32 protein-coding genes are annotated in these 43,398 nt (G+C 41.3%); 23 read left to right on the top strand and 9 right to left on the bottom strand.

Going from position 1 to position 43,398, the window contains the following annotated elements; translation table 11 throughout:
- Together ACWICE_RS04385 and ACWICE_RS04380 are read left to right on the top strand one after the other, a co-directional pair.
- A partial coding sequence (locus tag ACWICE_RS04385) for a hypothetical protein (protein ID WP_454297720.1) occupies positions 1-273 on the top strand: 273 nt, incomplete at its 5' end.
- Positions 274-443: 170 nt separating this feature from the next.
- Entirely contained in the window at positions 444-701 is a 258-nt protein-coding gene (locus tag ACWICE_RS04380) for a hypothetical protein (protein ID WP_454297719.1), read from the top strand.
- 60 nt (positions 702-761) lie between these two features.
- Here ACWICE_RS04380 and ACWICE_RS04375 read toward each other — a convergent pair whose 3' ends face one another.
- Positions 762-947, bottom strand: a complete 186-nt coding sequence (locus tag ACWICE_RS04375; RefSeq protein ID WP_313261586.1) for a hypothetical protein — start codon at positions 945-947, stop codon at positions 762-764.
- Positions 948-1,311: 364 nt separating this feature from the next.
- On the opposite strand from ACWICE_RS04375, the gene ACWICE_RS04370 reads away from it, so the two are divergent.
- From ACWICE_RS04370 to ACWICE_RS04345, 6 genes are all read left to right on the top strand, one after another.
- The gene (locus ACWICE_RS04370) at positions 1,312-2,103 is read left to right on the top strand and encodes a 2OG-Fe(II) oxygenase (protein WP_185212675.1); all 792 of its coding nucleotides are present in this window, start codon (positions 1,312-1,314) and stop codon (positions 2,101-2,103) included.
- A 461-nt stretch (positions 2,104-2,564) separates the two neighbouring features.
- Positions 2,565-5,828, top strand: coding sequence for a SusC/RagA family TonB-linked outer membrane protein (locus ACWICE_RS04365; protein WP_454297718.1), 3,264 nt, complete (start codon positions 2,565-2,567; stop codon positions 5,826-5,828).
- Positions 5,829-5,839: 11 nt separating this feature from the next.
- The gene (locus tag ACWICE_RS04360) at positions 5,840-7,297 is read left to right on the top strand and encodes a SusD/RagB family nutrient-binding outer membrane lipoprotein (protein ID WP_093099750.1); all 1,458 of its coding nucleotides are present in this window, start codon (positions 5,840-5,842) and stop codon (positions 7,295-7,297) included.
- Between the two features lie 852 nt (positions 7,298-8,149).
- On the top strand, positions 8,150-9,016 hold the full coding sequence (locus ACWICE_RS04355) for an SdiA-regulated domain-containing protein (protein WP_157739588.1): 867 nt from the start codon (positions 8,150-8,152) through the stop codon (positions 9,014-9,016).
- 2 nt (positions 9,017-9,018) lie between these two features.
- A complete protein-coding gene (locus tag ACWICE_RS04350; RefSeq protein ID WP_093099753.1) occupies positions 9,019-10,086 on the top strand; it encodes a metallophosphoesterase in 1,068 nt (355 codons plus the stop codon).
- Positions 10,087-10,401: 315 nt separating this feature from the next.
- Complete coding sequence (locus ACWICE_RS04345; RefSeq protein ID WP_454297717.1) at positions 10,402-12,678, top strand: GH92 family glycosyl hydrolase; 2,277 nt, start codon at positions 10,402-10,404, stop codon at positions 12,676-12,678.
- Positions 12,679-12,683: 5 nt separating this feature from the next.
- Here the strand turns inward: ACWICE_RS04345 and ACWICE_RS04340 are convergent, their stop codons facing one another.
- A complete protein-coding gene (locus tag ACWICE_RS04340) occupies positions 12,684-13,400 on the bottom strand; it encodes a DNA alkylation repair protein (protein WP_093099756.1) in 717 nt (238 codons plus the stop codon).
- Between the two features lie 94 nt (positions 13,401-13,494).
- Between ACWICE_RS04340 and ACWICE_RS04335 the strand changes: the two genes are divergently transcribed.
- The 3 genes from ACWICE_RS04335 (at position 13,495) to ACWICE_RS04325 (ending at position 15,624) form a co-directional block, all read left to right on the top strand.
- Positions 13,495-13,821: an ArsR/SmtB family transcription factor gene (locus ACWICE_RS04335; RefSeq protein WP_093099757.1), complete on the top strand. Its 327-nt coding sequence runs from the start codon at positions 13,495-13,497 to the stop codon at positions 13,819-13,821.
- Positions 13,818-14,324: an SRPBCC family protein gene (locus tag ACWICE_RS04330; protein ID WP_093099759.1), complete on the top strand. Its 507-nt coding sequence runs from the start codon at positions 13,818-13,820 to the stop codon at positions 14,322-14,324. Before ACWICE_RS04335 ends, ACWICE_RS04330 begins: the two co-directional genes overlap by 4 nt.
- A gap of 82 nt (positions 14,325-14,406) precedes the next feature.
- Positions 14,407-15,624 (top strand): enolase C-terminal domain-like protein, encoded by a 1,218-nt coding sequence (locus ACWICE_RS04325; protein ID WP_093099760.1) that lies wholly within the window; start codon positions 14,407-14,409, stop codon positions 15,622-15,624.
- An 81-nt stretch (positions 15,625-15,705) separates the two neighbouring features.
- Here ACWICE_RS04325 and ACWICE_RS04320 read toward each other — a convergent pair whose 3' ends face one another.
- Positions 15,706-16,503: a 3-keto-disaccharide hydrolase gene (locus ACWICE_RS04320; protein WP_093099762.1), complete on the bottom strand. Its 798-nt coding sequence runs from the start codon at positions 16,501-16,503 to the stop codon at positions 15,706-15,708.
- A gap of 233 nt (positions 16,504-16,736) precedes the next feature.
- Between ACWICE_RS04320 and ACWICE_RS04315 the strand changes: the two genes are divergently transcribed.
- Positions 16,737-17,684: a GT-D fold domain-containing glycosyltransferase gene (locus ACWICE_RS04315; RefSeq protein ID WP_093099763.1), complete on the top strand. Its 948-nt coding sequence runs from the start codon at positions 16,737-16,739 to the stop codon at positions 17,682-17,684.
- 9 nt (positions 17,685-17,693) lie between these two features.
- Here ACWICE_RS04315 and ACWICE_RS04310 read toward each other — a convergent pair whose 3' ends face one another.
- Positions 17,694-18,896, bottom strand: a complete 1,203-nt coding sequence (locus ACWICE_RS04310) for an exo-beta-N-acetylmuramidase NamZ family protein (protein ID WP_454297716.1) — start codon at positions 18,894-18,896, stop codon at positions 17,694-17,696.
- Between the two features lie 120 nt (positions 18,897-19,016).
- Here ACWICE_RS04310 and ACWICE_RS04305 point away from each other — a divergent pair, with 120 nt between their 5' ends.
- Positions 19,017-20,228 (top strand): carboxypeptidase-like regulatory domain-containing protein, encoded by a 1,212-nt coding sequence (locus ACWICE_RS04305; protein WP_093099766.1) that lies wholly within the window; start codon positions 19,017-19,019, stop codon positions 20,226-20,228.
- A gap of 19 nt (positions 20,229-20,247) precedes the next feature.
- Here the strand turns inward: ACWICE_RS04305 and ACWICE_RS04300 are convergent, their stop codons facing one another.
- From ACWICE_RS04300 to ACWICE_RS04285, 4 genes are all read right to left on the bottom strand, one after another.
- On the bottom strand, positions 20,248-20,616 hold the full coding sequence (locus ACWICE_RS04300; protein ID WP_093099768.1) for a nuclear transport factor 2 family protein: 369 nt from the start codon (positions 20,614-20,616) through the stop codon (positions 20,248-20,250).
- A gap of 189 nt (positions 20,617-20,805) precedes the next feature.
- Positions 20,806-24,297: a PVC-type heme-binding CxxCH protein gene (locus ACWICE_RS04295; RefSeq protein WP_312697106.1), complete on the bottom strand. Its 3,492-nt coding sequence runs from the start codon at positions 24,295-24,297 to the stop codon at positions 20,806-20,808.
- A 41-nt stretch (positions 24,298-24,338) separates the two neighbouring features.
- A complete protein-coding gene (locus ACWICE_RS04290) occupies positions 24,339-25,475 on the bottom strand; it encodes a Gfo/Idh/MocA family oxidoreductase (protein WP_197700959.1) in 1,137 nt (378 codons plus the stop codon).
- Positions 25,476-25,495: 20 nt separating this feature from the next.
- Positions 25,496-26,365, bottom strand: a complete 870-nt coding sequence (locus ACWICE_RS04285; protein ID WP_454297715.1) for a sugar phosphate isomerase/epimerase family protein — start codon at positions 26,363-26,365, stop codon at positions 25,496-25,498.
- 291 nt (positions 26,366-26,656) lie between these two features.
- On the opposite strand from ACWICE_RS04285, the gene ACWICE_RS04280 reads away from it, so the two are divergent.
- On the top strand, positions 26,657-27,583 hold the full coding sequence (locus ACWICE_RS04280; protein WP_093099772.1) for an AraC family transcriptional regulator: 927 nt from the start codon (positions 26,657-26,659) through the stop codon (positions 27,581-27,583).
- 9 nt (positions 27,584-27,592) lie between these two features.
- Here the strand turns inward: ACWICE_RS04280 and ACWICE_RS04275 are convergent, their stop codons facing one another.
- Positions 27,593-28,723, bottom strand: coding sequence for an endo-1,4-beta-xylanase (locus ACWICE_RS04275; protein ID WP_454297714.1), 1,131 nt, complete (start codon positions 28,721-28,723; stop codon positions 27,593-27,595).
- A 376-nt stretch (positions 28,724-29,099) separates the two neighbouring features.
- Between ACWICE_RS04275 and ACWICE_RS04270 the strand changes: the two genes are divergently transcribed.
- From ACWICE_RS04270 to ACWICE_RS04230, 9 genes are all read left to right on the top strand, one after another.
- Complete coding sequence (locus ACWICE_RS04270; RefSeq protein ID WP_093099775.1) at positions 29,100-29,666, top strand: RNA polymerase sigma factor; 567 nt, start codon at positions 29,100-29,102, stop codon at positions 29,664-29,666.
- 131 nt (positions 29,667-29,797) lie between these two features.
- Entirely contained in the window at positions 29,798-30,874 is a 1,077-nt protein-coding gene (locus ACWICE_RS04265; RefSeq protein ID WP_093099777.1) for a FecR family protein, read from the top strand.
- A gap of 163 nt (positions 30,875-31,037) precedes the next feature.
- On the top strand, positions 31,038-34,541 hold the full coding sequence (locus tag ACWICE_RS04260; RefSeq protein ID WP_312697111.1) for a TonB-dependent receptor: 3,504 nt from the start codon (positions 31,038-31,040) through the stop codon (positions 34,539-34,541).
- A 12-nt stretch (positions 34,542-34,553) separates the two neighbouring features.
- Entirely contained in the window at positions 34,554-36,323 is a 1,770-nt protein-coding gene (locus ACWICE_RS04255; protein WP_093099778.1) for a RagB/SusD family nutrient uptake outer membrane protein, read from the top strand.
- Between the two features lies 1 nt (position 36,324).
- Positions 36,325-37,254, top strand: coding sequence for a sugar phosphate isomerase/epimerase family protein (locus ACWICE_RS04250; RefSeq protein WP_454297713.1), 930 nt, complete (start codon positions 36,325-36,327; stop codon positions 37,252-37,254).
- Positions 37,255-37,306: 52 nt separating this feature from the next.
- Positions 37,307-38,953 carry a right-handed parallel beta-helix repeat-containing protein gene (locus ACWICE_RS04245; protein ID WP_093099781.1) on the top strand — a complete coding sequence of 549 codons (1,647 nt, stop codon included), beginning with the start codon at positions 37,307-37,309 and terminating at the stop codon, positions 38,951-38,953.
- A gap of 2 nt (positions 38,954-38,955) precedes the next feature.
- Positions 38,956-40,083, top strand: coding sequence for a YdcF family protein (locus ACWICE_RS04240; protein WP_093099783.1), 1,128 nt, complete (start codon positions 38,956-38,958; stop codon positions 40,081-40,083).
- Positions 40,084-40,106: 23 nt separating this feature from the next.
- Positions 40,107-40,985 carry a phosphodiester glycosidase family protein gene (locus ACWICE_RS04235; protein ID WP_093099784.1) on the top strand — a complete coding sequence of 293 codons (879 nt, stop codon included), beginning with the start codon at positions 40,107-40,109 and terminating at the stop codon, positions 40,983-40,985.
- A 184-nt stretch (positions 40,986-41,169) separates the two neighbouring features.
- A complete protein-coding gene (locus tag ACWICE_RS04230; RefSeq protein WP_454297712.1) occupies positions 41,170-42,846 on the top strand; it encodes a hypothetical protein in 1,677 nt (558 codons plus the stop codon).
- The last annotated feature ends 552 nt before the right edge of the window (positions 42,847-43,398 follow it).

The following is a 43,398-nucleotide window of genomic DNA, read 5'->3' as shown; positions in this document are numbered from 1 at the left end:
TCTTGTTCCCTCTCTCGGCTGGATCAACATATAGACCAACAAAATAATATTTTGTCGATTGATCTCAAACTATACTTTCTCAAACTTACGATGACCATCGACCAAATCTATCAAAAATCAAAAGACACCTGGTTGGTTCCAACCAAAGATAGCGAAGCCATCTTTGAAACGGACAATAAGGGAATAATCTCCTTGGTAGGGATAAAATTAAAACCTTATGAAGACGTTCCTTTCAATGGAGTCAGGATCGTATCGGTTACAGCATTAAAATAAAAAAGCCATCAAACGGCCTTCTGGCTTCCCTTTCTATTCAATTTATATAATTTAAACAGCAATTCAACGCTATTGCTCCTCATTATATATAATTCCACAAACCCTTTATTTGATAGGCGTGGATCTTTCCTTCATCTTTGGTTTAGCGAGTACAATGGAGGAGAAATACAATGAGAAAAATAAATCACAGAAAAGGATTGAATGTTTTTATTTTGATGGGTTCATTTCTTTTGACGGCATCGCAGGCACAATCCTTTAACTTTCAGAGCAGCCTAGAACGCATGGGTTCCAAAACCTTGATCTATTTTCAGGCTATAGGTGAACGGACCAACCAATCACAGCATGAAAATGCAATGGATCAAAACCCAACGGAAAGGACTAGAAAAGTAAATTCATCTTTCGGATGGGAAATCACGAACTGTTTATAAGTTAATTCATAAAAACAAAGGCCCCCAACTTTGGAGGCCTTTGTCTATTACCGTTTATGCTTATTTCTTTCCGCCACCTCTCAACAAGGCAACCAATAGCAAAATAAAGACCGCCCCTCCAACTACCCACACCCAAGGCTTTGAAAACATACCTTCATCTCCTTTGTCGATATCCACATTGATATCTAACCCTTTGTCCTGTGCCCAAGTTTGAAGAGACACAAACAACAGCATTAAAACTGCCATTGGACGAAATTTAATGATCCAATTTCCTTTCATATTTGATGTTTTAAAAGTTTATAATTTGTGTAATAACAGTTTGTGACAACAAATGTTTTTATTTAAAATAAACTACCTAAACGATAGACAACTATAGCCAAAAGTCAACTATTTCACGATTTCCGACAAAATTTAAACTTCGGTTAATTTTATCCTGCGCCCGATGTAGTAAAAAATCGACATTTCTAAGTTTAGTATAGCTATATCACAATCGGAAGAAATAATATTATCGAACTTTACATTATCAAATCATTATTAACTTAATTGGCTAACCGCCTTTATTACAATTACTACGATGAATCCTTATCTTAATTCCCACAATCAAGATCTTATGGATTATGCTAGGAAGCATAAGGCCAAGTACAAGAATGCTAACCCATTCCCTTCTATTTCATTTGACAATTTCTTCAATCCAGATTTTTTAACTGAGGTATTAGAAGAATTCCCAGACCTTTCCAAAGGCAACAATATTGTCTATAATGATCCATTACAGAAAAAATTAGCTGGAAACGGAGAAGAACTTTTTGGTCCCAAAACCAAACTGTTGATGCATTTCTTGAATTCAGAACCTTTTTTGAATTTTGTTAAGGAAGTAACCAGTATTGATGAAACCCTATTTGGAGACCCTTATTTCTCTGGAGCGGGACTTCATGAAACCAAGCGTGGTGGTTTGTTAAAGGTACATGCCGATTTCAACAAGCACCCTATCAATGGTCTTGACCGTCGTGTAAACTTAATTGTTTACTTAAATAAAGATTGGAAAGATGAATATGGGGGTCATTTTGAACTTTGGGATGAAGAGATGAACGGTTGTGTGGATAAGTTTGCTCCGAATTTCAATTCCATTGCCATGTTTTCTACCACTTCGGTATCTTACCATGGCCTACCAAATCCTTTGAATTGCCCTGAGCACATGAGCCGGAAATCATTGGCTTTATATTTTTATTCTTATGGAAGACCTGAGGCTGAAGCTGTCGCTTTCAAAGATGGCCACAATTCCATCTTCGTCAAAAGAAAAAATTCAAGCGAAGACTCTATGGCTTGGGATAATTATGATGAATCTAAAAGGAAAAAACCGATTCTAAAAAGAATCTATAATAAGATAGTAGCGCGATTATTGTAATTAAACAATGGAGCTGATCAAGTCCTATCCTGATCAGCTCCGTTGTTTTGAACCTCCCCTCTTTATTTTCCCTATTGCATTTTCTAAAAGACACATCCCTTAGCGAGAACCAAACATTCTTGTCCAACAATTACTGTCTTTGATAGTCCCATCAAAAACAGCATGTATATCTCCTTTCGCTTAACAGGCGATAAACAGTGAAATAGCCTTCATTTTATTGTCCGTTATTGCTCCCGGCATTCAAATAAACAGCAATTCCCTTTAACATTTATTTTATATCAGCGTAAACCTACTTACCGAATACCCCTAAAAATTAAATGAATTGGAATAAAAAACATTTTTCACAGTTATTGATTTATTAATTGTTAACCATGGCGTAACATTACGTTAACATAGCCTAATTAATTTTGACCATCCGAGGAAGAACCCATGATTCCTCGACATCTAACATCGAAAAAAATATGAAAAAAGTATTTACTCCTTTTCATCGAAGTTCTAAACGAACCTCATGTACTTTCTTACTCCTACTCGGACTTGGTTTTTCACCAGCAATGTCCTATTCCTTCCATTCAACAGCAGCAACAGCTGAATGGAACAAACAACAGAAAATTTCAGTTTCAGGTATCATCTACGATCAGAGCAGCAATACAGCGATCAGTGGTGTAACCATTATTGCTGATGGGAAAGCAATAGGAACCAGTAATCAAAATGGAGAATTTTCCATTCAGGTGGATGCAGGAAAACCGGTCAGCTTCCAAAGCTTAGGTTTCCAGACGCATAGCCAACAATGGAACAGCGATTCAAAATCAGTTCGAATCAACATGACTCCTTCTGATGAATCCATCCAAGAAGTGGTAGTAACTGCTTTAGGGATAAAGAGAGAGGAAAAATCCTTGGGTTATGCAGTCAGTAAGGTAACTGCTGAGCAAATGACCGAAGCTACCCCAAGCAACTGGGTAGACGCAATGAAAGGAAAGGTTGCCGGATTGAACATCACACAAGCGAGTTCAGGCCCTTTAAATACTGCAAGAATTAATTTAAGAGGGGACCGTTCCTTAGATCCGGGCAAAAACGAAGCGCTGATCGTGGTGGATGGTATACCGATGGTGACTGGACGCTTCAGTTCGGGTGTAACGGATGCTTACGGCGCAGGCTCCAGTGGTGCAGATAAAGATATTCCTATCGACTTTGGAAATGGCCTGGGCGATATCAACCCCGATGACATCGAATCCATCTCGGTATTGAAGGGTGCTGCCGCTACCGCATTGTACGGTAGCCGTGCCGGTAACGGGGCATTGATCATCACCACCAAATCAGGAAGAAATAGCAAAAAAGGAATCGGTATTTCCATTAACTCCAATACCAGCTTCCAATCAGTCCTGAAATGGCCTGCATTCCAATATGAATATGGACAAGGAAACTTGGAGCGTAATGCTGCAGGTGAACAATACTATTCATACGGATTGACAGAAGACGGAAAGAACACGGGATCAACCTCCAGTGCCTTCGGACCAAAATTCGACGGTCAGGAATATTTTCAATATGACCCAAGCACCGAAATGGGCGGCACCAGCAGAACGCCATGGGTTCCATATAAAGGCGGTGTAAAAGATTTCTTCAACGTCGGAGAAACCTACATGAATAGTGTTTCATTCGATGGCGGAAATGAAAACTTCACCTCAAGAGCTTCATTGACCCATACCAAAAACTCATGGATCATGCCTAATACCGGTTTTGAGAGATTGGTGGCCTCTATCAATTCAGCTGCAAAACTAAGTGATAAGCTGAAGATAAACATGAAAGCCAATTATACAAACAAAGGCAGTGATAACCTTCCAGGAACAGGTTATAACAACCAATCCATTGGCTATTTCATGATTTTCCAAAACCCTAGCATCAGCCTAGATTGGTACAGACCGATGTGGAAAAAGGACAGAGAGGATATCGAACAGATCCATCCATTCAGCTCCTATATAGAAAATCCATTTGTCATTGCCTATGAAATGACCAATAGCTTAAAGAGCCATGGAATCGATGGTATGTTACAGGGGGTTTATACCTTCAACCCAAAATGGGAAATCATGCTCCGTTCGGGTCTTTCCATGCGTTCGGATATCAGGGAACAGCGTCGTCCATGGGATACCGCCAATTTTCCGAAAGGATATTATAAACAACAGGATCTGTTCTACATGGAATCCAATACCGACGCATTGCTTTCATATAATGATCAGATCAATGAAGATTTCAATATCCGTGCATCCCTTGGTGGTAACATCATGAAACGTGACATCAAGGAAGATATAGGTGTGGCCAGAGGATTGACTTCCCCCGGGGTGTACAAATTAGCGAATGCCTTGACGACTCCTGTTGCTGAAAATACAGCGACGCAGAAAGAGATCCAGAGTGTGTTCGGAATGGTAAACCTAGGCTGGCGAGACATGATCTTTGTCGATGTGACCGCTAGAAATGACTGGTCTTCTACCCTGCCAAACAGCAGCCGTTCTTACTTCTACCCATCAGTGAGCAGTAGTTTTGTACTGAGTGAGATGATGGAAATGCCAAGCCAGATCTCCTTTGCCAAACTTCGCCTATCTTGGGCCCAGGTCGGTAATGATGCCGATCCATACCAAACCATCAAGTATTTCAACAACTCCATTTTCCCCGGTTCAGCAGAAGCACCATCACTATTGCATAATGCAGACCTGAAACCGGAGATCTCGACCTCTACAGAAGCAGGGGTAAATGTTGCTTTCTTCAACAATCGCTTGACTGCTGACGTGAACTATTATTTCAACCGCTCGAGAAACCAAATCCTGATCGTTCCACGTGACGTCACTACTGGTTTCAGCTCTGAAGTGATCAATGGTGGCCTGATCCAGAACAAAGGTTGGGAAGTCAGCTTGACCGGAACGCCAGTGAGGAATGAAAACTTCCAATGGAATGTTACAGCCAACTGGGCTAAGAACAACAACGAGATCTTAGAACTGAGCGAAGGTGTTGAAACACCGCAACAGGTAATCGCATCCAGTGGATCGGGAGCAGCGGAGATCATAGCGACCGTAGGTGGTTCTACAGGTGACCTATGGGGCTACGGATTAGTGCGCAATGACCAAGGACAAGTGATCTATGATGCTAAGACCGGTTTGCCGGTACGTCCTGCTGACAAAGTGAAGATCGGGAATGCCTATGCAGATTGGAGAGGTGGATTCCACAATGAATTCAGGTACAAGAACTTTACTTTGAGCGCCTTGATCGATGGTCAGTACGGTGGTATCGTTTATTCGCAAACGCATCACAAGATGTCGGAGCAAGGTAAATTGGAACACACGCTACGCGGTCGTGAAACCGGGAAAATTGTTGGCGAAGGGGTCATCCAAAATGCAGATGGTTCTTTCAGTCCAAATACCAAAGAAGTAGCGATCAATACCTATTATGGTGATTACTACAGAAGGGCCAACGTAGAAACCAACAGCTTTGATGCTTCCTACCTAAAGCTTCGTGAAGTGAGGTTTGAGTACGCATTGCCAAAGTCTCTGGTTTCAAAGTGGAAAATGAACAACGCTTCAATCGCATTCTTCGGTCGTGATCTATTCATGATCACCGACTTCCCGATGTACGATCCTGAAACCGCAGCATTAAATGGCGCAACCATTATGCCGGGCGTAGAGATGGGCCAGATGCCAAGTACAAAAACCTTTGGAATGAATTTGAAAGTAAACTTCTAAGCTGAAAAACAATGAAAATCAACTATAAAAATATCCTTATCGCTCTTGTTCTTTCCGCAGGATTGACAGGATGTACGAAAGACTTTGACGAAATCAATAACAATCCCAACAAACTGGAGTTTGTTGCTCCCGGAACATTGGTAACCCCCACGGTATATGGAATGGCCACTTATTTTACGGTCAGGAGCAATGACTTCACTTGGGAAATCATGCAAGATGGACTAGCAAACCCTAGTGCTGCCAATGGTATTCACCGCTATTACTTCACCGAACAATCAGGTGATGGAACATGGAACAATTGCTATAGGTACCTAAGGAATATCCGTGAAATGGAAAGCGCAGCCATCAATGGCAATACAAAACTACCGGTATACGAAGCGGTGGCAACGACATTGAAAGCCTATATCGCAGGTATCTTGACCGATAGTTTTGGGGATGTACCTCTTTCTGAAGCTATGAAAGCCGAGGACGGTGTAGATCAACCGGTATTCGACACACAGGAAAAGATCTATACCGATATGATTGCTGCTCTAGAAAAAGCGAACATACAGTACACGGATCCATCAGAAATGAATGGAAATGACCTGTTGTACAATAATAAAAAGGACAAATGGCGCAAGTTCAACAATTCCATGCTATTGCGCTATATCTTAAGAACCTCCAAACGCGCTAATGTATATGCCAAGATCAAGACTATTTTAGATGATCCTGAAAAATACCCTATCTTCACTTCCAATGAAGATGCAGCTATCTTGAGCATCACAGGTCTTTCTCCATATGATTACGCTTGGGGGAGGCGCCAAGATTACGTGAACTTTACAGCGATGGCCTCTTTCTTTGTCGATAACTTGAATACCTTAGAAGACCCTAGGAGACCATTCATCATGACCCAGGCAACGGAACTGGTTGATGGTAAAATTGTCCCCATCGGTTATAAAGGAATTCCCGCAGGTCACTCTGGTGATCTTTCTTCCATCACTTATAGCCCAAGCACCCCGAATGGAGACTTGATGTATCCGGAAGCGGTAGGCACTCCGATCAAGGAATTGATCATGACCTATGCAGAAGTGGAATTCATCAAAGCGGAAACCTATAATGCCTTGGGATTGACTGCAGAGGCGAAATCGGCTTATGAAAAAGGGGTAAAGGCCTCTATCGAGCAATATGGTGGCGCATTGCCAGCGAATTATTTCGACAATCCAGCAGCAGCATTCGATGGAACCCTGGAAAGGATCATGCTGCAGAAATACCTTTCGCTGTTTATGGTGGATTACCAACAATGGTTTGAATACCGTCGAACAGGATTTCCAAAACTCCCAAAAACTGAATTCATGCTGCACGATGGCGTAATGCCAACCCGCTTTATGTATAAAAATGAAGTTCGCCGATTTAATCCGGACAACTATGCCAAAGCAGTCCAACAAATGGGCGGCGATACCTTCCACACTAAGGTATGGTGGGAAAAATAAGACTTACTAATGTACCAAAATATAGAGGTTGCCCATCCCAGGCAGCCTCTATTTGCTAAATGGCAAGAGCGATGGACTAAATCCCCAAAACCCGCTCTATAGCTCAATTTCTGGCTTCTCGATGCTCTGTAAGTCCGTTTGCCTTCAAAATGACTGGAATTGAAGGATATTAAGGCCACCGATTTGCATCGCAGTGGATATATTCAGCAAAGAAATAGGCCAGGCGGAATCGAAGACTAAATACAATATCTATGAAAAAAAAGATCTATGAAAAACCATTAGTGGGATTATCGTTCCTACTAGCCATTACAGTATTCACAGTTTCCTCTACCGAAATGACAAAGTAGATAGTGACTTATTACCAAGCAAAACGACACATACCAGTTCGCAAAACAAAGGTGATAACATCGTGGACCATTCCAAGGGGGATGATAACCAAGAAGAATCCGAATTGATCTTAGACTATGGAATCGAGGTATAATCGGACAAAGACGGAAATCGGGTGGAAATCGAAGAGACCGTCAAAAAACCTCAAATATCCGGACCGTCAAGAAAAGGCGGCCCTTGATTGTTTCCAATGGGATATTATATTCTCCTTTACTGCCCTGTTTCAGCTTAATTCCAGCTCTTAGCGCTATTATCTTGACAAAGATTTACCGAGAATTAGTTTCCCCATATTCGGGACACGTTCGGTAGATTCGTATTGTGCCTCGAATGGGGTCAATATTATAGCCCAAAGCAAATCCGTCATTTTTCCCTAACCCAGATAAATATTATCGATTGATGACTCAGCTTTTTCAAATTTTCCGTAGCTTAATTTGCGAAATAGATCAATATTCGCACGAAACAACAATGAAATATAGAACATTACCCGTTTTGCTATTGCTATCCGCCTTGATGTCCTGCCAGATGCAAACTGGTCAGAACACTGGTACCGAAGAAGATTTATCTAGATCCAATACGGCTGAGCTCTATGCAAAAAAGACTTATACCCTACCCAATGAATTGAATGAGATATCAGGCATGGCCTTTCTTTCGAACAGCCAGGACATAGCCTATGTCGTACAAGATGAAGAAGGTATTGTCTTCACCTATGACCTCAAGAACGGCAGTATCAGTTCTCAATTTGAATTTGGCCCTTCAGGCGATTATGAAGAGATCACTACAGATGGAAAATACTTCTATGTCCTGGAAAGCAATGGCGATATCCATAGTTTTCCCATCAGCATGGATGTAGACCAAGGAAAGGTTGCTACTTTCAAAGGAAAATTGGAAAAGGGGGAATACGAATCCATGGCTTATGACCAAAAAAACAACTCCTTGGTCGTAATCTGCAAATCATGTAAAACCGATAGAGGAAATGCGAGCCTGACCGGTTATGTGCTTAACGTCCTGGGCCAAGGGGATCTGAGTCTAAAAAACCAGTTTAGCCTTGACTTGAACAATATTGCCAATCTAGACCCTAAAGTTAAAGACACCTTGAAACCTTCTTCTTTAACCAAACGAAATTCTTCGGAGGAGTGGTACCTCCTTTCTTCAGTGGATCGCCTGTTATTGGTGCTAGACGAGAATTTCCAAGCTAAAGAAATCCAACATTTCAAAAAGAAACAGTTGGAACAACCCGAAGGTATCAGCTTCAACAATCTGGGCCAATTGTTTATCAGCAGTGAAAAAGGAAAAGCTGAAAACGCATTTATCTATCAGATCAACATGAAATAATCATGAGAAAACTACTCTTAATTGCCAGTATGTTCTTTGTCCAATTCTCTTTTTCGCAGGAAATCGAACAACGATTGATCATTTTTGGAGATGCTGGAGAAATCAACAGCAAACAGAGCTTCCTGATCAAGAATGCCAATGGCCTGCAAATCCCAAACAAGACCAAGGCCTTTTTCATCGGTGATAATATATACCCGACCGGCATGGCTCTTAACGGCAAGAAAAAAGAAGAAACACAGGAAATCCTAAAATCCCAATTTGAAGGCTTTAGAAATCTACAGGTTCCGGTCTATTTCTTAGCTGGAAACCATGATTGGGACCGTTCTGGCAAAGAGGGCCTAGAAAAAATAAAAGCACAGGCGGATTTTCTGAACAACTATGGCGACCCAGGGCTGAAGTATCTGCCTCAAGCCGGAAAAATAGGTCCAACAGTACTGAACCTTAACCCCAATTCCATAGCTGTATTGTATGACAGTGAATTCTGGCTCTTCCCTCACCATAACCGAGATGTATCACCTGAAAAGGATCAGTTCATTGCAGATATCAAGAAGATCTTGGCAGAAAACAAGGATAAAACGGTGCTCATGATTTCGCATCACCCCATGGTATCCTTTGGTGACCACAGCTTGATCTACAATTGGAAAGACCATATCTTTCCACTTACTGATGTGAAGTCCTCTCTCTATATCCCTCTTCCCGGTATCGGTTCGCTATATCCCCTTTTACGTACGCATGTAATAAAATTTGCGGAGGATCTCAAACACCCTATATACCAAGATTTGACCAACAGGGTTACAGATGCCACCGCAGATCATCCAAAGGTGCTGTTTGTCGCAGGTCATGACCATGGACTACAGTACATTGAGCAGGATAAAATCCGACAGGTGGTCAGTGGTTCTGGGTCGAAACAATCGGATATACATCAAAGGGAACCCTTGAAATATGGCTATAATAGACAAGGATTTTCGGTGATTGATTTTTTGGATAACCAGAAAGTAAGATTGACTTTTTATATCGATAGCCCGAGAGATTCCTTGACGAAGTCGTATGAGACCTTAATAGGGTTTTAGTGACGGAAGGGCTCCATAAACAGGAGCCTTGGTCAATAAGGAATTGAAATTTTGAAAAACCGGTGGAAGGGGTAGAATATTTTTCAATTAATCTTCTTTACCGGCATAAAACAAAAGAAAATACTTTCCTCATCTAACGATTCGGTATGACAAACACCTCTGAATAAAAAAATAAAAAATAGACCCCTAACTTAATAACATTGCCCGCAAGGGCTCATCCCCTCTTCCAAAAACAATAATTTTCATTGTTCTACGCTCCTTCCATTCCAAAAATGATTATTTTTAATCAACTATTAATCAGCAATTCTAAACCTTATGCAGCTTAAATCCTTGATATCCCTCTTTATTTTATTGGTGCAAGGGGCTTCTCTTTTGGCTCAAAAACCAGACTTAGTAAAATACGTCAATACCCTACAAGGGACACATTCTGAATATGCCCTCTCTTACGGGAACACTTATCCCACCATTGGACTTCCCTTTGCTGTGCATTTCTTTTCTGCGCAGACCGGGAAAAATGGCGATGGCTGGAAATATCAATACCAAGCCGATAAAATCCGTGGGTTCCAGCAGGTGCATCAATGTTCACCCTGGATGAACGACTATGCGGTTTTTTCTCTGATGCCGGGAATTGGGGAATTGACCGTCAATGAAGATCAGCGCGCATTGAAGTTTTCACATGCAAATGAGATTGCCAAGCCACATTATTATTCCGTAAAATTTGACAATGGCATACGGACAGAGATCAGTCCGGTGGAACGGGGGGCACATATGCGCTTCAGTTTTCCCAAGAATGGAAAAGCAAACTTGGTATTTGATGGCTATACCAAAGACTGTGAGATCAAGATCATACCGGAAGAAAGGAAAATAATTGGCTATGTGAACAATGGAAGGATAGTACCGGAAAACTTTAAGAGTTATTTTGTACTTGAGTTCAATCAAGATTTTAAATCCTACGGCACCTGGGAGAACGAGAAAGGAAGCATCAAGGCGAACAACAAGGAAGACCTAGGTAAAGGCGTAGGTGCATATTTAGAATTTAAGCCGGGTTCCAAAGTGGAGGTCAAGATGGCTTCCTCCTATATCAGTCCAGAGCAGGCCGAACTCAATTTTAAACAGGAATTAGCCGATCATAAGAATTTAGAAGTTACCAAGAAAAAGGGATTTGAGATTTGGAATGAGCTTTTGAATCGGGTTTTGGTGGAAGGGGGAACGGAAGAGGATAGAGCAACTTTCTATTCCTGCCTGTTTCGCGCAAACCTATTCTCTAGAAAGTTCTATGAAATAGATGCCAAGGGCAATCCTTATTATTACAGTCCATATGATGGCAAGATCCATTCTGGCTATATGTATACCGACAATGGCTTTTGGGATACCTTCAGGGCACAGTTTCCATTGAGCAACATCCTGCATCAGCAAATGCAGGGCAGGTATATGCAATCCTTACTGGACGCTCAGCAACAGGCTGGTTTTTACCCTACTTGGTCCAATCCGGGCATGTCTGGCGTTATGATCGGGAACCATGCCATCTCCCTACTGACCGATGCTTGGGTGAAAGGCGTCCGGACCTTTGACCCCGATTCCGCCCTGAGTGCCTATTATCATGAAACCACCAACAAAGGCTTTTATGGGGGATCCAATGGAAGAGAAGGCTGGAAAGAGTATTATACACTAGGCTATATCCCTTATGGCGACATCCATGAAAGCACCGCAAAAACCTTGGAATATGCTTATGATGATTTTTGTGCCTATCAATTGGCCAAGTTGACCGGGAATACTTTCTACGAAAATGTGTTTGGACGACAGATGTACAATTACCGAAATGTATTTGATCCAAAGGTCAACTTTGTTCGGGGCAGACTAGCAAATGGAGAATGGCGGCCAGATTTTGACCCCGTTGAATGGGGCGGTCCATTCACAGAGGCAAACGCTTGGCAATATACCTGGTCGGTCTTGCACAACATTGAGGATTTAATCGGTATGATTGGAGGCCAAGAGAGATTCAATGCCAAGTTGGATTCATTTTTCACGATGGATCAAAGTATAAAATACGGCAGTTACAAGCAGGAAATCCATGAAATGCGAGAGATGCTTTTGGCAAAGATGGGGCAATATGCACATGGAAACCAACCTACCCAACATGTCCCCTACCTCTACAACTTTAGTGGTGAACCGTGGAAGGCACAAAAACAGGTGCGCATGGTCTGCAAGCAATTGTACAACGCCACTGAAAAGGGCTATCCGGGCGATGAAGATCAAGGACAGATGTCTTCTTGGTACGTCCTGAGTGCCTTAGGAATCTATAGCGTCTGTCCGGGAACGGACCAATATGTGATCGGGAGCCCTGTATTTGAAAAGGCAACCATCAGCTTAGAGAACGGAAAAACTTTTGTTATCCAAGCAAAGAACAACAATGCGGAGAATGTCTACATCCAATCGGCGGAACTGAATGGCAAAGCATTGGATAAAAACTATATCAGTTTTGATGACATCAATAAGGGCGGCGAAATTGTCTTTCAGATGAGCGGTACCCCAAATAAAAGCAGAGGGACCAGTAAAGAGGCAAGACCATTTTCATTGATGCAAGAACAGTAAAAGAACTATGGCTTTTTCATGGCCTCGGCTTTAAGGTCATCCGGCATTTTCTCAATGGCATATCGCAGGGCTGTCCATGGCATCCTTGCCTTGTGCTTCATAACATAGTCGAAAACCTCCTTTTCATAGGCTTTGCTGGTTTCTTTCAACATCCAGCCATAGCCTTTTTGCACCATATCGTCTGGATCCATCATGAGGATATCGGCTATCTGGAAAACATCAGCCAAGTAATAGCCCTTTTTTCCCGGTACCACCAAACTAACCGCAGCGGCACGCTTGGTCCAGCGATTTTTGGATTTGGCCCAGGTCTTCAGCACTTTTACATTTTCTGGAAATTGAATCAGATTATAACCAATGGTCGTACAGCAAAGCGTATCGCAATCCGACCAATTGTTGACATATAGATTGACCCAGTTTTCATAGATTTCCATGTCTTTCGCTTCGTATTGCTTACGGATGGATTTGCTGATGATACAAGCAATATAAGCTTCCTCAAAGATCTTGGATTTCCAAAGCTCGTTACATAGGGAAAAGATCTCCTGCTTTGGCTCCTTCTTGATTTCCCGGAAAACCTCCTTGCCGATTTTCCTTGCGATTTCAATGGGCACACCATAGCGCTTGGCTCCTTCTCCTTCTTTAAAAAAACGAGCCATGGTATCTGAGGTAGTTCTATCGGCATTATCCATTAAGGTTTGCCGGATATCTTGCAGAAGATCATCCATGGGATCAAATTTATAAAAATAGACAGAAGAAATTATCCAAAATGCTTGTGAAACCAAATGATTGCATTTATATTTGAAACCATATAGTTGCACAATGGAAACGAGAAGAGATATTTTTCAGGCGATAGCAGATCCGACCAGGCGGGCCATTATCGCATTAATTGCGGTTCAAGCGATGACTCCAAATGCTATAGCAGAACATTTTCACAGCTCCAGACAGGCTGTATCAAAGCATTTAAGGATACTGACGGAATGTGAATTGGTCAAACAAGAACAAAAAGGCCGAGAAATCTATTATCAACTGGAACTGGAGAAGATGCAGGAAATAGATCAGTGGCTGGAGCAGTTCCGACAGATCTGGGAAAGCAAATTCAATCAATTAGATGATTTATTAGACAACATGAAAAAGCAGAAATCATGAAAAAGAACTTACTGTTTGAGTTTTCCGTAGACAAGGAAAACAAAACCATTCGTATCAGACGTGAATTTGATGCGGAGGTCGCTTTAGTTTGGCAGGCATGGACAGATCCTCAATTTTTGGAGCAATGGGTTGCTCCGAAACCCTGGAAAGCAGAGACCAAATCCATGGACTTTCGCCAAGGCGGACATTGGCATTATGCCATGGTAGGTCCAAACGGGGAGAAGCACTGGAGCCGATATGACTATGTTGAAATCGATCCGCTAAAAAAGATTGTTGAATTAAGGGGCTTCAGCGACGAAAATGGAAATATCAGCCCTGATTTCCCAAGAACAAACTGTGAAAATGTTTTTGAGGAATTGGATGGAAATACTTTTGTGAGCGTGACGGCAGAATATGGCAGTCTGGAGGTCTTGGAATATATGGTAAGCCATGGATTTAAGGAAGGCATGTCGGCAAGTCTAGGGAATCTGGATGAGTTGCTCGAGCAATTGCAGAGCAGATAACCTAAGCTAAATCACTAATAAACAAACATAAGGGAATGATTTTTGTTGTAATTTTGTACAATCAACTTACCACAATAAACCTATGAAAAGAAGAACCTTTATCAACTCCTTAGGAATTGGCTTTGCCTCTTCCCTACTCTTAAATTCCAATGGATATGGAAATCCTTTGGCGGATCTATTCGAATTGGCAGCAGACGAAAGGGAACTTGCCGAACATAAAATTGATAGTATCGTATTTTCCAAAGTAAAACTAAACTATCCAAGACTGGTTGGAAAAAATGCCAGATTAGATCTACATGGTCATGGCCCTGAACTAGACATCTGCTGTTTGAGGACGGATCAAGGAGCAATGGGTTGGGCATCCCTTAGGGGTTCAAAAAAAGATGCCGAGCAGTTGATCCCAGAGTTGGTTGGCAGAAAAATATCGGAGCTCTTTACCCCAAAAGCTGGGACACTTTCTGAAAAACACATCGCTTTCGACATGGCCCTGCATGATCTGGCCGGTGTCATTTTACAGAAACCTGTATACGCGTTACTGGGCAAGAAAGATCCATTTACCACCAAGTATTACAGTGGTATGATCTATTTTGACGATCTAGAGCCAAAGGATAAACCTGCAGGAATTGACAAGATTCTGGAAGAGTGTCTTTTCGATTATGGTGTGGGATACAGACAGTTTAAGTTAAAAATAGGACGTGGAAATAAATGGATGCCCAAAGCCGAAGGTATGCAAAGGGATATCGAGGTCACCAAAGCCGTTGCTGCAGCTTTTCCAGATTGTGAGATCCTGGTCGATGGGAACAATGGCTTTACAAGTGATGAGTTTATCCAATATTTGAAAGGGATTGCTGGGATTAAACTTTTCTGGATTGAAGAACCTTTCCATGAAACGGTAGAAGACTATAAAAAGCTTCGGGAATTCGTCCAACAGGAAAAGTTGGATACCTTGTTGGCCGATGGTGAAGCAGATCCAGACCAAGCTTTCCTCCAGAAACTCTTTGAACAGAAGCTGTTGGATGTGCAGTTGACTGATATCGAAGGTCTGGGCTTTACAAATTGGAGAAGGATGATGCCTGAACTGGTAAAGACGGGCACCCTCGCCTCTCCACATGCTTGGGGCTCACTACTGAAAACCAATTATACAGCGCATTTGGCTGGTGGTCTGGGAAATACCGTCACCATTGAAGGGGTAACAAGCAGTTCAGATGATATGGACCTTACGGCCTATGCGGTAAAAGACGGAAAATTAATTCCGCCAGATCTACCGGGTTTTGGTATGCAATTATTGAAAACCATATAGCATAAGAACAGCTTAGTTTTTGGAAATTTTAAGTCCTTTGAACCATAGTATTGAGCCTCGCGGGCATTCCGCTCTATGCGATTAAAAGGACTTCGAAAGATCTTTGATATAAATATTCCTGAAATCCACAGGCTGACCTTCACTCTGCAAAGCGATAAAACCACTGCTCAATAGTTTTCCGTCGATCTTGATTTTCGGATCGTATCCATTGGCAGTTCCTCCACCGATCTGCGGTTTGGAGTATTGCAACACCGTATCGCCCTCAATGATATGCTGGATCAGGGAGTCGCCATAGACAATCAATTCTCCCTTGACCCATTGGTCTTTGTCATAGGTTTTAGAGCTCGAATTCAAGCAATGGGATTCAGCGATTTTACCTTGGTAGACTACATTGGTTCCCGGAGAACACATGTTACCTGTAGGTCTAGGCTTACCGTCGCCAAGCCCGGCTAGCAATTGCATCTCGACGGAAATAGGCCAGTCTTGTTCCTTTAGCATCCCTCGGGGATCTTGGGAATGGAACATCACACCAGAATTTAACAGGGTATATTCCGGTGCCCCACGCTGGAGTTCGCCAGCAAACTTATATTCAAATTTCAAATGGTAATAGGAAAACGGTGTTTTGTAATAAAGATGTCCAAACTGATCGTTAAAATCTCCGTACTGGTCATACCTGATCTTGAGGATGCCATCCTCGACACGGAAGGTGTTCCCAAAATTCTCGCCGACCTCATGGTGATGGATCTTCACAAACCAATCGTTTATGTCCTTTCCATTGAATAGGGGTTTCCATTCAGTATTTCCTTTTTGGGATAAATTGGTTTTACAACCAGAAAATAATAGACAGGCAAATAGAATAGGATAGACAACTTTTTTCATTTTGGGTTTTAGGGTTGATTTGGCTGCAATATACAGGATAATCCTTTGTTGATATAATAATTTAATAAACTTTCACCATAATATATTTCCATACAGCATTAGAAATGCCGAGTACATCTTTTAATAAAATTTAGACATCCATTTACAAATTCAATAGTTTGGGAGGTCCCATCTCTATTCCTAAATGTTTTATATTACATTTACGACATCACATTAACCAAACTAATTATTAAATGAACATCCTCCATAGACTATTGAATAAAATAGATTGGAAACTCAATGTTTCCAGATCCGGCAAAGAACTCCAGAACAATAAGCTGAAAGTCATGACTTTTGAGGAGAGCTTAGACTATTTGATTGAATCAAAATGTTCATTATCTAGATTTGGAGATGGGGAATTTACCTTGATGCTGAATGGAGAATTTCTTTGTCCGAGGAACATATCATTGAAACATCAGGATGCAGATCCCGAGCTCAAAAAAAGGCTCGTAGAAATTCTAAAGGACAAAAACACCGATCAATACAACTTAAAAATAGCAGTCCCTAGAACCTTGGTTTCGCTAGATAAGGGCAATCTGACGGATTCTTCAATTGGTTTTTGGCAAAATTATTTACACGAGTTATTCTACAAAATTTCATCCTTACTTCGAAAGGATTACACGTATCTCAATTCTCAGATCAGCAGGTTCTATCTTGATGATAGGAACAAAGACAAAGAGGTAATTGAAAAAAGAATTGCGCATTGGAAAAGGCTTTGGGAAGATCAGGATATACTGATCATCGAAGGCAAAGGGAGCAATTTAGGAAAGAGCCAAGGCTTCTATTCCAATGCAAAAAGTGTGGAAAGAATTGAATGTCCTAATAACAATACCTTTAAGCACTATAATGAAATCTTATCCGCAGCGAAAGAATACGGAACCCATAAATTAATCATTCTAGCCTTAGGTCCAACTTCTGCCGTATTAGCTTATGACCTGGCCAAAACAGGTTTCAGAACACTTGACTTAGGCTTTTTAGAATTGGAGTACCACTTCTTCCTAACGCAAGCCTCAGAAGAAAGCCAGATAGCAGGAATAAAAATATCTACGGTCGAGAGTATTCAAAACGATCCTTTCCCGGCTAATCAAGAAGATTTCATTGAAAAAGATGTTGTTTTTAGGATTACAGGTAATCAAAAATAGGTTTGCCCATTAATTATACAGCAAGTACTTTTTTCGCATTTTCTTATATTTTTCAATGCCAGGTTGCCATGTTTTACGGATTTGTTCCTCCGTCATGCCGGCACGGATCTGATCCTTAAATTCTGACACTCCAGCAAGGTAATCGATGTTACCGATTTGGGGATGGAACCTTTCAAAAAATGCAGGTTTATTGGGGCTTTTAGCATAAAGCTCGATCATCCATGCTAGATTAATCTTTTTAGATTTAACCAGCGCTTCAAAATCTGTCCCTCTTAGGTCAAGACCATAGCATACTTGATCTTGATAAAGCGGATTCTCTGCTCTTCCAGGCATAGAAACGGGTGTATAACTGAATTGGTAAATTCCCTTGAACATCGGCGCACCTACTACAGTAAATGGAAAATCGGTCCCGCGGCCATGGTTGAGAGATACCCCTTCAAAAAGACAGGTTGTCGGATATAAAAGAATGCTTTCAGGTGTATTAAGGTTCGGCGAAGGATTAACCGGCAACCTATACATTAGACCATGCTTGTAATTCGCGTTTTCTACCACCGAAAGCTTACATTTCAAGCCATTCCCCAACCATCCCTCTCCATTTGCCATCAGTGCAAATTCAGCAACGGTAAGTCCATGTACGATAGGTATTGGAAACTGACCTATTCCGGATTTATTCTTCATGTCTAAAACAGGGCCATCAATAAAGTAGGCATTGGGATTCGGTCGGTCCAGGATCAACATTTCCTTTCCGTTTTCTGCTGCAGCCTGCATCACATCCCGCAATACATTGATGTTGGTATAAAAGCGGCAGCCAGCATCTTGAATGTCATAAATCAGGATATCAACATCAGCTAAATCTTCCTTTGAAGGCTTTTTCTTTTTCCCATACAGTGAAATAATCTTGACCCCTGTATCTTGATCAACCTCATCTCCCACAGAAGTTCCATTGCTGGCATTCCCCCGGAAGCCATGTTCGGGACCAAAGACCTTGACGATATTAATCCCAGCAGCCACTAGGCTATCCAATAAATGCTTCTCTCCAATAATAGAAGTTTGGTTCGCGATCAAAGCAATTCTTTTCCCCTGAAGCTTGGAAATATACTTTTCGGTACGTTCCGCCCCGGTCTTAATAATATCGTTGGAATAGTGAACCTGTGCAAATAGGCAGTTGACCGCTAACAGCAAAGGCAATATCAGTAAAGCAGACTTTTTCATATAGTTAAATATAAGATATTTTGAAAAGAACCATTTGAAAAATACAATTCATCGTACAGATAATCAAAACCCTATGAAATCTAATATTGCATTTTAGTATATTTACGAAAATGTCGTAACATGATCCGTATCTACCTAACTATCATTTCCATTTTCATTGCTCAGCACCTGTTGGCCCAACATACCATTAAGGGAAAGATCATTAATGCAGATGACCGCAGCCCTATTGCAGGAGCTTCAATCTACATCAATAATTCTTCATTGGGAACCAGCTCGAACAAAGAAGGCCTGTTTACCATCCATTCACCTACCAGAAATGTGGAATTGGTTGTGAGCAACATGGGATTTGAAAAGCGGGTCTTGGAAATTCAAATTCCCTTGCAGCAGGATCTGATCATTGCGATCAAAGAAAAGTCAACCGCCATTGAAGAAGTGGTAGTTACCAACTACCTAAAAGATGGTTGGAAGGAATGGGGGCAATTCTTTACTGAGAACTTAATAGGACAAGGAGGTTTTGCAGACGATTGTAAAATCCTGAACCATGAGGTTGTAAAGTTCCGATTTGACAAAAAGGCGAATGTTTTGACAGCCATCTGTACGGAACCCCTTAAGATCCGAAATGATGCCTTGGGTTATGAGCTGACCTATGACCTAGGAGGATTTAGAATGGATTTTGGCAGCAAAATGTTTCTTTTCGAAGGTTATGCCTTCTTTAAGGACATCGGAAAGGGAAGATCTAAGTATAAAAAGAACCGAAATACTTCTTATTTATTATCAATGAACAGGTTTGTCAGGAGTACATACAATAAAGAATGGGAGAAAGATGGCTATATCGTCAGAAAGTTGGTAAAAAAGGATAACGAAGTCCGAACCGAAGCCATCCAAAAATATAATGCAATTCTAGACAGTATACAGAAGAAATATAGAGGGAATTGGAAATTATTCTATGCCTCACAAACAGACTTTACAGAAGATCAGGTAAATACCATTCGGAAGCAGAGAATCCAACCAGAGAAAATCAGCTATTTAATGGGGATTATGCAACCCGATGAGATCATCGTTGGGGAAGATAAGGAGAAGGGCCTGATGAAACTCAATTACACAGATTATCTGTATATCATTTACCCTGCTGACTTTTCAAGTTCCAAGAATAAGATCTTGCAAAAAGCAGCCAGTGAGGTTTCAGAACTATTCATCATGGATTCAGATGGAATTATTATTGAGCCACAGGGCTCTTATTTTCCTACTGCCAGTTGGATATTGAGTGGTTATGCCGTTAGCTATTCCAAATTAGCCTATATGCTGCCATTGGATTATGTCCCAACTGAATAAGAATTCCCTTCGATTAAAATTATATGGCAATACCACTCCCGCCAATCACTTTGATTCCATCTTCAAATTCTTTCCAAAAGCGGATATATCTAAATTGAGCTTCAAAAGGATCTCCCGAGAAGCTTCCATTTAGCTTTAGCTTAAGGTTAATAATGGCAACATCATCTATAATATTTAGATGTTCAACATCAGGCTGAAGTTCAATGATCTTTAAATTCCCCGTTCGATAAGATTCCAAATCCTTCTCCTTGTTGATGACCTCTCCACTTGGAATAATAAAAAGCAAATCATTGTGCAATAGATTGTCCAAAGCCTCAATATCAGCAGATTTCATCGCCTCATAAAGTTGGTTTTCAAGCTTTAGAATGTCTTCTTTTTTCATCATCATCTTCAATTTTGAATAGGGTTTATATCAATCCTGTCAGAAATACTGCAAATATTTCTCTGGCATTTATCGCCGTCGACAAGACTTTCCTTAAACCTAAAATACAAAATTCAGCTAAAAGCCGAATTCATTGAGTCGCCCTATTCTTTTTAAAAAGGGGAATAAACTTCTCAAGCTTATTCCCCTTTTAATCTATTTAGTCACTTTCATGACCCCGTTCATTATTCGCCAGTGTCCTGGAAATGTACAGGCAAATGGATAATCTCCAGGTTCCGAAGGCACTTTGATATTCAATTCATAGCTGCCATCCGGATCAACCAGAGAGCTGCTGAATAGCACATCAGGTGTATTTGGAATATATTGAAGCTCTATCGCATTGTTTTGGGTAGCCAACTTATCAGCCGCCTGTCCAACACGGTCCAGACTTCCCGGTTTCAGGATCAATAAATTATGCTGCATATGGTCAGGGTTCTCAAATATGATCTTCAGATTCGACCCTGCTTTCGCAGTAAAATTGGTGATATCATATTTCATCTCCCCTACGATAGCCTTAATCTTTAGTACCTTATCGGCTTCTACTGTTTTTCCTTCCGATGCATCCGCTTTATTCATGGCGACAAGTCGACCGTCCTCCAAAGTTCCAGTAAATTTAAAGTCCTTCGCAAAATCACCCGGACTATCATTTAAAACTTGATCCGACACCCTGGCGGCACTAGCTCTTCCTACCAGTAGGAAACCATCCTGCTTTTCAGGGAACAGGCCTAAACTTTTGCCCTCAGCCACTTTCTCCTCATCGATGAACAACAGCATCTTTCCATCCGCTAGCAAGGAAGTCCTCACCTTAAACGTTGGTTTCGAAAGCTTTTCAGATTGAATGATCGATTTATTTCCTTTCTGGTTAACCCTGAATTCCACTCTTCCATCTTTGATAGAAACAGCATAACCATCTTTTTTATTGCCATAAGACAGCAAGGCTCCATCCAAAGGCCTCTGATCCTTCTGACGAACAGTCCCCACAAAATGGATCTCTCGATTCGCTATTTCAGGTATTTGCCTTGGACCAATGATGCCTTCTCTCGCTGTATTAAGCGAAAGTACGCTCATGTTGTTTCCGGCAATGATTCGCTCCCCTAAGGATCCATTCGCATTGGAAAAGTCTGGGTGGCCAAATTTAGTATGATATTCATGCATAAAAGCTTGCTGATGTAGACTTCCTGCAATCATCAGGGCATGGAACAGCCATTTGTCCTTCTCGTTTTCAGGATCCTGCACCGCATCAAAAATCACCTTAGCGACTTTTGGACTTGGCGGAGCTTCCGATAAGGCCAAAATAGCCGCCAATCGCACTCTTAAATCCTTATCCTGCACAGCTCCCGAGGAAATCAACTCATCGATAACCTTGGCGTTTTTAGGCAAGGTCTGAATCGCAGCCCTTCTTACCCCAGCCGCTGGATGCTTAAGTGCTTTGAGAACAACCGCAACACTAGGGCTCTGTCCATCGGACAACAAACCTAAACCATGCAGTGTCCAGATTGCGTGGATAGCACCTCCATTGACATTTACTTCATCAACAGCATTATCATTTATTAGCTTATGCAGGTCTTCCGCAACAGACTTATCACCCCCTTCAACCAATAGACGCTGAGCCGTGGTCCGCCAGAACATATTGTCGCTAGACAAAGCATCAACTAGGTCACGACCTTTCTTTCCATCCAATTTAAATTTCCGTTGCTTCGCCGCATCCTCATGCACCAATCGATAGATACGTCCTTTAGAACTATCTCTCAATGGATCGATATAGGCATTTCCAGGTCCGTTTTCAAAACCTTGAGGGGTTGGGTTATGCTGGATAATAAAATTATACCAATCCAAGAACCACAATGCTCCGTCTGGTCCTACTTTAGCCTCTACAGGTCCAAACCAGTTATCAGAACTCGCGACCATATTCCAGCCATCTCCCTTTTCCTTAAATCCAGATCCCGAAGGTTCCAGGATATGTTTATGGATCAAGCGTCCGGTCGGCTCAGCAATAAAGGCAACCCGATTCCAATATTCTTGAGGGAATGCCCTTGCTGTATAGAGGTTATGGCCAGCAGCGGCAGTAAAACCTCCGAATACATCCACTTGACGCAGTTCTTTGGTTAACTCATGTATTTTGTAGTGAGCATCAATTTTCTCGATACCCCTTTCATTCAGATTCGCTTTCTCATAATAATGAGCAGGGATAGCCAAAAAGTTACTGTGCTCATTATTTGCGGTGGACAGGAATACATCAAAATCTTCCGAGAATCCTAAGCCCCAAGTGTTATTCGAGGTGTTCCCAAGGAATTCCAGATCTTGAGCCTTCGGACCAAACCGATAGGCACCAGATCCAAATTTGTATGCTTTCCCAGCAATATTGCCTTCAAATCCAGAATACCCAACGGTTCCCCAAATCTTGTTATCCATACCATATTTTAGGTTGGAAGGACCAGCATGGGTATCAAAAGTTCCCCATCCATCGATCAATACCTTACGCACATCTGCCTTTCCGTCCCCATCAGTATCCTTTAGGAACAAAAAGTGCGGAGCCTGCGCTACGATAATCCCGCCATCAGAAAACACAAAGGAAGTCGGGATATTAAGCCCTTCAGCAAATACCGTGAATTTATCTGCTTTACCATCATTGTCCGTATCCTCACAGATGGTAATCCGGTCGTCACCTTCCCCCTTGTCATTTCTCACCGTATTTGGATAGTCCACCGTTTCGATGACCCATAGCCTACCCTGTTCATCCCAATCCATCGCAATTGGCTTTTTAATGTCAGGTTCACTGGCGAATAGTTCCAGACGGAATCCCACAGGCACCTGTATCAAGGTCTGCGATTGCTCCGGGCTTAATGGATGCTGATAGCGTGGTGGCGGATCTTTGCGCTCATAATTAGGCATCCGAGCTTCCTCATATTCCGGTTTGGCGATTTCATACTTCTTCATTCGCTCCACAGGCTTATCACCCACAGCCCAAAGGATACCATTCTTCACCAACTGCAGAAATCCCGGGTTACGGAATGTGCGCTCATCATGTCCAAAAGCCGTATAGAAAACCCTACCCTTACCATGCTCTTTAACCCATGTATAAGGCTCTCTGTGCGTGCTATCTACACGTTCCATCAATACTTCGATATCTTTGGCCAAGAGATGGTGCACATAGGTTTCATCCCATTCAGTCACAAATGGCGAAAGCCCCTTCATCACCGGATGATCAGGCTTGATGATTTCAGCGCCAAAAGAACCTCCTCCATGGCTCTTGAACTGACCACCAATTAAGGCTACGACATCATCAGAGTTCCTAAAACAGTAAGAAGCCGAGTGAATATTGATATAGCCCTTTCCAGAAGCTACATAATCCAACAGTGCTTTCTCCTGCGCCGGACTGATCGTATCGTGGTTCGCATACAAGATCAAACCATCGTACTTTTTAAGGTCTGGACGGGTCAAATCATCAGGATCGATGGAATAGGTAATATTTATTCCATCAGCAAAATACTCCTTTGACAAGATGTCGGCCAATAATTCCGAGTCATGGTGTTTACTATCATGACCCAGAAAAAATAACTCCAACCTTCTAGGTTTGTTATCTTCGGCACATCCCAGCACCGAGAAAACAACACATAATAGAAGGCATAATTTTAAAATCTTATTCATCTTAAATAATATTGAGATAAAGGTTCCTCAGGCAACAATAATTAGGTTGTTTCCCAAGTAAATTCAGGTAAAGGAATGATCTCTCCCCCTTTCATGGCAGACTCATGTGCCAAAATACCCACACAGGTTATATTTGCAGATTGCCTAGCATTAGGAAATGGCTGTCTGCCATCAACCAATGCGCTGATAAATTCATGGACTAAATGTGGATGTGAGCCCCCATGGCCACTTCCTTGCAGGAAAGAAAGGTGTTGGTTTTCTCCTTCATCATAAACTCCTGCCCTTGTAAAATGCTGGATGGATTCCGGTAGCAAATGCGCATAATCCGGACAGTCTACTTTTTCCGGGATTTCAGGTTCAGGTCTTTTGGCTACGTGTAATACCAACGGCTCCCCTTCAATCAATGGCCATTCCACCGATTGCTTGGAACCATAGACTTCAAAACTTTCACGATATTGCCTAGCCGTATCAAATAGAGAACGGTATACTTGAGCACTTAAATCAGAGTTCCTGAACTTAATATGTGCAGATTCAATGGCAAATGGAGAATTATATTGACCAACCAAATCCTCACGGATGGTACCAGAACCAAAGCAGGATACATACTCCGCTTCATTACGTGTTAAGCCCAATACCGGCCCTACACAGTGCGTAGCATAATGCATAGGCGGAAGACCCGGCCAATAGTTCGGCCAACCATCCATATCCTGCTGATGGCTCGCCTTTAGGAATTGGATCTTGCCAAGCTCTCCTTTCTCATACAGTTCTTTCATAAACAGGAATTCTCGCGCATATATTACGGTTTCCATCATCATATAGGTAAGTCCAGTTTCCTCAACCGCTTCCACGATCAGCTTACATTCCTCCACTGTCGTTGCCATCGGTACTGTACAGGCCACATGTTTTCCTGCCCGAAGAGCCTTGATCGATTGTTCCGCATGGTTTGGAATAGGTGTGTTGATATGTACGGCATCAATGTTTTCATCTTTCAGTAGCTCATCATAATCGGTATAGCGTTTTTCAATCGAAAAGGCATCCCCAATTTCATTCAGACTCGCTTCATTTCTTTGACAAATAGCATATAGGTTCGCATTTGGATGCTGTTGATAAATAGGGATAAACTCTGCCCCAAAGCCTAAACCGATAATTGCAACATTAATTTTTTCTTTCTTCATCATTTCGTTCATTGATTGTGTTATTATAATTTATTAGCAGCCCATTTCCTCAAAAACGCATGCCCATCACGCGCAAATGAATCTTGGTCATCGGCTAGATTTCGCCATATACAAACTGCGGCTGCCAACTCTTTATTTTCTGGTGTAAAACTTTCAATGGATACCGCTCCTTTATAATTGATCGCTTTAAGTGCCTCATAAAATGCCCCCCAGCTTGCATTTCCTGTGCCTGGAGTTCCGCGATAATTCTCCGAAACCTGGACGTGGATCAACTTGTCCCCAGCTTTTCGGATAGCCAAACCAGGATCCGGCTCCTCAATGTTCATATGGAACATATCCAAACAGATCTTTGCCGCTGGATGGTTCAGGTCATTGATCAAACGCGATACATCATCCACATTGTTGATCAGATCTGACTCAAATCGATTCAAGGGCTCCAAGCCTAATTCCAAGCCTCTAGATGCCGCCATCTCACAGACCTTGCCCAAGTTATCAACCGCTCTGTTCCATTCGATTTGGCGCTGTGCATCCGGTACCATCCGTGCTTTTCCAACCGCTGAATACATAGGACCAGCGAAAAAACTTGCTCCCAGTTCTGTCGAAATATTTAGGCAATCTTCAATGTATTGCAGACCATTCTTTTGCAAGGCTTCATCATCACTCGTGAAGTCCCTGGTTGGTCCAAAAGCCCCACAGACCAATGCTTGCAAGCCATTCTTCTCAAGTTCTTTAGAAATCTTTTGGGTATCGATAAGAAAAGGGTCTTCCACGGCTATCTCCACGACTTCATAGCCTAGGCTTGCTATTTTCTCAAACAAGCCGGCAGCATCCTCCGTACGGAAAGGAGAAGTCCAAAGCCAGGTACTGACGCCTAGTTTCACAGGTAATTGCATATTATATTCTAAATAAATTAATGATTCTTAAAGGTTTACAGGCCATACACTTTAGCATTGTCCCCATCAAATGAAACAGCGTATTCCTATTTCATTTCATTAGGTTGGTTTAAAATGGTTAATCCTAGAACCCTAAATTAAGATTCAAGATGAATTTAACATACCTATTAAATACCCAATGATGACTGTATTTTACCACACTTTATAAATAATCAGCACAACATCGGACAACAATTAGACATTTACCTCCTTAAAATCTTGATAATTGCCTGCTAAAGACTTATTTTTGAAATGAGCCCCTGCAAACCTGGGGATGACCAATATATTCCATTAATGGATATCAATTTCAAAAAGACCGCAGTCCAGAAAACCAGGATCCCTTCATCGCGCATATTTTTTGTGCGAAAGCTTTCCGACAAACATTTCGACACCACTTGGCATGCCCATTCCGAGTACCAACTTTTCCTTGTTGTGGAAGGTTCCGGAACCAGATTTATTGGCAATACCATGAAATCCTTTGTCAAGGGCGATCTGTCTTTTATTGGTCCCAATATTCCTCACCTTTGGCGCAGTGATGATATTTACTTTGACCCCCAATCCAAAAAAAGCAGCGAAGGATTGGTGATTTATATCAATGGTTCAGAATTAGAGAAATTCACTGAAAAGGAAGAGTTCAATCAATTAAAGGTCCTGTTGGAAAAAGTGAGACATGGAATGGAGATTCATGGAGCCACAGCCAAGGAAATAATTGCACTGATGAATGAACTGCTCAACCTACATGGCATGGAAAGCATCATTCATCTCTTCAAGATCTTGAATGTACTGGCTAAGGGAAAGGATTTCACACTATTACATTATGATGAATTCCAGTATCAGTCTAAAGACGTTGAAACGAACCGGATCAATATCGTTTATAATTATGCCCTGAACCATTTCAGAAATAAAATAACCTTGGAAGAAGTCGCCGCTCTACTCAATATGAAACCTACATCCTTTAGCCGATATTTTACAGCCAAAACTTCGAAGACCTTTTCCTATTTCATTACAGAATTACGCATTAAGCATGCCTGCAAGCTCCTATCCGTTGCCGAATCCAAGAGCGTAGCCCAGATATGCTATGATTCAGGTTTTAATACCCTATCCAATTTCAATAAACAGTTCAAGACTTTTATTGGAATGACACCTATGGAGTATAGGTTGAAATTTATGACGCTTTAAAACCATTAGTTATTCCTTAGCCATCTCAACGATATCCTTGACAAAAGGCTTAGCTTGATAGTTCCGATCAAAGAGCAATGGATAATCTGTCCTCCCTCTTACGGGCCAGTTATTTTTCCAAGAGTCAGCATCCCTTACTCCCCACAAAGTAACTCGGTCAATTTTATCATGATGCTTTAAAAACAGTGCAAAAAACTCCTTATATCGACTAGCCAACTTGCTTTCCACTTCCGTAGGCAATCCTTCCGCATAAGGGTTTAGGGTTTTATCATATTTGTAAATGGTACTGATCTCCGCTCCATGTGAAGGTCCTGGCATCGGCAACACAGAGATATCAAGCTCTGTTACCATCACTTTAACACCTAGCTTAGAATAGGCCAATATGCTCTCCTCAAAGGTAGCAACAGAGGGATAATCCAGACCCAAATGACCTTGCATCCCTATTCCGTGGATTTTAATCCCCTTCTCCTGGAGGTTGCGGACCATCCTCATCACGCCTTCCCTTTTCCCTTTTTGGAACATGGAAAAATCATTATAATACAATTCAGCATTCGGATCCGCCTCATGCGCAAACTGAAAGGCCAATTCCATAAAATCTTCTCCAATGATCTTATAAAACTTGCTCTGTCTCCAATCTCCATTGTCCAGTATGGCCTCATTGACTACATCCCAACCCTTTATCCTCCCCTTGTACCTCGAAACAACAGTCTGGACATGCTTTCGCATCCGTTCGATCAACACTTCCCGAGAAACATCTTTGAAATCCTTGCCAATAAAAAACCAATGTGGAGCTTGGGAATGCCAGATCAAAGTGTGTCCAATAAGTCGCAGACCATATTTCTCGCCCAATTCAACAAATCGGTCTGCATCTCTAAAATTAAATTCACCTTCATTTGGTTGAAGGTACATGGCTTTCATACAATTCTCCGCAGTAATAGAATTAAATTGAGATGCTATTAATGCTGTAGCCTTTTCATCCCGCCCATAAATCTGTTTCAGATTTATAGCAGCCCCTATGTCAAACTTCCCAGCAAATGCCTCCTTTAAGGACAAATCCTTTGACCCTTTCTGCGCCTGGGATTCATTCGCAATAAAAAGTAAAGTATAGACAAGAATTAAAACTGTTTTGAGCCTGTACATAGGTGGAGTTTTATTTAGGTGATTTTGTAAAGGTTTAGGTAAATATAGGCAATCCGATCAAAATTCATCTATAGAATTTAAAGATTGATGAATGACTCATTCCTTAATCTGTCAAATTTGGAAATAGGATTTCTGCGTGGCCTTGGCAAATCGGCACTTATGGTTCTCAATTCGACCAAAATTACTATGTCCCCCCTACGCTTGAGCAATTGGACTTTTTGAATACAGCGCCCATAAGGACTATAGGAATTGAAAAGAAATAATGTATTTTTAGATGTTGGAGCAAAATATTGATCGATTAATCATTTAATATATTGTTAATACTAGATTATTATTTTTGCCCCAATTTGATAACAGTAGAATTACCAAATCTACCATGAAGATAGAAAACCAAATATTCAAGAATTTGAAGAATGGCGATTTGAATGCCTTTCAACAGGTATTTGATGGCTATGGTCAATCTATTTTCAACACAGCATACAAAATCCTTAAAAGTAAAGAACAAGCCGAAGAAATAGTACAAGAGACTTTCTTAAAGACTTGGTTGAACAGAAGTCAAATTGATGAGGCTAAAGATATCTGGCCATTTATCTATGTTATTGCAAAAAGATTATGTTTCAATCAGCTTCGGTCGATGAAGTATGATATGCTTGCCCAACAAGAACTACTTCGAAACATGAATGAGAATGTTGAAGACTCTAAGATTCAGCTCTCGGATATACAACAATTACTGGATGAATCAGTAAAAGCTTTACCAGGCAGACAACGTCAAGTATGGATAATGAGTAGAGAAGAAGGAAAAAGCCATAAAGAAATAGCTGAAGAACTTGGTATCTCTCCAAATACCGTAAAAAACTGTTTGGTTCAAACCTTAAAAACCTTACGCCAGACCTTCAAGCAAGCGGATTATTTGTATTTATTGCTTTTTTTCTTTCTGCAATAGTCCTAGCCCCACTCTCGTGTGTACTCTATATAGTTAAACCCTAAAAAGTGCACAAAGAACGTTTTAAATATCTTAACCAAAAATTCTTAAACAATAACATTTCGGAATCAGAATTAACAGAGTATTTCGATATGTTAGAGCAACATGAAGACTTGTTTTATGAATCTTTGGACCAACTCCAAGACATTGACCAAGGAACTGGTTTCAATAAGGAGCAAGTCTTTCAGAAGATTATTCAGCATGAAGGATTTCTAGATCATGCAAAAACCAGAAGGCTTGGACCCTATAAGTGGATTGCTGTTGCTTGCTCTATAGCACTTGTGCTAGGATTTATTTTTTATCCAGAAGACAATGCAAGAGAAGGGCTTGTACATGAAACCCCAATGGTTCAGCAACAGACAAGGACAGCAGGTATAAACAACGGCAAAACCGCCATACAACTTGCGGACGGAACCAGACTAGATATTAATGACATAGACAAGCAAGAGGTAAGCTACCATGGCGTAGTCCTCTCAAAAATCAATGGGGATTTAATCCGTGTCCAAATGGATGAACAAAATATAGCCAATCCAATAGCATTTCATGAATTCAACACCCCAAAGGGTACCAGCTACAGTTTGGAATTACCGGATGGTAGCACCGTTCAACTAAACTCTGGATCAAGCTTAAAACTAAAATCTGACTTCAATAAACAAACCCGTGAAGTTAGCCTTAGCGGTGAGGCGTATTTCGATGTAGCACACAATAAGAACAAGCCTTTTAAGGTAAAAACGAAGGATTACCAGATCCAGGTATTAGGAACCCAATTCAACGTTAAATCTTATCCACAATTGACGCAAACCAAAACAAGTTTAGTTAATGGTTCTGTGGAAGTCAATACTGCTGCCAAAGCATTGAAATTAGTTCCTGGAGAACAGGCCAGAGCTGGAAAGAGCATTCAACTAACCAAGGGTAAAGCCAATTTCCGTGAAGACTTGGCTTGGAGAGATGGTTATTTCCGATTTAATAACGCAAGTATAGAGGATATAATGAGTGATATAAGTACCTGGTACAATATCACAGATATCCGCTATGAACTAAATACCGATGAACGCTTTACAGGTTCTATCGTTAGGAGCAGAAGTTTAGAAGAAGTATTAACAGCTATGGAAAAAATTGCCGATCTAAAATTCGACATGAAAGAAGGGAGGGTAATCGTAAGAAATTAACCTAATGTAAAATAACGGAAGCGCGGCCACGCTTCCGCTCAAATCGTATGGGATAAAGTCCTTATTAACTTTGAATTATTTACCCAACACTAATCAAATGTATTATTTTTTTACTAGAAATCCCTACCCTAAGCAGTTGGGGTTAAGAAAACTACTGTTAATTATGAAACTGGTTTCGCTGTTGTTACTTGGAACCATGCTACATGTTAGTGCATCTACCCTTGGACAGAAAGTTTCTGTCCATGCCAAGCGAGCAACATTACAAGAAATATTGCAGGATATCCAAAATCAAACGAACTACGATTTTCTATACAGCAATACCCAGCTTAAACATGTGGATAAGATTGATGTTTCTATGAAGAACAAAGACCTTCGGGAGGTTCTTCAAAAAGTGCTGACACCACAAGGTTTGGTATTCTTTGTAGAGGACAATATGGTGCTAATAAAGTCGCGAAAGGAGTTAGCGGCTAGTCCAGAATTGGTCCAACGCGTGATTGAAGGATATGTAAAGGATGAACAGGGCCAACCTATCTCAGGTGTTTCTGTTTCCCTTCAAAACAGCAATCTGGCTGCCGCATCAGATGGAAAAGGATATTTCAGATTACAGAGTCCTACAGCGCAAGCGACTATTTCTGTTAGTGCGATGGGCTACTCGACCCAAGTAATCCAGGTTACTGGATCCGCACCTTTACAAATCATTCTAAAAGAAGCTGTATCTGATCTAGATGAAGTTGTTGTTGTTGGATATGGTGTACAAAAGAAAGCCAATTTAACGGGTGCTGTATCCCAAGTAAATGCTGAAGATATTGCATTGCGTCCAGATGCCAACATTGCGACTACCTTACAAGGACTAATGCCTGGATTAAACATCCAAATGAATGATGGTGATCCATCGGCTACTCCAGACATCAACGTACGTGGGTTCAACTCCATCAATGGTGGCAGTCCTTTGGTCTTAATCGATGGTATCGAAGGCAATATCACACGTGTAAATCCGAATGACATTGAAAGTGTTACGGTGTTAAAAGATGCTTCCTCTGCTTCAATTTATGGTGCCCGCGGTGCTTTTGGTGTTATTTTAATCACCACTAAAACAGGAAAAGCGGGAACAACCTCCATCGCCTATACCAATAACTTCGGTTGGACATCTCCTACCGCTAGAACCGATTATATTTCTGACCCTTACATCTACGGAAGAACAGTTGATGCGGCATTATATGGTTACAATGGAACTTCTTATACCAACTACAACGCTATGGATTGGGAAACCATTAAAATGGTTGCTAATGGAGAAATCGAACCTTTCCATGAACTGCAAAACAATGGATCTTACAAGTTTTTTCACAAGTCCAATTGGTGGGATCACCTATTTAAAAAACAACAAGCCTCAAGCTTCCATAACATCTCCATTTCTGGAGGTACTGATAAGTTAAAAGGATATTTATCGGGACGCGTATTCAAAAGAGAGAGCATTAACAACATCAATGAAGATGCTGACATGGACCGTCAAAACTTAAAAGCAAACTTAGTATTTACACCATACCCGTGGTTAGAAATCTCCAATAATACGCAGTTCATCAACGAAAAAGATAAAGACTACGGTGGTTATACCAATGGTTTCGGAGGTCTTTGGAGCACGACGACTTGGTACAATTTGATGGCCTTCTACCCGATTATGGTTGATGGCATCCCTACGGACATTGGTACAGGTACTGGTGGCCAGGGTGGTAATGCTGGTCTCCATTCCGGTAAGACATGGCGCTTATTCAATAACGAAGAATTCACCAATACCTTCCGTGCAGTGGCAAAACCTGTTAAAGGCTTACAAATCAACTTTGACTACAGCAATCGTATAGAAAACACAGCTCGTACATTCCGTTTAAACCCATTTGAATACCTAGCAGGAAATAAATTAGATCACCGAATTGTGGGCTTAAACCGGCTAACCGAATACCGTTGGAAGGATAAATACAATGCAATCAACCTTTTTGCTACTTATGAGAACAGATTTGCTGATAAGCACAATCTAAAACTATTAGCTGGTTACAACCAGGAGAAATTTGATAGAGATCGAATTGCTACAACCGCAGACGACCTATTGATTGAAGATCTATCCAATCTTTCCTTGGCTACTGTCATGAACAGCATCTCTGGATCAGCGACCAATTGGGCGATTCAAGGTTTCTTTGGCCGTTTAAACTACGACTATGAGAACAAGTACCTCCTGGAAATCAATGCGCGTTATGATGGTTCATCAAGATTCCCTGAAAACAGCCGCTGGGGCTTGTTCCCTTCTGTTTCCTTGGGATGGCAGGTTGACCGCGAAGCATTCTGGGAGCCTATCAAACCTTATGTGTCTTCTTTAAAAATCAGAGGTTCATACGGAAAACTAGGAAACCAAACCGTGGATGTCAATACCTTCAAAGAATTGATGAGTGTTGGTAAGTCGGATTGGTTGGACGGTGGAAACCGTTTGGTTTTTGCCACTATGCCGGGCCCACTTCCAAATGTCGTTACTTGGGAATCGACCAAGTCCACAAACATTGGTGCTGACATCGGCTTCCTAGAAAATAAATTGCTATTTAATGTAGACTGGTTCCGTAAGGATGTAGAAGGAATGTACCTTCCGGGAGAACCCCTTCCTGCTGTATTTGGCGCAAGTGAGCCTAGAGAAAACTATGCTGCTTTAATGAATAAGGGATTTGAAGTAGGTGTTTCCTATCAAAATAAATTTGATGTAGCTGGATCACCATTAAACTTCAGTGTATCAGCTAACGTTTCTAACTTCATCGGCACAATCACGCGCTATAATAACCCGAAAGGTTTATTGAGCTCCTACTATGAAGGCAAAAGATTGGGAGAGATATGGGGATATCATATCGATGGGCAATTCCAATCGGATGAAGAAGCTTTAGCTTTCCAGAACTCTTTCACCAATCCAGCCAATAGCCTATCACAAGTTTACAATGACGTCTTAAATGTGACGCAGAACAGTGAATGGAACCATTTGCGTGGTGGGGATATTCGCTATGTTGATGTGAATGGCGATGGAAGGATTGACAAGGGTGAAAACACTTTAGACAACCATGGTGACTTACAACGTATTGGTAACTCCATGCCGCAATTCCCATTTGGCTTGAACTTAAATATGCGTTGGAAAAACATCGACATGTCCGTAGCATTAGCAGGTGTTGCACGTCAAGATTGGTATCCTACTGGCGACCTTTTCTGGGGACCATACCAAAGACCTTATCTATCCTTTATCCGTAAAGACTTAATTGATAATGCATGGAGACCGGATGAAACAGCAAACAAGTACCCACAGATTTATCGCGGTTACTCTTCACTTCAATCTGGAAGATCGCTATATGAGTTAAACGACTATTACCTTCAAAACCTAGGTTATGTACGCGTGAAAAACTTCAGTGTGGGGTATACGCTTCCTCAACAGTGGACACAGCGTGTGAAAGTTGACAAATTCCGTGTATTCTTTAGTGGAGAAAACATCTTGACATGGAGCTTCGGCGGATTAACCAAATACCTTGACCCAGAACAAGCCGGTGCTGCCGTAAACTACTCTGCCCCTGCAACCGCAGATGACAGGGGTGACCTAAGGACCTATCCAATGGGAAAAACCTTCTCTCTTGGTGTCATGTTGAATCTTTAATCTCAGCGAATCATGAAAAAATTAAAATATACCAGCATCATAATTGCCAGTTCCGCAGTCCTCATGTTTGGTTCTTGCAGTAAAGACTTTTTAAATCAGCCTGCAGAGGATCAGGTGGAAGCTCCTTATTTCTTTAACACAGAAAAAGACCTAGAAGTAGCTACCAATGATTTTTACAGCATGTTGGCAACCATGGAAGTTTACACCAATGATGCAAGCTCCGATAATCTCATGCCCTTAAACCCGGCAAACCAAATAAAAGGAAATCGTATAGTTCCTGTAGCGTCTGGTAGCGGAGGTTGGTCTTGGGGGAATCTTCGTAAGGTCAATTACTTCCTTGAAAACTACCACAAGGTTGGAAGCCAAGCTGCAAAAGATAAATACAGCGGTATAGCCCGCTTTTTCCGAGCTTATTTCTACTTCGATAAGGTGAAAACCTTTGGTGATGTGCCTTGGTATGGTAAGGTTTTAACAGGTAAAGATCCTGACTTATACAAGCCTAGGGATTCTAGACAATTGGTCATGGACTCTGTTCTTGCTGATTTGGATTATGCCATTAAAAATATACCAGCAGAAAAACAATTGAACCTAGTCACAAAGTATACGGCACTATTATTAAAAGCACGTATATCCTTATTTGAAGGCACTTTCCGTAAATACCATAAAATAGAGGGTTCTGAAAAGTTTCTTACCGAAGCTGCCAATGCGGCCCAAGAACTGATGCAAGCAAATGCTTATACCCTATATACTGAGGGGGGACCGCAAGCGGCTTATAGAAACTTGTTTGGACGCGATAAACAAGATAATACTGAAACCATACTTGCAGCAGACTATGAGTTAGGTTTAAAGGTACATAACCTAGGTTATTTGTTCACTTCAGCTACTTCCGGATCTTATGGCCTAATGAAGGATGCTGTTGACAGCTACCTGATGAATGATGGGTCTCGTTTTACAGATAAGGCAAACTATAAAACAACCTCTTATTTCCAGGAGATGCAAAATCGCGACCCAAGGCTCATTCAAACCACTGCAGGACCTGATTTCAGGGTAAACGGTGAGTCTAAAAACGAACCGGTCACTTTAAACATTACGACCACTGGGTATCGTTTAATCAAGGCATTACCTAATCGCTCCCAATGGGCTACCAGTGCTTCCGTATTTGATCTTATTCTATTCCGTTATGCAGAAGCCTTATTGGTTTTCGCCGAAGCAAAGGCAGAATTAGGAACGCTTACCCAGGCAGACCTGGATCTGTCCATCAATAAACTGAGAGCAAGAGCGGGTATGCCTAACCTAAACTTGGCCCAAGCGAATGCAAATCCTGACCCATACCTGGCAGATATGTATCCAAATGTGTCCAATACGGCAAACAAAGGTGTTATCCTTGAAATCCGTAGAGAACGTCGCATTGAGCTATTCAATGAAGGTCAGCGTTGGGACGATTTAATGCGTTGGAAGGAAGGCAAAAAAGTAACCAAACCCATGGTTGGTGTATACTTCTCAGGCGTTGGTGGCCATGATTTTACTGGTGATGGAAATGCAGATGTATTCTTGCACACCGGAAGTACAACTGGCGCTCCTCCGACTGTTACTTCAATGATCAATATCAATCAGCGAACTTTATGGAACCCTATTACAGGTCAACAGAAAGCTACTTCAGGTAATCTCGACCCATTCCCTCAAGGTGGTGTATTTGACGAAGAAAGAGATTACTTCTTCCCTATCCCATCAGAGGACCTGAAGCTTAATGAAAACCTGAAACAAAACCCCGGATGGAAATAAGATGAAAAACCTATTGATTACGCTTTTCCTGCTTCTAGGAAGTTTTTCGGGAAATCAGATTCAAGCGAAGGACAACAAGTTCCCTATTGGTTATGCTTTGGATATCAAGAAAATAACCGATGAAAAAATCAAGTATATCAAAGGATTGGGAATTGATTACATCGAACTTGCCGGGATAGGCGCTATGTTGGAAAAGAACTTACAAGAAACTACGGTAGATGCCAAATGGAATGTCCGCATGCAAGAAATTGCGGATATTCTAAAGCGTCACAAAGTCAAAGTTTGGTCTGTACACATGCCATTCAGCAAGCACCTTGATATTTCCAGATTGGATGAAGAAGGTCGACTTCGAGTCTTGGAAGCACAGAACAATGTCTTGAAGGTATTAAAACCTGTCAAACCACATATTGTTCTGTTCCACCCTTCTTTTTACCTGGAAAAAAATGTCCGTGATCAACGCGCAATGCAATTGAAGAAGTCGGTTGAGTCATTAAACAAATCGGTAAAAGCTTTACGTGCAACTATGGTTGTCGAAAACATGCTGGGCCCAGAACTGACAGTTGGTGATCGTGAAAGACCTTTGATGCGTACCGTTGAGGAAGCCCAGGTGCTCTTTAAAACATTCCCTAAAGATGTAGGAATCGCAGTGGACTTCTGCCATATTGCCCGTCCAGAAAACCTGCTTGCAGCTTTTGGTTCAAGAGTTAAAACCTTGCATGTTTCCAATGGTAACGGAAAGGCGGAGGACCATCTCCTTCCTTGCGACCCACGTGGTTCAAATGATTGGAACGCTATTTTCGCAACCCTAGAGCGTATAAAGTACAAGGGTGTATATATGCATGAATGCAAGTTTAACGATGAGGAGGAAATCGTAGAGTGTTATAATACGCTCTGGAATAATTACCAAACTAGTAAAAAATCTAAGCATTAATCGAATGAAATACCTATTTGCAAACATATTTATCCTCCTACTTATATCCGGTATGAGTAGCTGTAAGAAGGACAATAAATCCTTTGAGGAAAAACTCCTGTCAACTACCGAATTAATCGAGGTAGGCAGCAAAACTGGGACATACCAATTTGGTGTCTTGTCCAATCAGAACATGCTATTAGAAACAGATGTGGACTGGATTTCCTTAGATACAACCGAATTAGCGAAAGGTAAACGCCAAGTGAGCTTTCAGGTTGCCGATAATAAAGAGGATGAGCGATCTGGGCTAATCACCGTAAAAGTCAATGAAAACTTAAGTACCCACGTGTTGGTGAGCCAAGAATCGGGCAAAGTGCCCGTGTTCTACGTAAGTCCTGATGGTATTGGTGATGGCTCTTCTTGGTCCTCTACTACAGCGTTCCATACCGCTATGGAAAAAGCTGCCACCGGAAGTACCATACATTTAATGGAAGGTGTCTATAAACCCGTTAAAACCATTCGTAATGGTGATGCATCCGTGGAATCCGATAAAACCTTTGAAGTATCCAAAAACATCTCCATCATTGGTGGATATGCTAAAGATGCCATGATTGGAGCAAAACCAAATGCCAGTTTATATAAAACGGTATTGGATGGTAGCTTAGCTCCTGGTAAGCAAGCTTTCCATACAGTCACCATTACGGCAATTAAAGAAGCAGGGAGTAGAGTTTACCTGGAAGGGCTACAGATTACAGGGGGTAATGCGACAGACCGAAGTACAAACATTAGCATCAATGGCTTGAACTTTAGCCGTGGTCAAGGTGGCGGCGTGGCTGTTGGTGGATCTGAAGTTTACATGAAAAATGTTGGGATCATCAACAATAAAGCCACAGCTGATAAGGGTACAGCTGGTTTTGCAGCAGGACTTTATGGATTTGGTTCGGCCAATGTGACCATGGAAAATTGTAGGGTCAATGACAACGAAAACACCGGTAACAATGGCGGTGGTGTCTGGATGCATAGTTCCAATTTAACAGCCTACAATTCTCAATTCAACAGAAACTATGCGAAAGGTACTGCAGGTGGCGTTCATGGTTACCCAAATGCCCATATCACGCTTTACAATTCCGAAGTAAGCTACAATAGCAATACCTCTTATGGAGCTGGCTTATATTTAAGAGATAACTCCAAAGCTATCCTTGTCAACTGTTTATTGGTGGAAAACACCAGCACATCTAAGAACGGTGGTGGTGCAGTAATGCTTTATGATGCAAGTTCAGCAGACATCATAAGTTCTACCATTACCGGAAATAAAGTGGCTGGTCCTGGTGCTGGTGTTTATCGCCGTTCTAAAGTCAATAACTTAACGGTGATCAACTCCATAATTTCAGGTAATGTTCAAGACAATGCCTCAACAGATGTAGATGCTTATTCGGATAATGCAGGTATTCCAGCAGTTCTAAAAAGCTCCGCTATTGCCTCCCAAGTTTACGGTGAATCAGGCACATTGGTTTCAGGTGCTTCTTTCAATCCGGGAACTATGTTGAGTGCACAATACATACCAATTGGAAGCAGCAACCCAGCTTTGACCTACGGATTAACAGGCTCCTCATTGTCTAATGTGGGACAGACCTACAAACCAGCATTGGATGATCGAATCAGATCCGATAAAAACGCGAATGAAAGATCGCAACCCGCGATGGGTGCATTGATTAGATAAGCATGAAAAAACACATCTTAATCTTATTCTTCGCATGCCTTTGCTTGTCCTCTTGGGGACAAGCAAAAAAGATCATGCTTGTTCTTGGATCAGATAATAAGGAAATCTTGCTGGATCGTGTAAATATTGCCCTTCGCTTATATAACTCACAGCCATTTGATGATATCATCGTTTCCGGCGGATGTGCTGCCCATGGATCTGTGATTTGTGAAGCCAGCCTGATGTTTGAAACCTTGAACAAAGGTGGTGTACCAGCGGCTAAAATCCATAAAGAAGAGAATGCAAAAACGACCGTCCAAAATTACGTTTTCAGTATAGAGCTTAAAGATGAACTGGGAAAAAGGATCATTCAACCCGGAGATACAGTATATGTGGTTTCCAACCATTGGCATGCTATTCCGGTTGCAGCCCGATTACAAAAATACGATCAGGTCTGCGCGAAATTTCATATTGAAGGTCAAGTTGAACCCAAGGCAACCGATAAATTGGACTATGGGAATATTTTCAACGGAGAAACAGATTCCGAAAAATTCATTAGCAAGGGCAAATGGTTAACCCCTAATGCTGTTTGGCTTACGCCTGATAGCATCCGTTATTTCATGGATAACAAGCTGTACATCAGCGATAAAGACCGCAGGACGTATAATACCTTAGCTGTAGGACAGTTCTTTACTTTAATTCCAGAACTCGCAGACCAGGAAGCCCTGCGCTTTATTGATGCTGGTGAGCAGGGATATTTTCTAATCGGATCACAATTGTTAATGGTTGACAAGGAAAAGAAAAAATTAAGCAAGAAACTTGACTTTAATAATTTCATCCCTACTCTTCCTGAGCAATGGAAAGTCCATGCTAAAACAGGATTTATCAAAGATGATAGGCTATTCCTGTTTAAGGATGATGGTCTGTTGATTGCAAAGAAAAAAGGAAAAATGTATTACATTATCCAGGAAACCACGGCAAACCAATATTTCAAGAACTGGCCATTTAGCTGGGGTAAGGGAAATGTATCTGCTGCAGCTATCGACCCTATCAGCAAGCAAATCATTTTATACAGAAACCAAGAGCAGCTGTTCTTAAATCAAGAATTGACCGAGGTAGGTGAGGTAAGACCAGTAAAACTTAAACGGTAAAATAAAACCCTAAAAACAAGACAATGAAAAAGTCAACTTTATTATATTATTTCCTCTTTATATTTCTCTTCATTTCCTGCTCAAAAGAAGATGAAGGAAGGCAATTGCCTTACGATTATTCCCAGGAACAAGCGGTCGGTCTAGATGAACTTCTAGCGAAAACCGAATGGAAAACAACACAGATAAAGGATGGAATCGTGTGGAAATATTTTCATTTTCCCCAGCTTTTCGAATCCAAGCAGTACATCAATTTTTTTGAGATCGACTTAACAAAATCACCTTCAATTGATATTCCACATGTGAAATCTGGATTCTTAAAAACCAGTGCTGCTGCTGTTCAAGCAAATGCCATGGTGGCCATCAATGGTTCGTATTTCAATACCAGCAAAGGTGGATCAACGGTATTCTTTAAATACGCAGGGGACATCATAAACCAAACGGTAAATGGTTTCGATTCACATCGAGAGAATGCGGCACTTATAGTTGATGCTACTGGAAAACCTAGGATCATTCAGAAGCCAAGTTCAGGTTGGTCATCCGTAGCAGAACCTTTTGCATTAGCAGGAGGTCCATTGATGATTGTCAATGGAGAAGAACAAGAACAACTGAACGTGGATTTCAATACCGCCAGACACCCGAGAACGGCAATCGGAATCACTGCCGATCAAAAAATGATCTTATTAGTTGTGGATGGACGTTCGTCTCAATCACAGGGATTGAATATTATCCAATTATCTTCCCTAATGAAAGCCTTGGGTTGTATTTCAGCCGCTAATTTTGATGGCGGTGGTTCAAGTACCGCTTGGGCTAAAGACAAAGGAACTGTCAACTTCCCATCTGATAATGGAAAGTTTGACCACGAAGGCGAAAGGGCTGTATCAACGGTAATCACCATTAAATAAACCGTTGACTCACTAAAAGAGCATTTCTATATAAGCTTTAACGGGTCACATAACTAGGGAAAAGATTTCGCATCTTTTCCCTAGTTAACTCTTCTTATAGGAATTTAAACTCTCAGCTCTGGTAACTGTTGAATAACAGAGCTATCAACAAAACAATCACCTTTCCTTATCTGTTCTTTATCTAATGGATAACAAACAAAAAACACACAGATGGAAAATCTGGGTAGGCATCCTTGCCGCCTTGGTTTTATTGATATTAGGGGGGCTATATTTTGTTTCTTATAAATTGGGATCCATGTTGGACAAGAAGCTGAAGGAAGGAATCACCAAATCCTCCGAAGGACTTTACAGCATTGAATATAGTGACCTGGACTTAAATATCGTGGGTGGTAACCTTACACTAAAAGACATTCTTCTCAAAAATGACAGTACCGCATATATAAAGTTGGATAGCGCAAAAAAAGCACCCAATATTAGGTTTGAAGCTAGGGCGGATCGTTTGGCGATTAGTGGTGCCAGTGTATGGGGGTTATTGGTCAATAAGAAGATCGATATCGGAACCATTGCTTTGGATTCCTTGAAAGCGAAGGTTCTACTCCGGGATAGGCCATATAATGAAAAGGAAGAGAAAGACTCTTATGCTATGATCAAAGATCGTTTTAAGTCTTGGGGAGTAGATAAGTTTCGGGCGAATGGCATTGCTTTGGAACTTGCAGACCTAAACATGGAAGGTACTAAACCAAAAAAGGTGAAGGGGGTTGACATAGCCGTTTACAATTTTCTGATTGATGAACATTCGGGCACTGACAGTACGAGGTTTCTGTATTCCAAGGATATTTCATTGCACATTCCGGGGTTCAAGACCAATTTGGAGGGGGCGCCCTATACCTTTAGCTTCAAAGACCTAAAGTTCAGCTCAAAAAATCGGGATGTACAGATTTCCAAGTTGAGCTTGCAGCCTACATTGAGCTTGGAGGCTTTTGCAAAACAGGACAAACTTAACAAACCAAGGATAGAACTGGACCTGGATTCAACATGGATTACAGGTATAAATATGCAGAAACTATTGGCAGAAAAATTATTTGAGGCCGATAGTGCTCATGTTGTCGCTGGAGTTTTTGATCTTTCCAAGGACAAACGCTATCAATTGGAGAACGTGTCCAAAGTAAGTCAATCGCCAGCCCAACAGTTCATGAAAGTAGGCTTGCCATTTTCTGTAAAGGCAGTAAAAGTAAGCGGCATAGACCTCAGTTATGCACAGATCAGCGATAAGTACTTTAGGGAAGGAAAAATAGAGTTCAAAAACATCTGGGGAACATTGAAGAATGTCAGCAACGATACAACTGTTTTGCGCAGAAACAAATTTATGACGGCAGAATTGGTGGGCAATATTTATGGGGAAGGCCGTTTGAGTGCGTTTTTCACCTTTGACATGCTCAGCAAGGCTGGCAATCACTCTTATAAGGGGGGCTTGACGGCTATGAAAGTAGGTGCTTACAACCGGATTTTGGAACCGCTATTGAATATTAGATTGGCTGATGGAAATATTGAAAAGATTACTTTTGATATGCATGGCAATGATGTGAAGAATTGGGGGAAGTTCAGGTTTGACTACAACCATCTGAAGGTTGATGTATTGAAGCATCCTGAAAAGGGACCTGGCAAGAAAGGCATTCTTTCTTTTATAGCAAACAAATTCTTTATCAATGACAGCAACCCCGATGCAAATGGGAAGTATCATGTTGCTCAGGTTGATTACGAACGAAATCCAAATCACCCTTTTTTCAAGGTGGTATGGCATAGTTTGTTGCAAGGGATTATTGAATGTACAGGGACGGACCCTAAATATTTGGCTTTGTAATTGTCCCACTATCCATTTTCAAAAATATCGCCAACAGTCTTCGTATACTTCGTATATATCGTTGAATCGTCCTCGCGGACTCTTTTTCAACGACCTGCGTTCAACTCGCAGTCGGCGAGCAATTCTGAGATTGTGCAAATTCGGAGGGCACGAAAATTTACATGGGGGTATATATGTAAAAAATGGAGTCCAATATTTTAATCTCTTCAAAAAAGTGAGACGAAATTCTGCTTTTTTACTGGTTTTTCACTATTTTTATGAAAGGAATAATTAATAAAATTTTTAACTCCTCGTTTTAACAAAACTTTAAAAATTCAGGCTTTAAACACACTTCAGTGCCATAAACCAAAAAAACCACCCCTATTATCTAGAGATGGTTTCCAGTGACCCCGCTGAGGCTCGAACTCAGGACCCACAGATTAAGAGTCTGCAGGCCGGCTCTCCTCAACAGGAGTAAAAATCTATGTTTCCTGCTTGCTTTAGCAATTTATGAACTTCTTTTTATTATTCAAAATTTACAGCTGTGACGTATTTGTGACGGTTGATTTAAAG

It is taken from the genome of Sphingobacterium sp. NPDC055346 (genome assembly GCF_053645235.1).
This window is presented reverse-complemented; position numbering and strand designations above follow the sequence as displayed.

Coding starts and splice junctions, on each gene's coding strand:
- ACWICE_RS04365 (WP_454297718.1), top strand. CDS start 2,565: ATGAAAAAAGTATTTACTCCTTTTCATCGAAGTTCTAAACGAACCTCA.
- ACWICE_RS04300 (WP_093099768.1), bottom strand. CDS start 20,616: ATGATGATGAAAAAAGAAGACATTCTAAAGCTTGAAAACCAACTTTAT.
- ACWICE_RS04245 (WP_093099781.1), top strand. CDS start 37,307: ATGAGTAGCTGTAAGAAGGACAATAAATCCTTTGAGGAAAAACTCCTG.
- ACWICE_RS04230 (WP_454297712.1), top strand. CDS start 41,170: ATGGATAACAAACAAAAAACACACAGATGGAAAATCTGGGTAGGCATC.
- ACWICE_RS04360 (WP_093099750.1), top strand. CDS start 5,840: ATGAAAATCAACTATAAAAATATCCTTATCGCTCTTGTTCTTTCCGCA.
- ACWICE_RS04255 (WP_093099778.1), top strand. CDS start 34,554: ATGAAAAAATTAAAATATACCAGCATCATAATTGCCAGTTCCGCAGTC.
- ACWICE_RS04320 (WP_093099762.1), bottom strand. CDS start 16,503: ATGAAAAAAGTTGTCTATCCTATTCTATTTGCCTGTCTATTATTTTCT.
- ACWICE_RS04325 (WP_093099760.1), top strand. CDS start 14,407: ATGAAAAGAAGAACCTTTATCAACTCCTTAGGAATTGGCTTTGCCTCT.
- ACWICE_RS04295 (WP_312697106.1), bottom strand. CDS start 24,297: ATGAATAAGATTTTAAAATTATGCCTTCTATTATGTGTTGTTTTCTCG.
- ACWICE_RS04305 (WP_093099766.1), top strand. CDS start 19,017: ATGATCCGTATCTACCTAACTATCATTTCCATTTTCATTGCTCAGCAC.
- ACWICE_RS04270 (WP_093099775.1), top strand. CDS start 29,100: ATGAAGATAGAAAACCAAATATTCAAGAATTTGAAGAATGGCGATTTG.
- ACWICE_RS04235 (WP_093099784.1), top strand. CDS start 40,107: ATGAAAAAGTCAACTTTATTATATTATTTCCTCTTTATATTTCTCTTC.
- ACWICE_RS04335 (WP_093099757.1), top strand. CDS start 13,495: ATGGAAACGAGAAGAGATATTTTTCAGGCGATAGCAGATCCGACCAGG.
- ACWICE_RS04315 (WP_093099763.1), top strand. CDS start 16,737: ATGAACATCCTCCATAGACTATTGAATAAAATAGATTGGAAACTCAAT.
- ACWICE_RS04375 (WP_313261586.1), bottom strand. CDS start 947: ATGGCAGTTTTAATGCTGTTGTTTGTGTCTCTTCAAACTTGGGCACAG.
- ACWICE_RS04380 (WP_454297719.1), top strand. CDS start 444: ATGAGAAAAATAAATCACAGAAAAGGATTGAATGTTTTTATTTTGATG.
- ACWICE_RS04265 (WP_093099777.1), top strand. CDS start 29,798: ATGTTAGAGCAACATGAAGACTTGTTTTATGAATCTTTGGACCAACTC.
- ACWICE_RS04290 (WP_197700959.1), bottom strand. CDS start 25,475: ATGATGAAGAAAGAAAAAATTAATGTTGCAATTATCGGTTTAGGCTTT.
- ACWICE_RS04250 (WP_454297713.1), top strand. CDS start 36,325: ATGAAAAACCTATTGATTACGCTTTTCCTGCTTCTAGGAAGTTTTTCG.
- ACWICE_RS04345 (WP_454297717.1), top strand. CDS start 10,402: ATGCAGCTTAAATCCTTGATATCCCTCTTTATTTTATTGGTGCAAGGG.
- ACWICE_RS04370 (WP_185212675.1), top strand. CDS start 1,312: ATGGATTATGCTAGGAAGCATAAGGCCAAGTACAAGAATGCTAACCCA.
- ACWICE_RS04285 (WP_454297715.1), bottom strand. CDS start 26,365: ATGCAATTACCTGTGAAACTAGGCGTCAGTACCTGGCTTTGGACTTCT.
- ACWICE_RS04240 (WP_093099783.1), top strand. CDS start 38,956: ATGAAAAAACACATCTTAATCTTATTCTTCGCATGCCTTTGCTTGTCC.
- ACWICE_RS04260 (WP_312697111.1), top strand. CDS start 31,038: ATGAAACTGGTTTCGCTGTTGTTACTTGGAACCATGCTACATGTTAGT.
- ACWICE_RS04330 (WP_093099759.1), top strand. CDS start 13,818: ATGAAAAAGAACTTACTGTTTGAGTTTTCCGTAGACAAGGAAAACAAA.
- ACWICE_RS04310 (WP_454297716.1), bottom strand. CDS start 18,896: ATGAAAAAGTCTGCTTTACTGATATTGCCTTTGCTGTTAGCGGTCAAC.
- ACWICE_RS04280 (WP_093099772.1), top strand. CDS start 26,657: ATGAGCCCCTGCAAACCTGGGGATGACCAATATATTCCATTAATGGAT.
- ACWICE_RS04340 (WP_093099756.1), bottom strand. CDS start 13,400: ATGGATGATCTTCTGCAAGATATCCGGCAAACCTTAATGGATAATGCC.
- ACWICE_RS04355 (WP_157739588.1), top strand. CDS start 8,150: ATGAAATATAGAACATTACCCGTTTTGCTATTGCTATCCGCCTTGATG.
- ACWICE_RS04350 (WP_093099753.1), top strand. CDS start 9,019: ATGAGAAAACTACTCTTAATTGCCAGTATGTTCTTTGTCCAATTCTCT.
- ACWICE_RS04275 (WP_454297714.1), bottom strand. CDS start 28,723: ATGTACAGGCTCAAAACAGTTTTAATTCTTGTCTATACTTTACTTTTT.